This is a genomic window from Dyella monticola (assembly GCF_003363155.1).
Classification (GTDB): domain Bacteria; phylum Pseudomonadota; class Gammaproteobacteria; order Xanthomonadales; family Rhodanobacteraceae; genus Dyella_B; species Dyella_B monticola.
The window spans coordinates 1-56,315 of sequence record NZ_QRBE01000018.1; the positions used below are offsets into that span (position 1 = coordinate 1).

Consider the following 56,315-nt stretch of genomic DNA (forward strand, 5'->3'; position numbering starts at 1 on the left):
CTTCCATGCAAGAGTAGGTCACCGCCAGGGGCTTTATCCTAAAAAACCCTCACCGAGTCCGGTGGGGGTTTTTGCTTTGGTGCGCCGGGTACATCCTCAACGACTCACCCCAGGGCCTTATCCTTAAAAACACCTTCCTTCGCCGGGAGTGCGCTTGATCACGGTTCTGGATGCGCAACGCACACATCCAGATGTGTGCCTGCACGAATGCATCATGGCGACAAGGATCGGGCACAGTATGGAGCGCGCAGAAAGTTCGCAGGACTGGTTTCACTCATCCGGTAGCGCGTGTCGTCGCACCCGATGAGCAAGAACGATCATCCGCCTCACGAAGCCACTGTAGTTATCGCCTATGATGTGGCGCGGACCGTTCCACCGCTGTGCCTTCGAGGAGAACACCGTGTTTGTGAATGTGGAAACCCGTCGCCAGCCGCGCTTGCATTGGGCAGCGGCGCTACTGATTTCCATCTGCGTCGTTACCTTTATCGCGCTCTCCCTGATGCCGCCGCCGCAGCGCGTTACATTTCTGCTCGAATGGGGCACCGTCCCCGCCAACGTTTTCGACACCCATCAACCGATCTTGCAGCAGTTGAAGGATCCGGCGCTTTTGCGTCTGGTCACCGCCATATTTATCCACGTTGCGTGGCTTCACTTGCTCAGCAACTTGCTGTTTCTGATGATTTTCGGTGTGCCGGCGGAGCGGGCGCTTGGCTCAATCCGCTTTCTTATCCTGTTCCTGCTGGGTGGAGTGGTGGCCAATTTTGCCGGAGCGGTTTCCCTGGCCGGAGAGGTCAGGCCCATCATCGGGTGCAGCGGTGCAGTGTCTGCGGTACTGGGCGCATACGTGTCATTGTTTCCCCGCGCCCGCCTCGGGCTGGTATTGCCGCTAGGTTTCTACCTGGAATTCGTGCGTGTTCCCGCTTTCCTACTGATCGGCATCTGGGCGCTGCTGCAGCTGCTTTTCAGCTATGTCGGCCCCAGTTACGGTGGTTACGCATGGTGGACCCATGTGGCAGGGTTTTTGTTCGGTGCGATCTTCGCGCTGTTGTCACGCAATGCGATCATGCGTCGCATGCGCCGGTAAAATGACCCCATGCGTAATCAGAAACTTTATAAAGTCACCTTTCTCCATCTGGGCAAATGTTATGAGCTCTATGCTCGGCACGTCGCCTCCAGCGGCCTGTGGGGCTTCACCGAAGTCGGTGAGCTGGTGTTTGAGCCGGTTGGAGAAGGGCTCGTCGTCGACCCGACCGAAGAGCGCCTGCGCGAGGAGTTCAAGGACACGCGCGTATTGCACCTGCCCATGCAAGCCGTGATACGGATCGAGGAAGTGGACCGCAAAGGTGCTCTGGCCATCCGCGAGGCGGCGGACGGCCAAAAGGTTACGCCGTTTCCGATGCCTCCGCGCGGACGCTAGCGCGAAGCATGGCTGAGCCCATGATGCCTTGAGAACATCTTCAGCAAGCGTCTTGCGATCGGCGTCGCCGCCACTTGCCGGTAGGTGTGATGGGGATCGAACCCCTCGCGACGCATGTCCTGATGCTTGCGTTTGATGTATGCGCGCATGACATCGGCGTTGAATTCGGGGTGGAACTGTACGCTGATGGCATTCTTCCCGTAGCGGATCAAATGATGCGGATCGCGTTCTGAGCGGGCCAGCACTGTCGCGCCTTCAGGTATTTCCATGACGCTTTGTTCGTGCGTCGTGTGTGCTCGAAACTGCAGCGGAAGCGACGCAGCGAGAGAATCACCGGCTGCTTCCGGCAAGAGATCGATCGGCAGCGTGCCGATTTCACGGCCACCAGGCAGATAATCGACGCGTCCGCCGAGCGCGTGCGCCATCAACTGATGGCCGTAGCACACACCAAGCAAGGGAAGGTCGACATCCATGGCATTGCGAATCCACCCGGCCGTCTCCTCGCTCCACGGTGCGCGATCCGTCACCATGGCGGCCGAACCGGTGATCAATGCACCGCAGACCTCTTGCGGTGAAGGAAGGCGTTCTCCCGCCGCCACGTTCACCACGTGCAAGCGCCGCGGCGCAAGTTGCGCGCCAAGGCGAAACCAATGGGGGAAATCACCATGACGTGCCCGGATGCTATCAGGGGCCTGGCCGGTGCGAATGATCAGAACGGGCTTCATCGGATAATGCGGCTCGACAAACAAAAACGGGCGACTCAAGTGCTTTCAATCTGCTCGACCGGCGGCAACACGGTCAATACTTCCTGGACGGTGGTCAGTCCACGCGCCACTTGATCGGCCGCCGAAATCCGCAATGGCCGCAACCCTTCCTTTAGCGCTGCCTGACTAAAGCGGATGAGATCAAGCTGAGCGCCAATCAGGCCGCGCAAACGCGGGCTGAGCTGCATCATTTCGTAAACGCCGGTTCGACCAAAAAAACCCGTGTGGCGGCATTCCAGACATCCGACCGGCTTGAACACACGATCGGGTACAGGAATCGACCAGCCATGTGTGAGCGCAGTCCATTCGTGCGGATCCTGCTGAGTCTCGCTCTTGCAGTGCGGACACAGCGTGCGCACCAGTCGCTGGGCAACCACGCCGGTGAGCGTGGATTGAATCAAATAGTGCGGAACGCCCAGGTCCAGCAGACGCGTCACTGCACTCGGCGCGTCATTGGTGTGCAAAGTAGACAACACCAAGTGGCCGGTCAATGAAGCCTGCACCGCCATCTGCGCGGTTTCCAGATCGCGAATTTCGCCCACCATGATGATGTCGGGGTCCTGGCGCAACAGCGTGCGCACACCGGCAGCAAAATCCAGGTCGATCGATGGCTGCACCTGCATCTGATTGAATTCGGGCGAGACCATTTCGATCGGGTCCTCGACCGTGCACACGTTGATGTCGGGTGTGGCTAGATGCTTGAGCGTGGAATACAGCGTCGTGGTTTTGCCCGAGCCGGTGGGGCCTGTCACCAGCACGATTCCGTGCGGACGTTCCACCATGCCTCGCCACAGCACATCTTCGGCGGGCGAAAGCCCAAGTTGCGAAAAATCCTTGGCGACGATATCCGGGTCGAAAATACGCATGACCACTTTTTCGCCGAACGCCGTGGGCATACTGGAAATGCGTAACTCCACCTCACGCCCGGACGTGGCACGTGTCTTGATGCGTCCATCTTGCGGGCGGCGCTTTTCGGCGACATCCATGCGCGAAAGAATCTTGATGCGTGACGTCACCGCCGTCATCACCGGTGGCGGCAGTTCGAACACCTTGTGCATCACACCGTCGATGCGGAAGCGCAAGAAACCTGCTTCGCGACGCGGCTCCAAATGGATGTCCGAAGCGCGTTGTTCGAAGGCGTACTGCAACAGCCAGTCAACGATGTGCACTACGTGCCTGTCGTCGGCGCCGACTTCACCCGCCTTGCCCAGCTCGAGCAACTGTTCGAAATTCAGCAGCGCCGAAGAGTCATAGCCACTCTGGTTCTTGGCATCCTTGGCGAGCTGGATCGAGCGCTGGACGCCATAGAACTCTTGCAGATAGCGATTAATGTCGATCGGGCTGGATACCACGCGGTGCACATCACGCCGCAACATCTGGGACAGATCCTTTGCCCAGGAATGATCAAAGGGTTCGGCGGTGGCAAAGGTCGCTTCACCGGGCGCGGCTGCGACCGGAAGAATGCGATGGCGTTGCGCGTAGGCGTGGCTCACTACCTGCGTAACGGTGGCCACATTGATCTTCATCGGATCGATTTTCAGATATGGCAGCCCAGCCTGACCGGCCAGCCACTCGGTAAGGCCTTCCAGGCTGAGCGGACGCCCCGGGTCGCGCTGATTGGTGAGCTTGGCGTTGGCGATGATCACCAGCGGATTGAGCTCCACCGTACTACGGCCGGCGTGGTGACCTACGCGCAGTTGTTTGGCATCGTCAGCCAGCAGGAAACCGTCGACGACCAGCGCCGCCAGCACATCGTCCAGGGCGAGCCGGCCGCGTCGGCCCAGCATGGAGGCGATTTGTTGGGTTGCTGCCATGTCCGACCCCTATTGCGCCCTGAAAAAACGGCGAAAAGATGCGCTGCGGCTATACTAACGCGCTTTACACTCAGGTTAGGAAAGAGATGTCCGCGCCTACCTTCCAGGATGTGATCCAGACCCTCAACCGCTATTGGGGAGGCCAGGGTTGTGTGCTGCTGCAGCCGCTCGATACCGAGGTCGGCGCTGGCACGTTCCACCCGGCCACGTTCTTGCGCGCACTCGGTCCGGAACCGTGGGCGGCGGCCTATGTGCAGCCCTCACGACGCCCCACGGATGGTCGCTACGGCGAAAATCCCAACCGCTTGCAGCATTACTACCAATACCAGGTAGTGATGAAGCCGAACCCGGACAACATCCTGGAGCTGTACATCGGTTCGCTCAAGGAACTGGGCCTTGATCCGCAGGTGCACGATCTGCGTTTCGTGGAAGACAACTGGGAATCGCCCACTTTGGGCGCATGGGGCCTGGGCTGGGAGGTATGGCTCAACGGCATGGAAGTTACCCAGTTCACTTACTTCCAGCAGGCCGGTGGCCTGGAATGCAGGCCGGTCACTGGCGAGATCACCTACGGCCTGGAACGCCTGGCGATGTATCTGCAAAACGTGGACAACATTTACGACCTGATCTGGACCCAAGGCCCGCACGGAAAAGTCACCTACGGCGACGTGTTCCACCAAAACGAAGTAGAGCAAAGCACCTACAATTTCGAGCACGCCAATGTAGCCGAACTGCTGCGTTGGTTCGATGTGTGCGAAAGCGAAGCCAACAAACTGATTGCAGTCGGGCTGCCACTGCCAGCGTACGAGCAGGTCATGAAGGCCAGCCACACCTTCAACCTGCTCGATGCGCGCCGCGCCATCAGTGTCACCGAACGCCAGCGCTACATCCTGCGCGTGCGCACGCTTTCGCGCGGCGTGGCCGAGGCCTATGTCGCTCAACGCGAGAAACTCGGCTTTCCAGGTTTGAAGAAAAAGGAGCAGGCCGCATGAGCGCCGCCAAGTCATTGCTCATCGAACTGGGCACGGAAGAATTGCCGCCCAAGTCGCTGGACGAACTGGGTGCATCGTTTTTACGTGGCATCTGCGAAGGGTTGGGCAAGCGTGGCGTTGCCGCGCAGCTTGAACAGGCAACCTTGTATGTCACGCCGCGGCGTTTGGCCGTCCATATTCCCGAGGTTGCTGCTGCGCAGCCGGAGCAGTCGACCGAACGTCGCGGGCCCGCCGTCAACGCGGCAGTGGATGCAGAGGGCAACCCCAGCAAGGCGCTGGTCGGTTTCGCGCAATCCTGCGGCGTCAATGTCGAGCAACTGGAAAAACTGGAGACGGATAAAGGCGCGTGGTTTGTCTATCGCACCGTCAAACCCGGTCAACCGGTGGCCACGTTGTTGCCGGAAATTATCGAGGAAGCCTTGAAAGGCCTTCCCATTCCCAAACCGATGCGCTGGGGCGATCACGGCTACACGTTCGTGCGCCCCGTGCATTGGCTGGTGATACTGCACGGTTCGGAAATCGTCGATGGCGACGTGCTTGGCTTGCACAGCGGGCGCAAGTCGCGCGGTCATCGCTTCATGCATCCGCAGCCGGTACATCTGGCTGATGCGGACAGCTACGTTGATGCGTTGCGCATGGCCAAGGTGTTGGCCGATCCAATGGAGCGCCGGCAACGCATCCGCGACGACGTCGCGCGCGTGGCCAAGGAGACCGGTGGTGCGCCTCGGCTCGACGACGCACTGCTCGACGAAATCGCCAACCTTACCGAGTGGCCGGCAGCTATTGCCTGCACGTTCGACCGGGAATTTCTCAAAGTGCCGCCTGAAGCATTGGTCACTACGATGGAGGCCAATCAGAAATTCGTGCCGGTGTTCGATGCGCGCGGCAAGCTCACCGAACATTTCATCGGGATCGCCAACATCGACAGCAAACAGCCGGGCGAAATCCGCAAGGGTTACGAGCGCGTGATACGTCCGCGGTTTGCCGATGCGAAATTCTTCTGGGACGAAGATCTCAAGACACCGTTGGCGAGCTATCAGGATGCGCTGAAAAACGTCACCTACCAGCAGGCGCTCGGCAGCCTGTGGGACAAGAGCGTGCGCGTCGCCGAACTGGCACGCATCGTTGCCAATCGGGTTGACGTGGACGCAGGCTTGTCCACGCGCGCCGCGGCGCTGGCCAAATGCGATCTGCTCACGCGCATGGTCGGCGAATTCCCCGAATTGCAAGGCGTGATGGGCCGCTATTACGCGTTGCACGACAACGAGCCTGTCGACGTTGCCGACGCGTTGGACAGCGTGTATCAGCCACGTTTCGCCGGCGACACGATCGCTGCCGGCAAGATTGGGCAGGTGCTTGCCGTTGCCGAGCGGGTGGATAGCCTCGCCGGCATTTTTGCCGTGGGCCTGAAGCCTAGCGGCAACAAGGACCCGTTCGCCTTGCGCCGGGCTGCCCTCGGCCTGGCGCGTACTTTGATCGAAGGCGGGCTCGAACTGGACCATAAGGCGCTTTTCACCGAAGCGCTGGAATTGCTACCGGAAACCGCGCTCGCCGCCGGCCTCAAACCGGCGAAAGATGGCAAGATTCCCGCGTTGGATGCAGGCCAGCGCCGCTGCGCGCTGGTGGCTGAACTGAGCGAGTTCATGCTCGAGCGCCTGCGCGGTTATTACGCGGAAAAAGGCTTCACCACCGAACAATACGAGGCCGTGCTGGCCGTTGCGCCAATCAGCCTGGTCGATTTCGACCATCGCCTGCGCGCCGTGGTCGAATTCGGGCGACAACCCGAAGCGGCTAGCCTCGCCGCTGCAAACAAGCGCGTGGCCAACATCCTGCGCAAGCAACAGGAAGAGCAGGGTGCTCACAGCCTTGTCGCGCATGTCGATCCCGCGCACTTCGAGGAAAGCGCCGAACACGCACTCGCGCGAGCATTGGAGGCGGCGCAGACCGATACTGCCGCCGCACTGCAACGTCGCGATTACGCAGCCGTGCTCGTGCGTCTTGCTGCCTTACAGGCACCGGTCGATGCATTCTTCGATCACGTGCTGGTCAACGTTGAGAACCCCGTCGTGCGCGCGAACCGCCTCGCCTTGCTCGGGCAACTCAAAGCGCAGTTCACGGCCATCGCCGATATCGCGCGCCTGTAATACGAGACATCAAAATAGACACGGCAGCGATGGCTGCCGTGTTTTGTAAGGTATTTACGCTAAATCTTAAGAAGTAAGCCGATTAGCCGGACGGCCTTTCAACCGTTCCACCAAACGATGGTTGAATGCCACCATCGCCGCGGCATCCACGTCATTGCCGCCCGGACCGAGGATGTCGTAGAGCTCGGCCAGCATGTCGGAATTTTCGGCCAGGGTCAGATGGCTATCGGCCAGATCCAGCTCCGATTGCAGGATGCGCAAGGCGGTGTTCAACCGCTGCACGTCCATGCCACCGGCCTCCAGCGTATCGGCGGCGGTGCGCAGTTTAGACCGATGGCGCGCCGCAAGTGCTTCGGCGTTGGTACCGCTGACGTCGTCTGGAATGATGACGCTGGGATCAAGCATCGATCCTTCGCCGGCCACCAGCCAAACCAGGGAAATCCCCAAGGTGCGCGCCAGAGTGACGCAACGGGCGCGGGAGGGGTCGGTGTTACCGTCCCGCCAACTGCGCACGACGCCTTCCGAAAAACCGCACATGCGGGCGATTTCCGTAACGCTGCCGACGCGTTGGATCAGCACTTTTATGCGGTCGGCGAAGGTAGAGATGGGCTCGGGGGACGTATGGGTTTGCAGATTCATCGCAAAATTCCGCAGTGGGGTCTGGCATCTGCCGGCGAGTTTTCACCGGACCGGTTCTTCTTGTAGGTCAAGCGACCGTTACGCGATCCGTGGGGAGCGTAAAGTTTTGTGAGGCTTCGTATAAATCTGTGAAGCTAGGTCAGGCTACAAGTCAGTCTTTGCCGCACAAACGCGTCAGTTTGTCGAGGGTTGACACACTAGGCCTTTAGTAAGGCAAGAAACTACGGCTGCACGACACCTGCGCTGGGCTCAATGATGCGGAGTCCGGCATCAACGGTACCCGGCCCTGCCCATCGCAAGCCTTTCGCGTAGGCCTTCATGAACTTTCAGGTACAGGTTCGCCGTTGCCGAAGCCGGCTACCGGGTTGTATTAAAGCGGTGAAAACTTACGAAATGCGGCAATACATACGCCAGCGAATGGTGTCTTCACCTTGTTGACTTTTCCGTGATGGGACTTTGGGCTATTCTCTGAGGCTCCCCCGCGTTTGTTTGCGAAGCAGTGTGTTCGGCAGACATCGCGTCCGATACGTTCAATCCGAGGTTTCTCATGCGCAGCGTTGTTTGGTCGCTGATGACAGTGGCAGCGGTTGCATTAGCCGGCTGCAATAATTCTTCGAATCCGTCGTCGTCGACTGACAATGGATCGGAGGCACCGCAAGGTCCGGCGCATAGCGTTACCGGTACCATCTCACTTCGCGGCGGCATTGCGCCCTCGGCGCAGGACAAGCTCGATATCAGCATCGTCGACGTGACGGCCCAGGGCTCCACCCCGCTCGCGACCAAGACGATCGCGCCGGCCACGACGTTCCCGATGACGTTCGAGCTGGATTTCAATCCGGCCAACGTGGCAACCAACGACCTGTACATCGTGCAGGCCGAACTGACCGACGGCGATCGCCACTACACCATGCCGCTGCAGGCACCGGTGCTCACCAAGGGCAATCCGTCAACCAACGTGTCGATCGAGTTGTCCCCCGAGCAGACACCTGGCGAAAAAATGCTTGTCGCCTTCCAGGGTGTGCAAAAGCAGATCGGTGGCATGAAGCGCACCGCCGGCACCAAACTTGAGAAGGATTCATCGCTTGCATGGCAGGTGTTCCGCGAAGACGGCCAGGTGAAGTTCATCCGTGAGCTGGTCGATTACGGCGATAAGGGCTTCACCAGCACGGACTACGCCTACAAGGACGGCAAGCCGTGGGTGGTAGAGCAGCAGAAGAAGCCCAGCCAGGGCGCCAAGCCTACCTCGGTGGATACCGCCGGTTGGGGTGACGACGGCTCGCTGGTATTGAAGACGCACGACGCCGGTGGCACCACCAGCACGTTGAGCGACGATGATGCCGCGAACCTGCAACAGCAGGCCAAGGACACTCTGAATATGGCGACGGGCGGCAAGGGCAAGTAAGCCGCGCTTCGTTCAAACGATTCGTTCAAAAAAAGCCGCCCAACCGGGCGGCTTTTTTGTGCTGGGTAACGGCGGTGGAGAAGGGCGCAGCTCCGGCGTCTTCTGCAAAACGGACTGCGCCCCTGCCTGAGTGGGACGTGGCTTAGAAGCCGAACTTCAAACCCAGGTTGACGCCATTCATGCGTTGGCTGTTGTCGGCGAAATGGCCGTCGTAGGCAATCCAGCCGGTCAGGTTTTGAGTGATCTGCGCCGTCACGCCCACATCGGCCGAACCCCAATTCTTATCTGGCGTGAAACCGGCCATCTCGAAACTGCCGTTCATGCTGTTGAGGCCCGCGGTCACCATGTCGGTGCTGGCGCGGCTGTCATGATTCCAGCCCAATTCCACGTACGGCGCCAGATTCATGCCGCTGTACTGCCAGTTGCCTTGCAGGCGCCAGCCCAGGGTGCTGATCAATGCATTGCGTTCCTGGCGGCTAAACCACATCGCTGTCGCGTCATTGCCGCTTTCGCTGTAACCGTCGATGCGGATGTTCTGGTATTCGAAGTTCGCGAACGGGCCGGTCTTCAGACTGCCGACGTCGAACCAGTAGCCGCCGTGCAGGCCCAGGCCGACGTACGAGCCATCCGTCTTGCCGGCTTCGTGCTGGCGATAGTCGCCGATCATGAACACGCGGTTGACGTTGGTGAAGCTGGCTTGGCCGAAGTCGCCATACACGCCGGCGTAAGCACCGCCCGTATGCCAGGTGAGATAGCCCAGGCCGGTAATGGCCTGCAAGTCGTAGCCACCACCGCCGCTGACATCGGCGTAATGCTCACCGACGCCGAGCGCTGCGCCCGCGGAAAGGTAATCCGTAGCATGCACGTCGGCGCCCACGGTGAGGTCGACGTTGTTGCTGGTGGTCTTCGGTGCACCGGCCTTCTGATCGAACTGCTGGTTCGAATAGTTGATGTTGGCGAACGCGCGCGTGCCGCTGCCGAAGTCGTCCTGCAGCATCTGATTGCGCACGACGGACGTCTGCGTAGTCACAGCGGCGAGCGGTGCCTCTTGTAAGAGAGAGATCTGCTGAGGCGCGGCCAGTTCGGACAGCACGACTTCTGAAAGCATCTTGTCGGCGGCCGTGGTCGGATGCACGCCGTCTGCAAACAGGTAGGTTTGATTGGTGCCCGCCGCATACGTGTACGGCAAGCCCGAGCCTTGCGGCCCGCACTGCACGGAACTGGAGCCCGCACCGCACGCCGGCGTGGTGACGTTGGTAAAGCCATAAGCGCCGGGATTGGCGATGACCTGACTGAGCACGGCGAACGCGTTGACCGGAATGATGCCCTTGCCGAGCTGGCCGAGTCCCGAATTGAGCTGACCGTTGTAAACCACGCTCAGCAAGGTCAGCGATTGTGCTGCGGAAGCACCTTCGGCAGCGGCTTCCGGCGTCAGGCCGATATTGGGCAGGTTGAACACGACAATGTTCTTGGCGCCCGCAGCTTGCAGCGCGCCAAGCAACTTCACCTCCTGCTGGGCGGCGGCGACGATGGTGGCCTGCGCCTGGGTGGAAGACTGCAGGGTGGTGATCCCCGCCGCCGCGAGTACCTTGGCATCGACGGCCGCGGTGACCGTCGGCGTAATCTGCGCTTCGAACGCCGCGATGGCGACGGGGTTATTGGGAATCAAACCGGCGTTCAGGGCCTGCGAAACTTCACCAGCTACGGTCTGCGCGATGAGTCCCTGAGCGGTGGCCGCTGCACCCACGGACGTCGCAGCATTGAAGATATCGTTCGCGCCGCCCCACATGGTGTACAGCGCGTGGCTATTGACGGGGGTGGTCGCCAGATAGTCGGTCACCTGCGTGGTGATCGTCGGCACGGTGGACGGCGTACCCGGCGAGTTGTTGGTGATGCCCGCGCCACCCCAGGCGTAATCGGTGCCGCCCGCCAGCGAAGCAGTCAGCTTATAGCCAAGACCGGTGGCGACGTTCTGCACGACCACCGCCCCTGGATTGGTCGTGAACTCGAGTGGCGGCTGGATGCTCGGATGGGTGGCCAGGGAAATGTTCCCTGCGTCGCTCAAGCTGTCACCGAAAACGACCACGCTGTTGAAGGTGGAGTTCGGGTTGCCCGTGGCGTGTGCGGCGCCAACCATGCCGAGGGCCAGCGCCACGGCGCCGGCGATCTTGCGAGGGTGGAACATGTGGGTGCTCCTGCGTTTGTTATAGAGGCGTTACGGTAATGCATGCCATACGGCAGCGCATGCTGCGCTGCCGTATGGACGCCACCTATCGCTTCTGGGCGCGGGAGAAGGCATCCGCAAAGGCGCTATTGGCTGGTGCGGGAGCCGGCTTCGCCGGCGCACCACCCGGTCGCGGTCCACGGCTATCGCGGTTTCCGCGCGTTTCGCCGCCGGTAGGAGGGCGTCCGCCGCGTGCCTGGCCGGGCTCGTCGTCCAGGCGCATGGACAGTGCGATGCGCTGGCGCTGCAGGTCAACTTCCATCACCTTGACCTTCACGATGTCGCCCGCCTTCACGGCATCGCGCGGATCCTTTACGAAGCTGTGCGAAAGCGCCGAGACGTGCACCAGGCCATCCTGATGCACGCCGATATCGACGAACGCACCGAACGCGGCAACGTTGGTAACCCGGCCTTCGAGGATCATGCCCGGCTTGAGATCCTTCAGGTCCTCCACGCCTTCGGCAAAGCTCGGCGCCACGAATTCCGGACGCGGATCGCGGCCCGGCTTTTCCAATTCTTTGAGGATGTCACGGACGGTAGGCACACCGAAGCGTTCGTCGGTATAGGACTCGGCCTTCAGGCTGCGCAGGAAGCCACTATCGCCGACGATGCTTTTCACCTCGCGGCCGCATTGCGCAATGATGCGTTCCACCACCGGATACGCCTCAGGATGCACGGCGCTCGCATCCAGCGGATTGTCGCCGCTGGGAACGCGCAAAAAGCCGGCGCATTGCTCGAACGCCTTGTCACCCAGGCGCGGCACTTTCAACAAGGCCTTGCGATTGACGAACGGACCGTTGGCATCGCGATGCTTCACCACGTTTTCGGCGACGCTGGGCGAAAGGCCGGCTACCCGCGACAACAACGCAGCGGATGCCGTGTTTACGTCTACGCCAACGGCGTTCACGCAGTCTTCCACTTTCGCATCGAGCGCGCGCGCCAGTTTTACCTGATTCACATCGTGCTGGTATTGGCCCACGCCGATCGCCTTGGGTTCGATCTTCACCAGCTCCGCCAGCGGATCTTGCAGGCGGCGCGCGATGGAAACGGCGCCACGCAAGCTCACGTCAAGATCGGGAAATTCCTTGGCTGCCGTTTCAGACGCCGAATACACCGATGCACCCGCTTCGCTCACCACGATCTTGGCGAGCTTCAAATCCGCATGTTTCTTGATGAGTTCGCCGGCCAGCTTGTCCGTTTCGCGCGAGGCGGTGCCGTTGCCGATGGCAATCAAGTTCACCCCATGCTGCTTGCTCAACACGGCAAGACGTGCGATCGATTGATCCCACTGCTTGCGTGGCTCGTGCGGATAGACGGTATCGGTGGCAAGCAATTTGCCAGTGGCGTCGACCACCGCCACCTTCACGCCGGTGCGAATGCCTGGATCCAGCCCCATCACGGTACGGGCGCCAGCCGGTGCAGCGAGCAAAAGATCTTTGAGGTTGTCGCCAAATACGCGAATGGCTTCGTCTTCAGCGGTTTCGCGCACGCGGCCGAACAGATCCAGGGTGAGATGCAGGTGCAACTTCACGCGCCAGGTCATACGTACAGTTTCGCGCAGCCATGCATCCGCAGCACGGCCGCGATCGATAATGCCAGCCTGCGCGGCAACGCGGCCTTCCGCTTCGAGATGGCCTTGTTCGGTGTCGGCATTCGGTACCAGCTCCAGCTCGATCACGCCTTCGTTGCGCGCACGCATCAATGCAAGCAAGCGATGCGAGGGAATCTTGCCGATCGATTCCATGTGATCGAAATAATCGCGGAACTTCGCACCTTCGCTCTCTTTGCCCACCACCACCTTGGCGCGAATCTGGCCTTTTTCCCAGAGCCAGTCACGCAATTGGCCCAGCAGTTGCGCATCTTCGGCGATGGATTCCATCAAGATGGCACGTGCGCCGTCGAGTGCGGCACGCCCATCGGCGACGCCTTTTTCCGCATCGATGAATGTTTCAGCGAATGCTTCGGGCGATTGCGAGGGATCTTCGCGCAGACCCACGGCAAGCGGTTCCAGGCCTGCTTCGCGCGCGATCTGCGCCTTGGTGCGGCGCTTGGGCTTGTAGGGAAGGTAGAGATCTTCCAGGCGCGCCTTCGTGTCGGCATCGAGGATGTCCTGTTTCAACGTGTCAGTGAGCTTGCCCTGCTCCTCCACGCTTGCCAGGATCGCCGTACGGCGTTCTTCCAGCTCGCGCAGATAACGCAAGCGCTCTTCCAGCAGGCGCAGTTGCGTATCGTCCAGTCCGTCGGTGGCTTCCTTACGGTAGCGCGCGATGAAGGGCACGGTGGCGCCGCCGTCGAGCAATTCCACGGCCGCGCGCACCTGGTCGGGCTTGGCGGCAATGTCCTGGGCGATGCGTTGTTCGATGCTGAGCATGGACTACTAATTCCTCGCTATACGGGCGGCAAAAGCCGTTGATCTGAATCGAATTGGGAATCATAGCAAGGCGGGTAGCGGCCGGTGGGAAAAACGTCCCGCGCGCAGGCGTGGTATCGGCAGCACAAGGTCAATGTCGAATCCAATGATCGTGATGACATGAACAAGCGAGACTGCATGGATCCAGAGCGCAAAGCGGAGTTGACCTTGCAGGCTAGCGCTGGTGTGCAAGAAAAAAGCGCCGGCTGAGCGGCGCTTTTTTTCAGGCGTGGAAGCTGCCTTGGTCATCGCCTGGCGGTCGTCCCTGCGGCGGCTGTTGCTGCGCGGTGCCGTTGAGCACAAAGGTGCTTGCCCAGAGATCATGCAAACCCTGTTTGCGTTGCGTCCAGGCGATGGCGGCGTAGCAAACCAGTGGAATCAAGCCGAAGATCGCTCCCGAAAGCCGCACAATGTTGCGCGCCGCCGAACGCCCGATCGAGATGCGCGCGCCGTGGACATCAGTCACCCGCAAACGCAACGCGAGCTTGCCGGGCGTTGCCTGCCATTTGGATGCTTCGAAGAACGTGTAATACAGAAACGTAATGGCAAGTGAGATGAGCGATGCAGTTTCCGTGACCTGGGCGTAATCGCGCAGCGCCATGGCCATATCGGCGCCACCTTGAATCCGTTCGACCATGTGCTTGTAGGCTTCCATGCCACCGGAGGAGACCATCACGATCATCGAAGGGATCATCAAGATGATCAGGTCGATGATCCATGCACCGAAACGCTGCCAGAAACCGGCGTAATCAAAGTGATTGGTGCTTGCCGGTTGCTGCTGTAGTGGCGGAGGTGCATAGGGATTGGGTGCGGGCGCGGGCTTGTCCAACGGAAACAGCACCGACAGGGGTTGCCAGTCCGCGAGGCCGTCGTACCAGCACAGGTCATCGGGGCTCAACTGGCTGCTGCGCAACCATTCCCGGACCTGTTCTTCCTGATAGGGGCCGTGACGTTCGCCCTGTCGCCCAATCCAGACTTCCATCGCGTGTTCCTCGATAAACTCAGGGCGCATGATGCCATGTGCCCATGCGTGGTTGGGTTACGGGCGTAGCGATGAATGCCGTGATCAGGCGGCGTCGCGGCGCTTCAGATGCACCAGCAGCAACGAAATGGCCGCAGGCGTAACGCCGCTGATACGCGCGGCCTGACCGATGGTGGCGGGCAGGCTGCGCTTGAGTTTCAGCAACACTTCGGCAGAGAGCCCGCGCACTTTGTCGTAATCGAAGCTGGCGGGAATGGTGGTGCTTTCATGACGGCGCTGGCGTTCGATTTCTTCGCGCTGGCGCTGCAGATAACCGGCGTATTTGGCTTGCACTTCCACTTGCGCGGCGACATCTTCACGATCGACGGCGGGCCCAAGTTCCGGCACGCCAGCGAGTTTGGCGTAATCCAGTTCAGGGCGTCGCAGCAGATCAAGCGCGTTGGTTTCGCGGCTCACTGCGATGCCAAGCTGGCGTTCTATCGCCGCGCCGAGCGCGTTGGTGGGTGCGGCCCACAAGGCGGACAATCGCTGCGTTTCACGTTCTACTGCTTCGCGCTTGGCGCGTAGCGCGTCGAACCGTTCGGACGCTACCACGCCCAGTGCATGGCCCGTTTCGGTGAGGCGCAGATCGGCGTTGTCTTCGCGCAAATGCAGGCGGTATTCCGCGCGCGAGGTGAACATGCGATACGGTTCGATCGTGCCGTTGCTGGTGAGGTCGTCGATCAACACGCCGATGTACGCTTCATTGCGACGTGGATACCACGGCGCCTTGCCTTGCACCGCACGCGCGGCATTGAGTCCGGCGATCAGGCCTTGCGCGGCGGCTTCCTCGTAACCGGTGGTGCCGTTGATCTGCCCGGCGAAGTAAAGGCCGGGAATGGCCTTGGTTTCCAGCCATGGGTTGAGACCGCGCGGATCGAAGTAGTCATACTCGATCGCGTAACCCGGACGGGTGATGTGCGCATGCTCGAAACCCTTGATCGAATGCACCACATCCAGCTGCACGTCGAACGGCAGCGATGTCGAAATACCGTTGGGATAGATCTCGAAACTGTCCAGTCCTTCCGGCTCGATAAAAATCTGATGCGAGCCCTTGTCGGCAAAGCGCACCACTTTGTCTTCGATGGATGGGCAATAGCGCGGACCCACGCCTTCGATCTGGCCGGTATACAGTGGCGAGCGGTCCAGCGCGCCGCGAATGATTTCGTGCGTGCGCTCGCTGGTGTGTGTGATCCAACAACTTACCTGGCGCGGGTGATGATCTGGCGAGCCGAGGTAGGAGAACACCGGCGCCGGATCGTCGCCGGGCTGTTCGTCCAGTCCGCTGAAATCGATGCTGCGCAGGTCGATGCGCGGCGGGGTGCCGGTTTTGAGGCGATCGGCCGCCACCGGCAGTTCGCGCAGACGCTGGGCGAGCGTGGTGGCGGGCGGATCGCCCGCGCGCCCGCCCGCGTACTGGGCGGGGCCGATGTGGATCTTTCCGGCCAGGAAAGTGCCAGCCGTGAGCACCACCGAGCTGGCGCGAAAGGAAAGGCCCATCTGCGTGACCACGCCAGTCACGCGGCCGTGTTCGATCAGCAGATCATCGACGGCCTGCTGAAACAGGTCGAGGTTGGGCTGGGTTTCCACGAGTCGGCGGATGGCCGCTTTGTAGAGCACGCGATCAGCCTGGCAGCGGGTGGCGCGCACCGCTGGCCCCTTGGAGGCGTTCAGCGTGCGCCACTGGATGCCCGCGCGATCGGCTGCCTGGGCCATGGCACCGCCAAGAGCGTCGATTTCCTTGACCAGATGGCCCTTGCCGATGCCGCCAATGGCCGGATTGCAGCTCATCTGGCCGATGGTTTCGATGTTATGGCTGAGCAATAGCGTGCGGGCACCACATCGCGCCGAGGCAAGCGCGGCCTCGGTGCCGGCATGGCCGCCGCCGATCACGATGACGTCGTAGGAAGTGGGATAAAGCATCGGAACCCGCGCAAATCAAGGTCAAGCAAATACGTATGGTAGCGCTTTACGATTTTGCAGACGTTAGCGAAACCTGGCACGTTTTCTGCTTTCCATTACCCGCACTTTCACGGGCAGAAGCCGCGCGACACGCGCGCTGAGAAAGGACGACAGGGGTCCATTCGCGTACCGGGACAGGAAGCAAGACGGCGCCCCTCGGGGCGCCGTCATATTTTTGATCTCTGGAAGAGAGATCTGGCGCCCGGCGGTCTCAGGAACAGGGGGAATCCAGGATGACCGTAGTGCCGGGCGCCAGAAACTGGTGACCTGAACGGGCAACACGGCAAAGGCCGCTATCCCCCGTTGCGTGGGAGTGATCATTACTCCGCACGTGTGAATACGAAGTGACTGAATTGCAAATTTCTGTCGGGAAATGGCAAGAGCTGACAGAAAAGGTCACAGGGTGATGTAGGCCAAAACCTCAATGTGATCTACATCACACACTGGCACGTCTGTTGCTGGAGATTCCATGCAAGCCACCTGAGGGACGTGTCATGGATAACAGCAACGAATTCGCACCGGTCTATTTGCGTCACGATTTGATGGTGGAAATTGGCCGCCTGGAAATGGCGATGGATCATCTCGTCGAGCGCGAACCGACCCAGCAGCAGCAGCTTCGCCCGCGCCTGGAATCGCGCATGAGCCATCTGCTCAGTGAATTGGGTCATCTTCCCGCCTGAGCGCTGTTAAAGCACCGCCCCGCCACGGCGACCTCAAGGTCGCCGTTCGCGTTTTACGGGCGCATGCAGTTCAGTGCTGCAAGACGTTACCGATAATCTCGCTGAGATTGGGCGACAGACCTTGACGTTGCACCAATGTCTCCAGCGCACGCCGCGCAACAACCCGGCGCATCGGTTCCAGCCGCTGCCAGCCGTTGAACGCGGTGGCCAGGCGCGCCGCGATCTGCGGATTGAGCGCATCCAGTTGCACCAGTCGTTCGCCCAGGAGTTGGTAGCCGGCGCCATCCGTGCGATGAAAGCCGCTGGGATTGGTGCTGGCAAACGCACCCAGCAACGACCGCGCGCGGTTGGGATTTTTCAGCGTGAAGGCCGGATCGCGCTCGAGCGTCGCGACGATGGCAAGCGCCGGCTCGCCAGGTACCTGCGCCTGCACCGTAAACCACTTATCCAGCGCCAGCGGGTTGTCCGCATAGCGGTCTCGAAAATGAGCGAGTGCGGCAGCGGCCTGGGGTGCGCGATCACGCACCAGCACACCCAGCGCGGCGAGGCGATCGGTCATGCCGAGCGCTGTTTCATATTGCGTTGCGGCCAGCGCGTGCGCGCGTTCGGGATTTAGCAGTGCAAACAATTCAAGCACGCGGCGACGCAGTCTGCGCCGTGCCTGGCTGGCGGCATCCAATGGCTGACTGGCGTGCGCGGAAAGATCGCGATAACGCGCAAGCAGCGCATCGGCACCCATATGTGCGGCCAGACGTTGCTGCAACACCTGGCGTTGCGCATGGATGCGTGATGGATCCACTTCGCTCTGGCGATCCGCCAATTCGATTTCGCCAGGCGGCGTGAGCAGATCCGCCAGCAGGGCATCGTCCAGCTGGCGATCTTCGAACAGTGCGGCAAGCGCCTCGCACCATGCTTTGCACGCGGCGGAATCCACGCTGTCGTTCAAGGTGTCGAAGGCCAGCAGGGCCAGTTGCTGCCCCGCTTCCCAACGGTTGAAACCATCCGGATCGTGCGTCAGCAGCAACGCCAGTTCGGCCGGGGTGTAGTCGTACTCCAACACCACGGGTGCGGAGAAATCGCGCAGCAGCGAGGGTACGGGTGGTGCATCGACATCCTTGAACACGAAGCGTTGCGCCGCCTTGTGCAGCACAACCACACGCTCTGCACCGTCAGCTTTCTCTTCGCCATCCATGCGCAACGGCAAGATGCGGCCGTCGCGATCGAACAAGGAAAGCTTCACCGGAATGGGAACCGGCACTTTTTCCGGCTGACCCGGTGTGGGCCGCGTTTGCTGCGATAGCGTGAGGGTGTATTCGCGCGCCACCGCATCATATTCGCTCTTTGCATGCAGCCGAGGCGTGCCGGCTTGCGCGTACCACGCAAGGTATGGCTTCAGGTCGATGGCGTTGGCATCGCCCAGCGCACCAAGAAAATCTTCGATCGTGGCGGCTTGCCCATCATTGCGCTGGAAATACAGCTCCATGCCGCGCCGAAAACCTTCCTGCCCAAGTCGACCGGCGAGCATACGCACGAGTTCGGAACCTTTCTCGTACACCGTCGCCGTATAGAAGTTGTTGATTTCGCGATATTCGGCAGGTCGTACCGGATGCGCCAAGGGGCCGGCATCCTCAGGAAACTGCGTACGCCGCAGCAAGGCGACATCCTCGATGCGCTTGAGCGGGACCGAATTCATGTCCGCGGAAAACTGCTGTTCGCGAAATACCGTGAGCCCTTCCTTGAGCGAGAGTTGAAACCAATCACGGCAGGTCACGCGATTGCCGGTCCAATTGTGGAAGTATTCGTGCGCCACCACGGCCTCCACTGCTCGATATTCATCGTCGGTGCTGCTGTCCGGGTCTGCCAGCAAATACTTCGCGTTGAAGATATTCAGCCCCTTGTTCTCCATCGCGCCCATGTTGAAATCGTGCGTGGCCACGACATGGAATACATCCAGATCGTAATTGCGGCCATACGTGTGCTCGTCCCAGCGCATCGAGCGCTCCACTGCGTCAAGTGCGTAGTGGCAGCGGTCGATCACGTTCGCCTCGGACCAGATCACGATCTTCACGGCGCGCCCATCGGCCGTGACATAGTCCCGCGTAATGTTTTCTAATCGACCGGCTACCAGCGCAAACAGGTAGCAGGGCTTAGGGTGAGGGTCGACAAAACGTGCCCAATGACGGCCATCGGGTAACTCGCCGACGCCAGTCGGGTTGCCGCCCGCCAAGAGCACCGGAAAGCGCTGGCGATCAGCGCGCAGGGTGACGGTGAAGCGAGCCAGCACGTCGGGCCGATCGGGGAAAAACGTGATGCGACGAAAGCCTTCCGCTTCACATTGCGTCAACAGAAAGCCGTGTTCGCGCGAGCCTGACAAATAAAGCCCTTCCAGCGCTGTGTTCGCAGCAGGCTGCACACGCACGCGTGTTTCCAGCACGCTGCCGTCACGGACGCCATCCACTTCCAGCACGCCGCCTTCGTAACGAAAGGCGTGCGCATCCAGTGCCTGTCCGTCGAGCGCAAGGGCCAGCAGTTCCAGGCCCTCGCCATTCAGACGAAGCGGTGCCGACTGTCCCGTGTCGCTGCGAAGCACAAGGCGCGAGGACACCTCGGTCGCATCGATACCCAAGTCGACATCCAGCTCGATCGCATCCACCGACCAGGCAGGTCGCCGGTAATCGCCCAGACGGACAGGGGTGACGACAGGTTCAAGGGCGAGGGTCATAAGGCGCACACGGGAAGGTTGGAGACATCTCAGGCTAACATGCGGGCTTTGGGTCATAGGACAAGCGGATGGACGCCTTCCACATCGAAACCACGCACTGGGGGTCGCATGAAATCGTCGTTTTGCGCGATACCCGGCAAAACCGTTGCGTGTGCGTGGCACGGCGCGGTGCCACCGTGGTTTCTTTCGAACAGTCGATCGACGGCCTGATGCGTCAGCTCATCGACGGCTACCGCGATGGCGCCGAACTGGATACTCGTCCCAGTTCCCGCTTCGCCATCATGGTGCCGTTCGCCAACCGCATCGACGACGCGCGCTATGCGTTCGATGGCCGCAACTATGACACGCAGCCGAATGTGCAAGGCGCCGAGCGCGCCATGCGGCATGGGTTCGTGCGTGGTGTCGACTTTGACGTGGCGTCGGCACAGGCGGACGCTGATGGCGCGCATGTGGTATTCACCACCTCGGCGATACGTCCCGGCGCGTTTCCCGGCTATCCGTTCGCGATCGATCTCTCCATTGCCTACACGCTCGATGCGAACGGCCTGTCGCTGCAGGCGTGCATGCGCAATGCAGGCGACAGCGTCGCGCCCTGTTTCTTTGGCTGGCATCCGTACTTTCGTGCGGGCGATACCGATGTGGATACCTGGGAGCTTGAAGTACCCGCCACGCACCTGATTCGCACGACGTCCGATAACATTCCGTTACCGGGCGCGGACGCGTTTCAATCCTTGAACGATGCACCGCCGTCACTGGATTTTCGAAAGCCCAAACCGATTGGTCCGACCAAGATCGACAACGGTTACGCCCACTTGATCTTCGATGCGGATGCCCGCGCACGCACACGCTTGCGCGATCCCGCCAGCGGACTGCGCATCAGCATGTGGCAGGAACGTGGCGTCGTGCTCGTGTTCACGGCTGACACGATAACCCGCGACGTGCGCCGTTCCGTGGCGATGGAGCCGATGGAAAGCATGTCCAACGCCTTCAATCGCGCTGACTGCGCCGACACCGTACGGTTGCAACCGGGCGCCGAGCGCGTATTCCGGTGTGGGGTGGAGATCGATCGCACATGAGCATTGCCTTGCCAAACCTTGAGCAGATTCGCGATGCCGCCGCGCGTATCGCGCCGCATGCCATCTTGACACCCGTGCTGCGCAATGCGGCGCTGGATGCGCTGGCGGGTGCACACCTGTATTTCAAATGCGAAAACCTGCAGCGCGGCGGGGCCTTCAAGTTTCGCGGCGCATGCAATGCCGTGTGGTCGCTGAGTGATGATGAGGCACGATGCGGTGTGGTGACGCATTCGTCCGGCAATCATGGCAACGCGCTGGCCATGGCGGCTTCGACGCGCGGCATCGCGGCGCACGTGATCGTTCCCGAGGGCGCCGTGCGCGCCAAAGTAGAAGCCATTGAACAAGCCGGTGCGGTGCTGCATCGCTGTGCGCCAACCAATGCTGCGCGCGAGGCGATGGCGGCCGAGGTGCAGCAGGCAACCGGTGCGATCATGGTTCACCCCTACGCCGATACGCGCGTGATGGCGGGTCAGGGTACGGTCGTGCTGGAGCTGCTTCATCAAAGCGGAGGCTTGGATGCCATTGTCACCCCGGTCGGCGGTGGTGGTTTGATGGCGGGTTGCGCGGTCGCCGCGCACGGTCTGCTGCCGAACATCGCCATGTTTGGCGCTGAGCCGGCGGGTGCATCGGATGCGGCGCAGTCGCTCGCGCAGGGCGCGCGTATCGAGCATTTCGTACCGGCTACGATCTGCGACGGCTTGCGTGCGCTGGTTGGCGAACCTAACCTTGCCGCGCTGCGCGAGCATCATGTGGCGGTGATCACCGTCAGCGATGAGGAAACCATCGCCGCGATGAGGCTGCTGTGGCAGTCCCTGAAGCTGGTGGTGGAAGTATCCAGCGCCACCGTATTGGCAGCCGTGCTCAAACAGCCGGAGCGTTTCGCCGGGCGCCGGGTCGGGCTGGTGCTCACCGGCGGCAATGTGGACGTGGACGCGTTGCCGTGGTGAGTCACGTTTTTACAGCCCCGCACGGCGATTCTTGATGCCAATCACGGCTTGATGCCTGGAAATCCCCCATCCTGGCGCCTCAATTTGCACTGCCAGCATCGAGCAACAGGGGGGCCTATGATCGAGCTGGAAATACAGGTCCTCTCTGACCGCAGGGAGGGTCTGGTCGCCGAACTTGGGCAAGTAGTCGTCGCCAATCATTATTCGCTTCTGCGTCAGCGCCTGACGCTGGATGGCCGTGGCGCGCGACTTTGCATGCTCGTGCGCGGGCCTCCCGAGCAGCGTCTGGCATTGGAAGAAATGCTCGGGACGCATAGCCGCGTGGTGAGTTTTGAAGCGGCGCTCTGCGGTGAACCGACCGCCATTGCTTTCGCCTCTTCGCGTGGCGCGCTGCAGGATCGGGTGGCTCCCGTACAAACGGTCATGCCCGATGTTGCACACGTCGAGCAGGTTCTTCCCGAATTGATGCACGACTTCCCGCGCATCTACCCCTGGCTCACGAAGCTGCAAGAGAGCGTGTCCGGTAGCCTGCGCGAACCCTCATTGCTGCTTGCGGGGCGGCGCGTGGGCATCGCGATTTACAAGCGTGATTATGCGTCCGGCCCACCATTGAGCCTTGGCGAGGCGATCAAACGTATTGGTGTGCCGGCGCTATGTTCGCTGGCGCAGATCGAGCAACGCGGCGTGCACGTGCATATTTTCGCAAGTCTCCTGTGCGCCGAGCCCGGGCGCAGCGGCTGCGTATTCTATGGCGGGTATCTGGAAGGCGTGCTGGGCGCGGCGGTGACGGGCAAGCACGTGCACGTGCGACACTTGAGTTGCCGAAGCAGCGGCGCGGCGCACTGCAGCCTGGAGATTTCGCACTGAACCGGGCGTTCGCTGCGGCCTGGCGTTATGCTCGGCGCTGGCGTCCGATGCGAAAAAGGGAAATCTGTGGCGATTGCGCGCATACGCTGTCACTGGGCCTCCGATGGCGAGTTGATGCAGGCCTATCACGACACCGAATGGGGCGTGCCGCTGCACGATGACCGGATGCTGTTCGAGTTCCTTTGCCTGGAAGGCGCGCAGGCGGGTTTGTCCTGGCGCACGGTGTTGCACAAGCGCGACAACTATCGCCGCGCGTTTCACCACTTTGATATGCAGCGTGTCGCCGACATGAAGGATCGCGAGCTGGAAAAGCTCCTGCTCGATCCCGGCCTCATACGCAACCGCCTCAAAGTGACTGCCGCGCGCGACAACGCCAAGGCGGCGTTGGAGGTGGTCGAGGAGTACGGCAGCCTGGATGCGTACCTGTGGTCATTCGTCGACGGCCGGCCCATCGGCAATGCCTGGCGCAGCAGGGGCGAGGTGCCGGCCAGTACGCCGGTTTCCGATCGCATGAGCAAGGCGCTGAAAAAACGGGGCTTCCGCTTCGTCGGCAGCACCATCTGCTATGCCTTCATGCAGGCCACCGGCATGGTCAACGATCATGTGGTGGAATGCTTCCGGTACAAGGCCTGCGCCGGCAAGCGCTAAACGCACTAAAATGACGCGGACGATCGGAGAGGAGATGCCGTACATGAAGCCGTTTCAGGATGTTCCGGGCCGTTGCGGCAGCTTCATGCTCCGGCTGTGCGCCGCGCTGATCTTGATGGTGCCGTGGGTGACTTGCGCCAAGACCGGTGATCGCAACCAGCCGATGCACACCTCGCAGGATTCGGTAACCGGCTTCGACACACCCAATTCGATCACCACGATCACCGGCCACGTGGTAGTTACCCAGGGCTCTATGAAGGCCACCGGCGAATATGCGCAGATCTACATGGATGCCAATACCCAGGTCGCCCGTATCGTCATGCATGGTCATCCGGCGCATATCGAGCAGCTGGACGACAACAATCACCTGATGACCGGCGAAGCCCCCGCGCTCGATTACGACAACATCAACGGCATTGCCGTGCTGACACCCAATGCCGTGGTCACGCAGCAGGGCATGGGCGATGCGCATGCCGACAAGCTTACCTACAACACCAACACCGCCTATTTCACCGGCACCGGCAATGTAAGCGCGACGTATCTGCCCAAACAGAAGCAGGGTGCCAATGCCCGGCCGGCATCGGACGCTAGTGTCGCGGCACCGCAGAAATAGTAAAAAGCCACCCGCGCGCTTTTAGCTCAAGTGTGCACACTCGCTTCGAGACTACCTGAGTCCTCGAGGCCGTCATTCCCGCGCAAGCGAGAATCCATGTTGAGGTTGTGTCGGCACGTTGGACTCCCGCTTGCGCGGGAATGACGGCCATGATGAAGAGCTGCTACCGAGCAGGTAAATGTAAGTATTTGCACCGCAGTCGCCTTAGCGCCGACGCGTACCGCGCAGGCTGTCGACGGAAAAACTCGCGATTTCCCCGCCGCCTTTTGCGCGCCGCGATTGTCCTGGCGCCGGCCCCCACGCGTGCGCCGTCACCACTTCCCAGGTGGCGGGAATGCGGCCATCCACACGCATCGCTTCGTAAGCGGCGAGCATGCGCTGGAAATGTTGCTTGCCGGTCAGGCCACGTTCGCGGCCGCGATCGGCATGCGTTGCGCCGAGCCCCTTGAGTTCGCGCAGCAGCGCTTTGGGTTCGCTGTAGGTGAGCGTGAAGCGATCCACGTCCAGCACGGGATCGCGCAGGCCTGCGTTGATCATCGCGTCGCCCAGGTCGTGCATGTCTAAAAAACGGCCGACGTGGGAGTGCTGATCCACCGACGCCCACGCCGCGCGCAGTTCGCGCAAGGTATCGGGGCCAAAGGTGGAAAACACCAACATGCCGCCGGGCTTCAACACGCGTACGCATTCGCCAAACAGGCCGGCAAGATCATCGATCCATTGAAAGCACAGATTGGAATGCAGGATATCCACGCTGTGATCGGGCAACGGCAGCGCCGTCGCATCACCGCACAGGCGCATGAAAGGTTTGAGCCAACCGGCATGCGATTTGGCCACACGCAGCATCGACAGCGCTGCATCCACCGCAATCACCTGGGCCTTGGCGTAGCGCTTTTTAAGGAGCGCGCTGCCGCGTCCGGTGCCTGCGCCCACATCGATCACCCGCTCGGGTTGCTGCAGGTAGAAGTCCAGGCGCTCTAGCAGCAACTGCTGCACTTCGCGTTGCAGCGCGTCGTGCTGCTCGTAACCGGTCGCCGCATGGCCGAAGTTGGCGCGTACGCGTCGCGTGTCGACCTGGAAGTCGCTCATCAATGGTTCTCCAGCCACGGCAGCAACGTCTCAGCGACAGCGTGCGAATGACTCATAAAAGGTGCGTGTCCCGCGCGCGCCACCACGTGGAACTCGCCCTGGCTTGCGGCAGCGGCGGCTTGCATGGCCTGCGGATGGACCAGACGATCCAGTCGTCCGGCCCCCCACCAGCTTGTATTGGGTTTCAGTTGCACAAGGTCGGCACGGAAATCGGTTTGATCGAGGATGCCGATGCCTTCCTGCAGCACGCGCATTTCCGGTTCACCGCGCGAGAAAACATCGGCACGCAAGCGATTCAGATCGCCGCGCGGGTCGGGGCTGCCCATGACTTCCAAGGCCAAAAAACGGTCGATGGTGGCGTGGTAATCGGTCTCAAGATCCGTCGCCAGTTGTTGCACCAGCGCAGGCTCCCTGCCGTAGGGCCAATCGCTGGCGCTGACGAAGCGCGGTGTCGAGCAAAGCATGGCCAGTCCGCGCACGTGCGCTGGAAAATCCAATGCTGCGCGAAGTGCGACCAGGCCGCCCAGCGACCAGCCTAGCCATATGGCGGGTGGCGTGGCCTGGATGATCGCCTGCGCACACGCTTTCGGCTCCAGCGGCAATCCGCAATGGCGGGAATAGCCATGACCGGGCAGATCGACCACGTACATGGTGCAGTGGTCCGTCAGCACGTCCACCAGCGGCGCGAAGATGCCGCCATGCATCGCCCAGCCATGGATCATCACCAGCGGGGTGGGGCCGCTGCCGAGGGTTTGGATATACAGGCTCATGCGGCGGAGCCTGTAGGCGCCTCGAGCGGAGCGAATGAATCGTGCGAGGCGGGACTCAGCGCCTTGTCCACCGCGCCACGCTCATCGAAAACAAAGCAGCCGCCTCGCCAGTGCGCACCATCGACGTCCTCGAAGTACTTGAGGATGCCGCCCTCCAACTGATACACGCGCTGCATGCCGATATCCTGCATATGCAACACCGCTTTTTCGCAACGAATGCCGCCGGTGCAGTACGACACCACCGTCTTGTCGGCGTAACGCGCTTGATCGGTGGCAAGCGCCGCCGGTAATTCGGTGAAGCTGCCCATGCGGTAATCGACGGCCTGCGGAAACATGCCGACGTCGGTTTCGTAAGCATTGCGCGTGTCGAGCAGGACAATTTCGCGGCCTTCGTCATCGCGTCCTTGATCCAGCCAGCGCTTGAGCGTGGCGGCATCCACCGCCGGCGCGCGTCCGCCTTCAGGGCGAATCGTGGGTTGGCGCAAGGTGATGATTTCCTTTTTCAGGCGCACGCGCATGCGCTTGAACGGCACCCCGTCGGAAAACGACTCCTTACCTTGCAAACCCGCGAAGCGCGCATCCTGATGCAGCCATGCCATGAACGCATCCACCGCATCGCGCGGCCCGGCCAGAAACAGGTTGATCCCCTCCGGCGCCAGCAAAATGGTGCCTTTCAAAGCTAGGGCGAGGCATTGCGCAAGCACGCGTTCGCGCAGCACTGGCAGATCGTCCAGGCCGACGAAGCGATAAGCGGAAATATTGAGGATCGACATAGAGCTAATGGAACAGGCGCGACTACCCATTATACCGGTGCGCCTGCCGGGAACGTTTCCAGCCGCAGGGAGGCCAGGGCCTCCAGCAACTGGTCGATATGGGCTTCTTCATGCGCGGCCGATAGCGTGATGCGTAAGCGCGCCTGCCCCTGGGGCACGGTAGGTGGACGAATGGCGACCGCCAGCAGCCCCTGTGCTTCCAGGGTGCAGGAAGCATCCAGCGCGCGCTGCGCATCGCCGAGCATCAACGGCTGGATGGCGGTGCGTGAAGGCATCAACGGCAGCCCCAGTTGCGCGGCACCGTGGCGAAAACGCCGGATCGACGCGTTCAATTTTTCGCGACGCCAATGTTCGCTTCGTGCCAGGGTGACGGCACAGAGCGCTGCGGCGGCAAGCGCCGGAGGCATGGCGGTGGTGTAGATGTAGCTGCGTGCGAATTGGGTCAGCCCGTCGATCAAGGTGGTGGAGCCGGCAACAAACGCGCCGCTGCAGCCCAGCGCCTTGCCGAGCGTGGCCATCAGGACCGGTACGTCCTGCTCCGTCAAGCCGTCTTCCGCCACGCTGCCGGCGCCATCGTGACCAAGCACGCCAAGGCCGTGCGCGTCGTCCACCATCAGGCAGGCGTATTCGCTGGCGCATAGGGATGCCAGTTCACGCAGCGGCGCGATATCGCCGTCCATGCTGAACACGCCATCGGTGGCGAGCAGGGCACTATCGTCGGTTTCGCTGCACAGTTGGCGCGCGGCCGCCGCAACGTCGGCGTGCGGGTAACGCTTGAGCACAGCCCCGGCCAACTGCGCGCCATCGAGCAAGCACGCATGGTTGAGCTTGTCCTGCACACACAGCTCGCCCCGTTTAAGCAGCGCCTGCATCACGCCGAGATTGGCCATGTAGCCGGTGGAAAACAGCAGCGCCCGCTCGCGCCCGGTCCATTCGGCCAGCGCTTCTTCCAAGGCGGCGTGCTGGCGGCGATGGCCGCAGATGAGATGCGCGGAACCGCTGCCGACGCCTGTTTCATCGGCCGCCTGTTTCAAGGCGGCGATCAAGCGTGGATCCTGGGCAAGGCCAAGATAATCGTTGCTGCAAAAAGCCAGTAGTCGGCGTCCGTTGCTTTCCAGGTAAGGCCCGTCGTAAGCGTCGACGGTACGCAGGCGTCGCTGCAGTCGAGCTTGCGTGCGTTCGGCCGTTTGGACGGCCAAACGCTCGAGCAGGTCAGGCCGCTGCATGGCAGCCGCAGCCTTGACCGCAACTGCCTGCTTGTTCGGTTTCGAGAATATCGGCATGGACGGTGCCTGCGTCCTCGGCCACTTCCAGCGCATGCAAATCCAGGCGGCGGAACAGCGCGCGGTCGTGCTCCACGTCGGGGTTGCCGGTGGTCAGCAGTTTTTCGCCGTAAAAAATGGAGTTGGCGCCAGCGAAGAAGCACAGGGCTTGCACCGCGTCGTCCATCTGCTGGCGACCCGCGGACAGGCGCACCATCGAGGCGGGCATCAGAATGCGCGCGACGGCAATCGTGCGCACGAATTCGAACGGATCCAGCGCGTCGGTGCCATGCAGCGGCGTGCCTTCCACTTGCACCAGCTGGTTGATCGGCACCGATTGCGGATGTTCAGGTAGATTGGCCAGCGTTTGCAGCAGGCCGGCGCGCTGCGCGCGCGTTTCGCCCATGCCGACGATGCCGCCGCAGCAGGTTTTCAGGCCGACCTGGCGCACGTGTTCCAGCGTATCCAGGCGATCCTGGTACTGACGCGTGTGGATGATCTCGCCGTAGAACTCCGGCGCGGTGTCGAGGTTGTGGTTGTAGTAGTCCAGGCCCGACTGTTTGAGTGTCTGTGCCTGCGTTTCGGTGAGCATGCCCAGCGTGGCGCAGGTTTCCAGGCCCAAACCTTTCACGGCCGCCACGATTTCGGCGACTTGCGCGACATCGCGGTCTTTCGGGCTGCGCCAGGCGGCACCCATGCAGAAGCGGCTGGCGCCTGCGTCCTTGGCCGCTTTGGCGCGTGCGACTACGGCGTCTATCGACATCAGTTTTTCCGCCTTCACGCCGGTGTGGTAGCGCGCCGCTTGCGGGCAATAGCCGCAATCTTCCGGGCAGCCGCCGGTCTTGATCGACAGCAAGGTGGACACCTGCACCGCGTTCGGGTCGTGATGAGTGCGGTGCACGCTGTGCGCCCGATGCAGCAACTCGTTGAACGGAAGGGCAAACAGGGCGACGACTTCGTCGCGGGACCAGTCGTGGCGAAGGGCTGCGGTCATGGGGAACTCCGGGAAACCGACGCACAGTGTGGGAGCCGCCCTGGAGGGCTGTCAACTCAGTTCGGGTGCGGATAGTTGACGGCAGGGGAGGGGACGAAACCGCTACCATTCCCCTTCATCTATCGAAGGAGTCGATCCATGAGTTCAGGTCAGGGCAGCGCCGGGAATGTGATTGCAGCCGTCTGCAGCTTGTTCATTCCGGGCCTGGGGCAACTGGTGCAGGGACGCTTTCTGAAGGCCGTGGTGATGTTTGTGCTGGCGGCCATCCTCTGGTTCTTCTGGCTGGGATGGATCATCCACCTGTGGTCGATCCTCGACGCGGCCTTGTTCAAGCCCCATACCTGATCGACGTAGTTGCGCATGGACGCGCCGATCCGTTGGCTTTGCGCACTGCACGGCTGGTTGCTGCCCTGGCGATGCCTGCTTTGCGGCGACGCTGGCGCAGATGGCATGGATCTTTGCGCCGAATGCGCGGCGGAACTGCCACGTAATACCCATCGCTGCCGGCGTTGCGCCTTGCCGCTGCCGATCTCGGCGTCGCAGTGTGGCCGCTGTCAACGCAAGCCACCCCCGTGGGATACGGCATGGGCACCTTTCCGTTACGCCTGGCCGTTGGACCGGTTGGAAACGCGCTTCAAATTCCATCGCGACCTGGCCGCCGGACGCGCATTGGCGGCCATGTGGTTGCGCGAGCCACCGCCCCTGGACATGCCGGCACTCATCCTGCCCGTGCCCTTGCACCGACGTCGCTTGCGCCAGCGTGGCTATAACCAGACCGTAGAACTGGCGCGGCCGCTTGCGCGTGCATGGGATGTGCCCTGTCGACACGATCTGCTGCAGCGTACCCGGCACACCGATGCGCAAACGGGCTTAGACGCCGTCGCGCGGCGACGCAATTTGCGCCACGCCTTCGTGCTGAATCCAGCGATCGCGTTACCGCCGCACGTGGCCGTGCTCGACGATGTGTTTACCACCGGCGCGACGCTGGCTGAGTGCACGCGTGTCCTCAAGCGAGCCGGCGTTGCGCGTGTGGATGTGTGGGCGTTGGCGCGGGCGCCGATCCCTCATCAGTAGCCGTCAGCGGATCGCCAGGGCCAGCGCAATGCCTACCCACAACACCAGCCCGACCCAGTTGTTGTGGCGAAACGCGACCAGACATGCAGTGCGTTCGCGATGGCGGATCAACCACTGCTGCCAACCGAACAACCCGCACGTGGCCGCGATGGCGACCCAGTACGGCCAACCCAGATGGTCGCGTGTACCAACCATCACCATCGCCACCACAAAGGTCACCATGAGGATGCCGATGATCGGCACGTCCGCGTCGCCAAACAGGATGGCCGTGGAGCGCGCGCCGGCTTTGAGGTCGTCCTCGCGATCGACCATGGCGTACTCGGTGTCATAGACCACCGACCACAGAATGTTGGCGATGAACAACAGCCAGCCCACCGGTGGCACGGTGTTCTGGATCGCTGCGAACGCCATCGGAATGGACCAGCCGAACGCCGCGCCCAGCACCACCTGGGGGAGGTCCGTATAGCGCTTGGTAAAGGGATAGAGCGCCGCCAGCGCGGCGCCGATGAAGGAAAGCTTGATGGTCAGCGCGTTGGTCATCAGCACCAACAGGAAGGCGAAAACCAAGAGGCTTACGAACACGATCAGCGCTTCGCGCGCGGTGATGCGGCCGGAGGCGATGGGCCTTCCCGCGGTTCGCGCCACCTGTGGATCGAGCCTGCGGTCGGCGAAATCGTTGATGGCGCAACCGGCGGCACGCATCGCGAAGACGCCCAGGGTAAAGATGATCAAAGGCTTCCATGGGGGGAAATCCCCACCCGCCAGCCACAGCGCCCACCACGTCGGCCATAGCAGGAGCAATGCGCCGATGGGGCGGTCCATGCGGGTCAGCACAAGAATGTCGTGCGCTTTCTGGCGATGCTGATCGGGCAGCTTTTGCAGCAGAAAATCCAGCACTCGCGCAGCACGTGTGGAGCTGTCGGCCGGTCGTGTCGGCTGCTCCCGGTTGCTGGGTGGGACGGCGCGCGAGCGATGCGGCGCAGGTGCCGGGGACGTGCGCCGGGGGCGCTTGCGGGAAGTCGGAGCCATACCCCAAGTGTAGCGTGCCCCTTTTATCCAGAAAGCGCGCCGTACCCGAACCGGTAGTACAGTCTCGCGCCAAGGGGCCTGTCCGGGTCGTTATGCCGCATTAGGGTGGGGTGGGTCGTTCATGAGTGCAGCCATTGGTCATATCGCTCTGATCGTGCGCGATCCCTCGCGTACCGCAGACCTGTTTGCGGGCGTGTTAGGTGCAAGGGTGATCCCTGACTGCCCCGACGATGATGGACACCCGCAGGCCTTCGCGAAATTCGGCGGGGTGTGGTTCGTATTGCGACAGGGTGACGGCCCTTCCTGCCGCAATGGCGATCACATCGCCTTCGAAGTCGACCGCGATGAACTCATCGCCTGCGCGCACAAACTGGCCACCTACGACGTCGAGCATTTCATGGCGCGCGAAGACACCGCGCTGTATTTCATGGATTACGACAACCACGTTTTCGAACTGGATGCAGGCGGTTCGATGGATGAGGTACTCGCCGGACAGCTTTTAGCCTGAGGTTGCCTGCAGGGCGCAAGCGACACACCTGATCAAGTCGGCGGCATTCCCCGCGGCCATTGCGCGAACGCGCCTACCCGACATGCTGGAGGCCGGCGGCACATCCGCCGTTACGTGCGACGTAACATGGTGACGTTTTAGCATCGAGCGCCGCGCCATGACCCATACACCTGCCCAAGAAGCCCTGTGGGCGACGTTGCGGCTGAAAAGGCCCGTGATGTGGATAAACCCCTATCTGGGAGAACGCCCGTTGGGCTGGGCGCCCACGCAGGCTGAACGTTCGGCTGCGCAAGCAAGGTTCGCGCGCTGCGAACCATTGCTTGCGGCGCTGTTTCCCGAGCTCGCCGCGTGCGGCGGCAAGGTGGAATCCAGCCTTGCGCCCGCACCAGCGCTGCAACATGCCATGGATCGGCAAGGAGCCACGGGCCAAGCGTGGTTTATAAAGCGGGACGATAGCTTGCCGGTGGCCGGTTCCATCAAGGCGCGTGGCGGATTCCATGAAGTCCTGGCGCTCGCCGAAGCGCTCGCCGAAACACAGGGTCTGTGCGCGAAGGGCAATCCCTTGCTGCTTGCCTCGAGCGAGGCGCGCAGCCTTTTTTCGCACCATACCATCGCGGTGGGAAGCACGGGAAATCTCGGCTTGAGCATTGGCACGATGGCCGCCGCGCTCGGCTTTCAGGCCGTGGTGCACATGTCCGTCGATGCGAAGGAATGGAAGAAGCAACGGCTAAGAGCGCGTGGCGTACGTGTAGTGGAACATGCAGGCGACTATGCGCAAGCCGTTGCGGCGGGGCGTGCGCAGGCATTGATCGAACCTCGCTGCCATTTTGTCGACGACGAAAATTCGAAGATGCTGTTCCTGGGATACGCCGCCTGCGCGGACCATCTGGCGATGCAGCTGGCGCAGGCCGGGCGCCCGGTGGGCGCGTCGCGGCCGCTGTGCGTCTATATCCCCAGCGGCGTCGGCGGTGCGCCGGGTGGCATCATCCACGGACTGAAGGCGCTTTTTGGCGAGCACGTTCACTGCTTCATCGCCGAACCGGTGGCGTCACCGTGCATGCTCGTTCAGATTGCCAGCCATTCCAGCCGTCCTCTCTCTGTCTACGACATCGGCCTGGACAACCGCACCGAGGCGGACGGGCTGGCGGTAGCGTTGGCATCGCAACTGGCCAGTCCGCTCATGCAGGCGCAGCTCTCGGGCGTATTCACTGTCACCGATGACCAACTGTTCGATCAGTTGCTGGCGGTCAAGCAGGCCACCGGCATCGACCTGGAACCCTCTGCGGCTGCCGCCGTCGATGGCCCTGTGCGGCTGATCGAATCGTCCGAGGGGATGCAGTATCTGCATCGTCATCACCTCGAGCCGGGCAAAGCCACCCATGTCATCTGGGCGACGGGAGGTGCATTGGTACCTGTGCAAGAACACCAGCGATTTCAACAGCGCGCATTGACGCAAGCCGCGTCAAGGAACACTCACGCCTGAGCGCACAACAGTAAGCGATAGGCAGGGTTGTCGCTCTCATCGACATACGCATAACCGAGCGTCGTGAGAAAATCGTCAAGCAGTGCGAGCTCGCTCGATGGCACCTGGATGCCGACCAGGATGCGTCCGTAATCTGCACCATGGTTGCGATAGTGGAACAGGCTGATGTTCCAGTCCGGATGCATGCGTTCCAGAAAGCGCGCCAATGCACCCGGACGCTCGGGGAAATCGAAGCGATACAGGCGCTCGTCATGGGCAAGCGGAGAGCGTCCACCGATCATGTGGCGCAGATGCAGCTTTGCAAGCTCATCGTCGGTCAGATCGAGCACACCAAAATCGTTGGCGCGGAAGGCGTCGGTCAAGGCCTCGCGTTCGCCGCGGCGCGCGGTTTGCACACCCACGAATATATGCGCAGCGCGCGCATCGCCGATGCGATAATTGAATTCGGTGATGGAATGCTGGCCCAGCGCCATGCAAAAGCGCCGAAAGCTGCCGCGTTGCTCGGGAATGGTGACCGCGAACACGGCTTCGCGCTGCTCGCCGACTTCTGCCCGTTCGGCGACGAAGCGCAACCGATCGAAATTCATATTGGCGCCGGAGACAACCGCCACCAACGCGCCTTCGACGGAACCGTTCGCGGCAACGTATTGTTTCAGGCCCGCCAGCGCCAACGCGCCGGAAGGCTCGGGAATGCTGCGCGTATCCTGATAGATGTCGCGGATCGCCGCGCAGATGGCGTCGGTATCCACGCGCAGTACGTCATCCAGATACTGCTGGCATAGCGCAAAGGTCAGCGCACCGACCTGCTTCACCGCAGTGCCGTCGGCGAACAGGCCCACTTCGTCGAGCAGTACGCGTTCGCCGGCTTCGAGCGCGCGCGCCATGGCGTCGGCGTCGCTGGCCTGCACACCGATCACACGCACATCCGGCCTGCGCGCCTTGATCACCGCGGCCACGCCCGCCGCCAGCCCGCCGCCGCCGATCGGGACGAACACCGCATGCAACGGCGCATGATGTTGGGCCAGCAGCTCCAGGCCGATGGTGGCCTGGCCGGCGATCACCTCCAGATCGTCGAAGGGATGAACCAATGTGGCACCGCGTTCATCGCGCAAGCGCTGGGCTTCGGCCTGTGCGTCGCTGTAGGAGTCACCGTGCAGGATCACATCCGCATAGGCACCGCCGAAGCGGCGCACCGCATCGACTTTGACCTGCGGCGCCGTCTGCGGCATCACGATGGTGGCATGCATCTTCAAGCGTGACGCCGCAAGCGCCACGCCTTGCGCATGATTGCCGGCCGAGGCGGCAATCACACCGCGCTCGCGCTCGGAGGGGTCGAGCTGCGCCATGCGGTTGTACGCGCCACGCAGCTTGAATGAAAACACCGGTTGTTGATCTTCCCGCTTGAGCCATACATCCGCACCCAGTCGCGCGGAAAGCAGCGATGCGCGCTCCAGTGACGTGTGCTGCGCCACTTCATAGACGCGCGCCGTTTCGGCGCGTCGCAACACGGAGGCGGCGGTCGGCGCCGCTTCCCGTTCGGCAAGCTGTGCGTTCATGCGTGCGTGGCGTGTTGTACTTGCAGGACGTCCACCAGTTTGCGTGTCTGCTGCAGGATCTGTGCGAGCACGGCATTGTCGCCGCGCACGGTCAAAAGAAGATGCGATACCGCGGGATCGGCGGTGGGAGCCACGGTCAAGGTATCGATGTTGTGCCCACGTGCGGCAAACAGGCCCGCGACACGAACCAGCGCGCCGGCTTCATTCTGCAGAAGGATGGAAAGCGTGTGTTGCATGGCCTGATCCTGTCGTGTGTAGCGTTTAGGGGGTTAGAACGCGTCGGAGGCGACCGCCTCACCCGTCTTGGCGACGGCGCGCGAGGGAATGAACTCGCCAGTGATCATCTGCGAGTAACTCGCGCCGGGACCGACCATCGGATACACGCCGGCATCCGGATCGATCATCACTTCGAGGAACGAGGGGCCATCGAAGGCGAGAAATTCGGCGATGGTGCTGGCCAACTCCTCGCGGTTTTCCAATCGACGCGCCCACGCGAAACCGTCGGCTTCGGCGGCGCGCACAAAGTCCTTGCGATGCAGGCTCTTGTCGGAAGAGGCGAAGCGTCCCTTGAAAAACAGCTTCTGCCACTGCCGCACCATGCCGTCGCCGACGTTGTTCATCACCACGATCTTCACCGGCAAGCCGTACGTGGTGACTGTTTCCAGCTCGCCGAGATTCATGCGTATGCTGGCGTCGCCATCGATATCGATCACCAGCGCATCGCGCCGCGCGAATTGCGCGCCGACCGCGGCAGGCAGGCCGAAACCCATCGTGCCCATGGAGCCGGAGGTAAGCCAATGCCGGGGTTCGACGAAATCCAGGTATTGCGCGGCCCACATCTGATGCTGGCCCACACCCGTGCTGAAGATCGCGCGACCTTGCGTATGACGGTTGATTTCTTCCAGCACTGCATAGGGCTGGATCAGGGCACTGTCGCGGTCGTAGTTCATCGAATGATTGCGCTTCAATGCAGCGACATGCGCATGCCAGTCCGCCAAAACGGGCTGATGGCCGTGAGCCTTCCCATACTGGATAAGCCGCTGCAGCGCACGATCGAGCGGGCCGACGTGCTGCCAGTCGGCCTGCTTCACCTTGTTGATCTCGGCCGGATCGATGTCGATGTGCGCGATGTATTTTGCCCGCGGTGCAAACTGCGGCGGCGAGCAGGCGACGCGATCATCGAAGCGCGCCCCGAGCGCAAACAGAAAATCGCAATCCTCCACAGCATAATTCGCATAGGCCGTGCCGTGCATGCCGAGCATGTGTAGCGACAACGGATGCGTGGTATCGAAACCGCCGATGCCCATCAGCGTGGTGGTGACCGGCAGGCCGAACGCGGCAACGAATTCGCGCAACAGCGAGGCCGAACCACTGCCGACGACACCGCCGCCGGCGTAGATCAACGGTCGCTTCGCGTCGGCCAGGGCCTGGAAGAAAGCAGCGCACTCGGCGTCGCTCAACGTTGCCTGTTCGATCGAGCGCAGACGCGCGCGATAGCCGGGCAGCGGCAGCTCCTCCTGACCATCGAAAACCACGGTGGCGTTCTGCACGTCCTTGGGAATGTCGACCACGACCGGGCCAGGCCGCCCGCTGCGCGCGATGGTGAATGCCGTGCGCAGCGTGGCCTCCAGCTTGTCCGCCGCGGTGACCAGGAACACGTGCTTGGCGCAGGAACTCATGATGTTGCTGACCGGCGCTTCCTGAAACGCATCGCTGCCGATGGCCTGCGTGGAAACCTGGCCGCAGATCACCACCAGCGGAATCGAATCGGCGGCGGAATCGCGCACCGGCGTCACCATATTGGTGGCGCCCGGGCCGGACGTAACGATCGCCACGCCGACCTTGCCCGATGCGCGCGCATAACCGGACGCCATGAAGCCCGCACCTTGTTCGTTGGCAGGCACGACCAGCGGCATCGGCTCGCTGCCGTCCGCCTTGAGATGTTCCGCGTTATGCCGGAACACGGCGTCGTAAACCGGCAGGATCGCGCCGCCCGAATAACCGAACAGTACTTCCACTCCTTCGTCTGCCAGCACTTGTACGACGACATCCGCACCGCTCATGGCAGTGCCTGCCAGCGGATGGCGCGCGATGGCCTGTTCGGCATCGGCGGCGGGTGTGGGTTTCAGCAGTGGCATGTTCACGTCGGTCCCTTGGTGCTTGAAGCGTGCGTTGTGGTGGTCGATGTCTGCGGAGCGCGCCGGCGGCGCGTCAGGCGCGCACGGGTGTGCCGTACATCTCCACGATGCGCTCGTCCTGCGCGTGCGTGGAAAAGTGTTCCCACTCCAGGCCGTTCACATCGCGGGTGCTGGCAAAGCCTTCCGCAGCGTCGTCCTCGAAGCCGATGTGCCGCAATTGGCCGGCGCGCTCGGGATTCTGGTTGATCGAAAAATTCAAAAGATCAGTGCGCCACATCGCGTACTTGCCATCGACGACGGCGTTCGGCGGTTGACCCAGGCGCACGCTGTAGTCGGCAATGGATGCCTTCAGATCGCCAACTGCAAGAGCTATGTGAAAACGTTTCATGCGCACATTTCCAATGAAGGACCATGCGGCGCCCATCCGCCGGAGACAGGGGGATTGAATGAGCGCCGCATGGGTTTTAACCGACTTTCTTCAGCGCAGGCTGGTTGGCTTTCGCACCCGTTTGCAACCACGGCATGCGCGCACGCAGCTGAGCGCCGACCTGCTCGATCGGATGATCCAGGTCCGCCTGCTTGAACTTCTTGTAGTTCGGCAGGCCGGCCTTGTACTCGGCGATCCAGTTGCGCGCGAAGGTGCCGTCCTGGATGTCCTTCAGCACCCCCTTCATGCGCTCCTTGGTGCCGGCATCGACCACGCGCGGGCCGCTGACGTAATCGCCGTACTGCGCGGTTTCGGAGATGAACTCCAGCATGCGGGTGATGCCGCCTTCGTAGAACAGGTCCACGATCAGCTTCAGTTCGTGCAGCACTTCGTAATAGGCGATTTCCGGCTGATAGCCGGCTTCGACCAGGGTTTCGAAGCCCTTGATCACCAGCTCGCTGGCGCCGCCGCACAGCACGGCCTGTTCACCGAACAGATCGGTTTCGGTTTCTTCCTTGAAATCGGTCTTGATCAGCATGGCGCGCGCACCGCCCAGGCCAGCGGCGTAGGCCTTGGCTTTTTCTTCCGCGTGGCCGCTGACATCCTGATAGACCGCGTAGACGCACGGCACACCACGGCCGCGCTCATATTCGGTGCGCACCAGCGCGCCAGGGCCTTTCGGTGCAACCAGCACGACGTCGATGTCGGCGCGTGGTTCGATCTGCTTGAAGTGCACGTTGAAGCCGTGCGCGAACAGCAGGGCCGCACCTGCCTTGATGTTCGGCTCGATCGATTCCTTGTACAGCGTGGGCTGCACCATGTCCGGGGTCAGCACAGCGATGAGATCCGCACCGCGTACGGCTTCGGCCGCTTCGACCACGTGGAAGCCATCGGCCACGGCCTTGTGCCAGGTCGGGCCATTCGGGCGCAGTCCGACCACGACATCCAGACCGGAGTCTTTCAAGTTGAGCGCGTGGGCGCGGCCCTGGCTGCCGTAGCCAAGAACGGCGATGCGGGCCTTGGCGAGCGTTTCGGTGGTGGCGGTGGTGCTCATGCGGTGACTCCTGCGTCAGTGCCTGATGTGACAGGTGATGGGTTGGCGTTAGATGGTTTGCTTGTGCGTGGGTTGGCTTGCGTGGTCGCGCCTTCGGAGGCCGAGCCCACCAGTTGTGCGTATTTGGCGAGTGCGCCGCGCGTGACTTTCGGCGCCGGCGGTTGCCAGGTGGCGCGGCGTGCCGGCAGATCGGCGTCGGTGGAGATCGTGCGCGACTGCGCATCGATCACGATCCGATCGCCTTCGTGCAACAGCGCGATCGGACCGCCGCGTGCCGCTTCAGGCGCGATATGGCCAACCATGAAACCGTGCGTGGCGCCGGAGAAGCGGCCGTCAGTGATGAGCGCGACATCGTCGCCAAGGCCGCGGCCGATGAGTGCCGCGGTAACGCCCAGCATTTCGCGCATGCCCGGGCCGCCGGCGGGGCCTTCATTGCGGATGACCACGACATCGCCCTTGGCGATCTGGCCGGCCTGCACGGCCGCGAAGGCGTGTTCTTCGCTTTCGAACACGCGCGCATGGCCTTCGAAATGCGTGGCGCCTTTGCCGGCCAGTTTCAGGATGCAACCCTCGGGTGCGAGGTTGCCGTACAGGATCGAATAGCCGCCGCGTGGTTTCAGTGGTTGGCTTACGGGGTGCACCACGTCTTGCGCGTCGGCACGCGGCGCGGCAGCGCATTCTTCGAACAAACTGCGGCCGGTAACGGTGGGCCTGTCTTCCAGCATGTTCGCTGCGATCAGCTCCTGCGCAACCCGGGCGCTACCGCCGGCACCGAACATTTCCACGGCGGTGTAGCGACCGCCCGGCAACAGATCGGCGATTACCGGGGTGTGCGCGGACGCAGGTTCGAAGTCTTCGATGGTCCACGGCACACCGGCTTCGCGCGCGATCGCCAGCAGATGCAGCACGGCATTGGTGGACCCGGCGGTCGCCGCGACCATGCGCGCGGCATTGCGGAATGCCGTCTGGTCGAGGATATCCAACGGCTTGCGTTGCGCGCGCAGGCAATCCATCACCAGCTCGCCGCAGCGAAACGCCGCGTGTGCCTTCGCTGGATGGGTGGCGGGAATATCGTTGAAGCCCATCGGCGACAAGCCCAACGTCTGCAGCACCATCGCCATGGTGTTGGCGGTGAACTGGCCGCCGCATGCGCCCGCACCGGGACAGGCATCTTTTTCGACGGCGGTCAGCTCGTCATCACCGATCTTGCCGGCGCCATGCGCGCCCACCGCCTCGAACACCTGCTGGATGGTGATCGGATGATCGTTGTGATGCCCATGCGCAATGGTGCCGCCATACAGTGCAACGGCGGGAATGTTCAGGCGCGCCATCGCCATCGCAGCGGCAGGAATGGTTTTGTCGCAGCCGCACAGCACCACCATCGCATCGAGGCAGTGGCCATCCACCGCCAGTTCGATGGAATCGGTGATGACCTCGCGGCTGATCAGCGACGCACGCATGCCGGGCGTACCCATCGCGATGCCGTCGGTGACGGCGATGGTGTTGAACTCGACCGGCGTGCCACCTGCCGCGCGAACGCCGGCGGAAACGTGCTCGGCCAGTTCGCGCAGGTTGAGATTGCAGGGGCTCACGTTGGACCACGTGTGCACCACGGCCACCAGCGGCTTGGCGATGTCGCCGTCATTCAGGCCGGTGGCGCGCAACATGGCGCGTGCCGGAGCACGGTCGGGGCCGGTTTTGATTTGATCGCTACGCATCGTACCCTCGCTCAACCGCACGCACGCAGGCCGCAGAGAAACGCGGGCGTGGCGACGTCATCGAGGGCCGCGATCACCGCATCGCGGATCTGACCGGTGCTGGCGTTGCCACCGATATCGCGGCTGTGCGGTCCGTTGGTCAGCACATGGCCGACCGCGGCTTCGACGGTGGTTGCCTCTACATCCAGGTCCAGCGAATGGCGCAGCAGCAATGCGGCGGACAGAATGGCGCCCAGCGGATTGGCAACGCCCTGGCCGGCGATGTCGGGTGCCGAACCATGGATCGGCTCATACAAACCGACTTTGCCTTCACCCAGCGACGCGGACGGTAGCAGACCCAGCGAACCGGCCAGCGCGGCGGCTTCGTCGGTGAGGATGTCGCCGAACAGGTTTTCGGTCACGATCACGTCGTAGCGCGAGGGTTGCGTCAGCAGCAGCATCGCCATCGAATCGACGAGCTGATGTTCCAGTTTCACGTCCGGATATTCCGCCGCAATGCGCGTGACCGTGCTGCGCCACAGGCGCGAGGTCTCCAGCACATTGGCTTTGTCGACCGAAGTGACATGCTGGCGACGTTCACGCGCCAATTCGAAAGCGCGGCGCGTCACGCGCTCGATTTCGGCCGCGGTGTATTTGCATTCATCGGTGGCGGTGTCGATGGTGCGCGTCTTGGCGCCGAAGTAAGCGCCGCCGGTCAGTTCGCGCACGAACAGTACATCGACGTTTTTCAGCTTCTCATTCTTCAATGGCGACAACGCAGCGAGCGCCGGATGCACCTGCAGCGGGCGCAGATTGGCGAACACGCCCAGTGACGCGCGAAGGGCAAGCAGCCCTTGTTCGGGGCGCACCTTCGCCTGCGGATCAGACCATTTCGGGCCGCCCACTGCACCCAGCAGCACCGCATCAGCTTGCTTGCAGGCGTCCCATGTCGAGGCCGGCAGCGGTTCGCCGGTGGCGTCGATGGCGCAGCCGCCAATCAGATGCGAGGCGAATTCGAAGGTGTGTCCGCTGCGCTCGGCAACGGCTTGCAGTACGGCGACGGCCGCATCGATAACTTCCGGACCTACGCCGTCGCCGGGCAGGGTAACGATACGCGCCTTCATGCCGCCTTCTCCTGATGGTGTTCGTAGTGAGTGATTGCGTCGTTGTGTTGCAGCAGGAAACCGAGCTGGTCCACGCCGTTGAGAAGGCAGTGGCGTGCGAACGGTTCGAGCGTGAAGTGGATGCGTCCACCGTCCGGGAGCTCGATCGCCTGCTCGCGCACATCGATGGAAAGCTCGACCCCTGGGTGCTGCAGCAGCCAGTGGTGCTCGGCGTCAGCCAGCACGATCGCGAGCAGGCCATTCTTCAGCGCATTGCCGCGGAAGATGTCTGCGATTTCGCTGCACAGCACCGCCTGAATGCCGTAGTCGAGCAATGCCCATGGCGCGTGCTCGCGTGATGAGCCGCAACCGAAATTGCGGCCGGCCACGAGAATCGAGCACCCGTGCGCTTCGGGCTGGTTGAGCGGAAACGCCGGGTTGTTGCCACCATCCTGGGTATAGCGCCAGTCGTTGAAGCAGAACTTGCCCAGGCCGGCGCGTTCGGTGGTGGTAAGAAAGCGCGCGGGGATGATGCGATCGGTGTCGATGTTTTCATCCCGCAGCACGGCGGTGCGCGAGTGGATGCGCGTTACGGACTTCATGCGGCCACCTCCGTCAGGTATTCGCGTGGATCGGCGATCGCGCCGGCGATGGCGGATGCGGCGGCGGTGGCAGGGCTTGCCAGCACCGTGCGCGCGCCCTTGCCCTGGCGGCCTTCGAAATTGCGATTGGAGGTGCTCACTACCAGCTGTCCAGGTTGGGCGAGATCGCCGTTCATGGCGATGCACATCGAGCAACCCGGAATGCGCCATTCCGCGCCGGCGGCAAGAAACACCTCGTGCAACCCTTCCTTCTCCGCATCGCGGCGCACCGCTTCGGAACCGGGGACGATCAGCACACGCACGCCATGGGCGATACGTCGACCGCGCATCACATTGGCGGCTTCACGCAAATCGGAAAGACGCGAATTCGTGCAGCTGCCGATGAACACCACATCCACCGCCATGCCCTGCATCGCCTGGTTCGGCTTGGCCTGCATGTAGTCGAGCGCACGTTGTTCGACCGGGTTGCGCGCGGCGGGAACGGGCTTGTCCAGCGCGATGGCCATGCCCGGGTGCGTGCCGTAGGTGACGGTGGGGCGGATCTGGCTGGCGTCGATGTGCACTTCACGGTCGTATTGGGCGTCTTCATCGCTGCGCAGTTGGCGCCAGCGTTCGACGGTGGCATCCCATGCAGCGCCCTGCGGTGCACGCGGACGGCCCTTCAGCCACGCGAAGGTGGTTTCGTCGGGGGCGATCAAGCCTGCACGCGCGCCGGCTTCGATCGACATGTTGCAGACCGTCATGCGCTCTTCCATCGACAGCGCCTCGATGGCCTGGCCGCGGTACTCGAGCACGTAGCCGGTGCCGCCGTCCACGCCGATCTCGCCGATGATGTGCAGGATCAGATCCTTCGCGCCGACACCGCGCGGCAGCGTGCCGTCGACATGGATGGCGAAGGTTTTCGGCTTGCGCTGCAGCAGGCACTGCGTGGCCATGACATGGCCCACTTCGGTGGTACCGATACCGAACGCGAGCGCGCCGAATGCGCCATGCGTGGAGGTGTGGCTGTCGCCGCACACAATCGTCATGCCCGGTTGCGTGGCGCCGAGCTCGGGGCCGATCACGTGCACGATGCCGCGATCGTCGCTGTCCCAGCCGTACAGCTGCACGCCGAACTCGCGGCAGTTGGCTTCCAGCTGCGCGACCTGTGCCTTGGCTTCGGCGTTCGTGTACGGGCGCTCGCCGTTTGCAGCCGGCGGCAGCGTCGGCGTGGAATGATCGAGCGTGGCCAGCGTGCGATCCGGGCGACGCAGCTTCAGTCCGCGTGAGCGCAGTTCGCTGAATGCCTGCGGTGAGGTGACTTCGTGCACCAGGTGCAGGTCGATGTACAGCACGGCCGGTGTATCGGCTGTTTCGGGCGCTACGACGTGAGCGTCCCAGATCTTTTCAAATAACGTACGCGAACTCATGCGGCAACCTCGGACGAAGCGTGCTGTTCTTGAGGAGTGCGGCCATGGGTGGCCGCTTTTTGATTTTCGCGGTCAAGGGCGACCGCATTGACCGACGTCAGCCATCCGTAGCGGTCTTGCGTGCGGCCATCGAACAGGCCGAAAAATGCGTCGCGCAGTGCGCGCGTGATGGGGCCTGGCGTGCCGTTGCCGACCTTCTTGCGATCGACCGAACGCACCGGCGTGATTTCCGCCGCAGTGCCGGTCATGAACACTTCGTCTGCGCTGTACAGCGCTTCGCGCGGCAAGTCGCGCTCTTGGACCACATAGCCCAGATCGTTGGCGAGCGTGATCACCGAGTCACGGGTGATACCGGCCAGAATGCCGGCGCTCGACGGTGGCGTAAGCAGCTTGCCGCGCTTGACCAGGAACAGGTTCTCACCCGCACCTTCGCTCAACAGGCCGTTGTAGCCCAGTGCGATGCCCTCATCGAAACCACCGCGGCGCGCTTCCAGGCCGATCAACTGGCTACTGAGGTAATTACCGCCGGCTTTCGCCCAGCTCGGAAAGGTGTTGGGCGCGGCGCGGTTCCACGAGGACACGCACACGTCCGCGCCACGTTCGGCCGCTTCGCCGAGGTAAGCGCCCCATTCCATAGCCATGATCGCGACGTCGACGGGCGCACCGTCCCTGGGGAGAACGCCGAGCCCGCCGGCGCCGCGAAAAACAATCGGTCGTACATAGGCTGATGCCATCCGATTGGCGCGAATCACGTCCAGGCAAGCGTCGTTGATTTCATCTTCGGTGTAGCCGATGTCGATCTCATACACGCGCGCCGATTCGAACAGGCGGCGCGTGTGATCGGCCAGGCGAAAATAAGCTGGTCCTTCCGGCGTGGCGTACACGCGCTCGCCTTCGAACACGGACGAGCCGTAGTGCAAGGCATGCGTGCTGACGTGAACGGTGGCTTCGGCCCAGGGCTTGATGCGGCCGTTATGCCAAAGGAAGGGCGTGCTCATGCGGTGGCTCCTAGTGCGGGTGCATCGCTGCGTTCGTGGGCGTGCCGCTCGATGCGATTGACGATGGCGAGCGCTGCATGCGCGGTCGCCTCGATGATGTCGGTGCTGACGCTGCTGCCGTGCCAGTCGCGCTTGGCGTGGCGCGCGCTCAGTTGAGCGTGGCCTTGCGCATCGCCACCTTCGCTGATGGCGCGCACCTGGAAGCCCGTCAGTACCATGTCCGTGTCAGTGGCGCGTTCGATCGCGCGCAGCACGGCGTCGACCGGGCCGTCGCCAATGGCGGCTTCGCCGATTTCGCGGCCGTCGTCATGGCGCAGTTTCACCGTGGCCGATGCGCTGCCGCCCAAATGCGAAGTGGTGTGGAGTTGGGTGAAGTGCCACGGACCAGTGGCATCCGGATCCTGTCCCAGCGCCAGCGCTTCCAGATCTTCGTCGCGAACCTCGCGTTTGCGGTCAGCCAGCGCTTTGAAGCGCTTGAAGATGCTTTCCATCGCTTCGTCGTCCACGGTATGCCCGAGCGCTTCCAGGCGCTGGCGCAGGGCATGACGGCCGGAATGCTTGCCCAGGACCAGGGTGGTTTCGGAAATGCCGACATCCTGTGGATGCATGATTTCGTAGGTGTCGCGATGCTTGAGCATGCCGTGCTGATGGATGCCCGACTCGTGCGCGAAAGCGTTGTCCCCCACGATGGCCTTGTTGCGCTGGACCACCTGGCCGGTGAGCTGGGTAAGGAGACGCGAGGTCGGATGCAGCTTACGGGTGTCGATGCCGGTACGCAGCCCGAAGTGCGGTGCGCGCACTTTCAGGGCCATCACGATTTCTTCCAGCGCGGCGTTGCCGGCGCGCTCGCCGATGCCATTGATGGTGCATTCCACCTGACGTGCGCCGGCGCTCACAGCGGCCAGGCTGTTGGCGACGGCCATGCCCAAGTCATCGTGGCAATGCGTGGAGAATACGGCTTTGTGCGCATCGCGTACGTGCTGGCGAAGATAGGTGATGCGCTCAAGCATTTCCGACGGGGTGATGTAGCCCACGGTATCGGGAACGTTGACCGTGGTGGCGCCGGCGGCAATGGCGGCGCTGAAGACTTCAATCAGGAATTCCGGCTCGGTGCGCATCGCATCTTCGGCGGAGAATTCGATGTCTGCGCAGTACTTGCGCGCGTGCTCGATGGAGGCGATGGCGGTTTCCACGACCTGCTGCTTGCTCATGCCGAGCTTGTGCTCGCGATGCAGTGGACTGGTGGAAAGAAACAGGTGTATGCGGGAGCTTTTTGCGTGTTCCAGCGCGCGCGCGGCGGTATCGATGTCGCCGGTTTGACATCGCGCCAGTGCGCACACGGTGGCGGTGCGCAATGTTCGCGCGATCTCTTCGACCGCCGCAAAATCATCCGGTGAGGCCTGCGGAAATCCAGCCTCCAGGATGTCCACGCCGAGCGTTTCGAGAGCTTGTGCCATGCACAATTTCGCGCGCCGATCCATGGAAAACCCCGGTGCCTGCTCACCATCGCGCAAGGTGGTGTCGAAGATGCGTACGCGATCTTCGGCGCTATCACCATTTGCGGTGGTGTCGTTCCGTTGAGCTGTTTGCTGGTTCATGCGTGGCTCCGTTTGGGGCGGGCTATAGGGGCGATAAAAAACCCCGCATCCTGGTGGGTGCGGGGTTCTTCGGGGTATCTAGGTTAGTTTTGCTTTACCTTGACACGCGCCCTCAGCCCGCACCTCCGTTGGTAATGAGGAGTACGAGTACAAGGGAAATAAGAAGGAGGCCGGCGAACGGCAGCGCGTCCGTTATCGTCGGAGGACGAATGGCGCGGGTGGTATAGCGGTGGCTGTTGCGCTGCGGCATGTCGTCGACCGTACGGCACACTGTGCGAGCGTGTCAACTCTTTTTTTATGAGAAATTTTCCGAATTGTCAGACGAGACCTATTTGGATGGCTAAACATCTAGATGTATCAAGCACTCGCGGACATTTTGGTTTCATGCGCAACCATGAGTTGTTGCAATGGAAACAAAAATAAACAACGTGTTTATGCACACTAGCTGTGCTCGAAGCGAGGTCAGCGTCATTTCGGCAAGGGTTATCGCCTCGCCGTGACGACGAACGATTCAAGCAGGTTCCGCGCTTTCTTCGACTATCGGCGTCGAACTGCAATTAGTGCGATTTTCGCTTACATAACCATGGGTCGTTTGCCTCTATGCTTCCCTCTTTAACTGAATCGAAGAGGCGAATCATGAGGGCCCATCTCGACGGCAAAGTGGCCTTCGTGACGGGTGGTGCTCGCGGTATCGGCGGCGCCATCGTGCGCGGCCTCGCGCGCGATGGCGCAGCGGCCGCATTCACCTATCGGGGTTCGACCGCCAAGACGGTAGCACTGGCGGCCAGCATCAAGGAGGCCGGAGGCCAGATCCTCGCGATCCAGTCCGATGCGGGCGACGCTACCGCCCTGACGCAGGCGATTAATCAGGCGGCAAGCCACTTCGACAAGATCGACATCCTGGTCAACAACGCCGGAGTGTTGAAGTTTGGCCCCATCGATACGTTGACGCTGGAAGACTTTGATCAGACGGTCGACGTGAATGTGAGGGCAGTGTTCGTCGCGAGCCAGGCGGTACTGCCGCACATGGGCGCAGGCGGCAGGATCATCAACATCGGCAGCACCAAAGCGGACCGTATGCCGGTTACCGGTGGCGCCATCTATGCGATGAGTAAATCCGCCCTCAAGGGTCTCGTGCAAGGTATGGCGCGTGACCTTGGGCCGCGCGGCACCACGGTCAACAACGTGCAGCCCGGCCCGGTCAACACCGACATGAACCCCGCGGAAAGCGAGTATGCGAAGGAGCTCCATCGCATGATGGCGCTGTCGCGTCACGCAGAAGCGGATGAGATCGCCGGCATGGTGGCGTACGTTGCGAGTCCGGAGGCGGGGTTCGTCACCGGGGCCAATCTGATGATCGATGGTGGATTCAGTGCTTAGCGTTATGCGCTCAATCGCGCCAAACGCATATCCAGCCAGCGCTGCACGTCCGGCCACTCGCTGGCAAGGATGGAATAGCACACCGTGTCACGCAGCGTGCCATCGGGCCGACGCTTGTGATTGCGCAGTACGCCATCCTTATGTCCACCCAGGCGCTCGATGGCGCGTTGCGAATCGAGGTTGCGGTGATCGGTGTGGAACTCCACCGCCACGCAATTCAACCCTTCGAAGCCGTGCTTGAGCAGCAGGCGCTTGCAGGCGGTGTTGAGATGGCTTTTCTGCCAGCGCTTGGCATACCAGGTATAGCCGATGGCGATGCGTGGCAGCTCCGGGTCGAAATCGTAGAAGCGGGTGGTGCCGACGATCTGCCCGCTGCTTTTTTCCCGCACAGCGAAGGGCAGCATACGGTTCGCGGCCAAGCCGGCTAGCGCCTTCTCCACGTAAGCGTGCGCTTGGCCCGGGGCCGGTGCGCTGGTGAACCACAGGTTCCACAGTTCGCCATCGGCCGCGGCGGCTTCCAGATCGGGCACGTGCTGCACGCCCAGCGGCTCGAGACGAACGTAGTCGTCCTGAAGGATGGTCGGGGCGAGCATTCTTAAGCGTCCAGGTCCGGGATCAGCTTGCTTTCCAGGCGCGCGATGGCGTCCTTGAGCAGCAGCTTGCGCTTCTTCATGCGGGTGATCTGCAGCTCGTCGCAACCCAGGGAGGCGGACAGCTGCTGGATGGTCGCGTCCAGGTCGCGATGTTCCTGGCGCAATTCGGCCAGAAGATGGGCGATCTGGGCGGGATCCTGGGCCTGCATGGGCGGTGTCGCGAGGGAGGTGGTCATCGAAGCTGTAATTGTAACGCGCCCGGACATCATCGGCGGGCCGGGTACAATACGCGCTTGCCCGCCGTACCCGTGCCTGCCATGTCCGCCCAACCCGAGGCTCCTGTACCCGATATCGCCCGCAAGCGCGCCTATGAAGCCGCCAAGCTGGCCAAGCGCCTGCGCCATCAAGTGGGACAGGCCATCGCCGACTTCAACATGATCGAAGACGGCGACAAGGTGATGGTGTGCCTGTCCGGCGGCAAAGATTCCTACACCCTGCTCGATGTGCTGCTGTCGCTCAAGGCCAAGGCGCCGGTGCGCTTCGAGCTGATCGCGGTGAATCTCGACCAGAAACAGCCGGGCTTTCCTGAACGCGTGCTGCCGCAGTACCTCACCGAGCGGGGCGTGCCGTTCCACATCATCGAGCAGGACACCTACAGCACGGTCACCCGGGTGATTCCCGAAGGCAAGACCATGTGCAGCCTGTGTTCGCGCCTGCGCCGCGGTGCGTTGTACAACTGGGCGGCCGAGAACGGCATCACCAAGATCGCCTTGGGCCATCACCGCGACGATATCCTGGCCACGTTCTTCCTCAACCTGTTCCATCAGGCCAGCCTGAAGGCGATGCCGCCTAAGCTGCGTTCGGACGACGGCTGCCATGTAGTGATCCGCCCGCTTGCGTATTGCAGGGAAAACGACATTGCCGAGTATGCCGAGCATAGGCAGTTCCCCATCATTCCCTGTAACCTCTGCGGTTCGCAGGAAAATTTGCAGCGTAAGGCGGTGGGTCGGATGCTGCAGGAGTGGGATCGTCAATATCCCGGACGCAGCGAAACCATGTTTCGCGCGCTCGGCAACGTGGCATCCTCGCACTTGGCCGACCGCAAGCTGTTCGACTTCACGTCGCTGGGTTCGCGTGACGGTGCCTTGCGTGCGGATGTCCATGGCTGGCTTGCCGGCGGCGAGGACGAAAACCATTAGAATTCAGGCGGACGTTTAGACGTCCATATTCCTTTTCCTTTTGCATCGAGTAGAACCGTGTCCCATTTCGCATCCGTTGAAATGACCCCAGGCGATCCGATCCTGGGTCTTACTGAAGCCTTCGTAGCCGATCCGCGCCCCGGCAAGGTCAATCTGGGCGTGGGCATCTATTACGACGAAAGCGGCCGCATTCCGGTGCTGCGTGCCGTGCGCCAGGTGGAAGAGGCCTTGGCGAAAGAATCGCTGCCGCGCGGCTATCTGCCCATCGATGGCTTGCCTGCCTACACGCAGGCCACGCAGAAGCTAGTGTTCGGCCCGGAATCGCCACTGCTGGCGGCCGGCCGCGTGGCGACCTCGCAGACCATTGGCGGCAGCGGTGCGCTGCGCGTCGGGGCGGAGCTACTGAAGAAGGCACTGCCCAACGCCAAAGTGGCGATCAGCAGCCCAAGCTGGGAAAACCACCGCGTGGTGTTCAACGCCGCCGGTTTCGAGGTGGTGGATTACGCCTACTACGATGCCGCCACGCACGGCGTGAATTTTCCCGGCATGCTGGCCGATCTGAACAAGCTGGAGCCCGGCACGGTGGTGCTGCTGCATGCGTGCTGCCATAACCCCACCGGCGTGGATCTCTCGGCCGAACAGTGGAAACAAGTCGTTGCGGTGGTGAAGGATCGCAAGCTGCTGCCCTTCATCGACATGGCCTACCAAGGCTTCGACAAGGGCATCGACGAGGATGCCACCGCGGTGCGTCTGTTTGCCGCGTCGGGCATCGAATCATTCGTAGTGGCCAATTCGTACTCGAAGTCGTTCTCGCTGTACGGCGAGCGTGTGGGTGCGCTGTCGATCGTCGGCGCCACGCGCGATGAAGCGCTGCGGGTGCAATCGCTGGTCAAGCGCATCATCCGTTCTATTTATTCCAGCCCCGCCACCCATGGTGGCGCGCTGGTGGCGGGTGTGCTGAACAGCGCGGAGCTACGCGCACTATGGGAGCAGGAACTCACCGAAATGCGCGAACGCATCCATGCGATGCGTGCCGGCATGGTGGAAAAACTGGCCACCCATGGCGCGTCGCAGTTCAGCTTCATCCAGAAGCAGGCGGGCATGTTCTCGTACTCGGGTTTGAACAAGGCGCAAGTGGATCGTTTGCGTGAAGAGCATGCGATCTATGCCATCGGTACGGGACGCATCTGCGTGGCGGCATTGAACCGCAACAATCTCGACAATGTCGTTGCGGCCGTCGCCGCCGTCATTCGCTAATACCACCCTCACCGTCGCCCCGGCCTACGCCGGGGCCCAGTGGCGTTTCGCATAAAGACGCTGGGTCCTGGCGTGCGCCGGGAGGACGGAAACTCGCGACCGGATTCCGCATGTTTTTCCGCAACCTCACGCTGTTCCGCTTTTCTCCATCCGTTGCCGAAGACCTCAAGCGCCTCGACGAAGCGCTCGGTGAACATCGCCTTCGCCCGTGTGGCCCGATGGAAATGGCTACACGTGGTTTCGTGCCGCCGGTCGGCCGCGGCGACGACGCACCCATGACGCATGTAGTGAACGCATGCACGCTTGTTACGGTGGGTAGTGAAGAAAAACTGCTGCCCGCCGCGGTGGTGAACGACGAACTGCAGCGCAAGGTGCAGAAAATCGCCGAGGAAGAAGGCCGCAAAGTCGGCGGCCGCGAACGCAAACGCATCAAGGAAGACCTGCTCACCGAACTCCTGCCGCGCGCCTTCGTGCGCAGCGCGCGCATGTCCGCCTATGTCGATCGCAAGAACGGCTGGCTGGTGCTCGATACATCCAGTCGCAAGAGCGCCGAAAATGCACTGACGCAGGTGCGTGAAGCACTCGGCAGTTTTCCGGCCGTGCCGCTCGCGCCGGAAGAGGGCCCGCGTGCGCTGATGACCGACTGGCTGGCCAGCGGCAACCTGCCCGGCGGCCTTGTGCTCGGCGACGAATGCGAACTGCGCGATCCGGCAACGGCCACCGGCGCGATCGCGCGTTGTCGTCGTCAGGATCTCGACGCCGAAGAAGTGAAGGAACATCTGCGCAACGGCAAGCAGGTATTCCAGCTCGGCGTGATATTCGACGATCGCATCAGCTTCGTGCTGGGCGAAGATCTGGTGCTGCGCAAGTTGAAATTCCTCGATGCCGTACTCGACGAACTGGGCGACGGCCAGCAGGATGCCGCGGCGGAAATGGATGCGCGCTTCGCGTTGCTGACGCTGGAACTGGAGCGGTTGCTGGGCAAACTCGAAGAGTGGTTCGGGTTGCCGCGGCCGGAGTAAAAGCGCGAGCGCCGTCATCGCCAAACCTCGACACGCGTAGCTTGTCGCCCCGGCGAAAGCCGGGGCCCATGCCTTTAGGGGGTCACCAAGGCCGCCTTTCCTCGCTCTCCAAAGCAGGGCCATCAGTAGTCCGTCTTCACATGAACATCGGGCCCCAGGGGTGCCCACATCCCCTGGAGGAGGGGGAGAAAGCCGTCCCATGCCGCCTGAGACGCGCGCCAGATCGGGCTTCCTGTAGAAGGCTCAAAAAAGCCCTTGCGCGCAGCCCCGGCACCCCACATTCTGGCTGTGCCCAGGCCCCTCCCCGCGGTCCTGGGCGCAGTGAAAGGCAGGACCATGGCGTATCTCGACGGCGACTGGCTGGAGTTGGCAACCCCCAGCGGCAATACCATTCGTGTGCTCAAAGCTTCGCATCCGCGGGCGCGCCGATTGCGCCTGACGGTATCGACCAAAGGTGCACGCATCACCTACCCGCAAGGCACCCATCCTTCGCAGGTGAATGCGTTCTTGCGCCACAACGCGGACTGGCTGGAGAAGAAGCTCGGCGAACTCAATCTCGTCGTCGAGCCGCTGCCGCCGCTGCGCGTGGGTGTATCGCTCGAATTTCCACTGCGCGGCGAAACCACCACGCTCGATTGGGCTGAAGGTGCGTACCCGCGCGTAGTCGCTTATGAGGGTGGCATGACGCTGGAAATTCCGCGCCCGCACAGCCGCGCTCTACCGGTAGCCCGCGGTTTGCTCGCGTCCTATTTCGAAGCCCAGATCCGGCGGGACGTTTCGCGCTGGCTGGCCGGTTATGTGCCGCAGCTCGGGCTCGCGCCGACCGCCTTGCGCATTCGCCCGATGAAAAGCCTGTGGGGCAGCCTGGATACGCGCGATCGCATCAATCTCGATCTCGCCCTTGCACTCGCGCCGCCCGCTGCGTTGCGTTACGTGCTTGCGCACGAGCTGTGCCATTTGAAAGTGCGCAATCACTCGCCGCGCTTCTGGGCGCACGTGGAAGCTATTTTCCCGGATTGGCGCGAACAGCGCGATTGGCTGCGTCAGAACGGCGCCATGCTCAAAGCGGAATTGGACCGGCTCATCGCCGACGTCGCCGATTAACGCGTTCGCCATGCGATCGTGATCGGGGGCGAGCGCGATGCGTTATCACGGTGCAAACGACCTGCGCCGCACGCCACGCGTGCAATCGATAGGAGCGCGCGTTCGAACCAGGTTTAGCCTGTGACGAACGCGGTGGCAGCGTATGGCATGCCGGTCACGCCATTGCACGCAGAGATTGCGTCCGATGTGCCGATCGATGAAGATCCGGTGCTGAACGTCGAGCGCGGTTTTCGTTGCGACGTTCGTCCCATGCAGGCAGCACTGCCGCAGGATAAGTGGGCGCGGCAGCTAATCGTTAGGAGGTAACGATGTATGTCGTCCTTGCTTGATCTCGATCGATTGTTCCTGGGCATCTGGTCACTCTGGCTGCTTTACTGGCTCATCAGCTCATTTCGCGTAAAGCGCGCAGTGCGCGAGGAATCGCATGGCTCGCGCCTTGGCCGGCACACGATCCCCATCCTTATCGCGGTGGTGTTGCTGATGTATCGATTCGACGCGTTGAACGGTACTTTTTTCAATCGGCGATTCGTGCCCGATCAGCCATGGATAGCGTGGTTGGGATTCGCGCTCGCCGTTCTCGGCCTGGCGTTCACGTGCTGGGCGCGCGTTATTTTGGGGCGTAACTGGAGCGGCATCGTGCAACTCAAACAGGATCACGAGTTGATCGTGCGCGGCCCCTACCATTGGGTGCGCCACCCGATCTACACCGGCTTGCTGGTAGCCGTATCGGGCACGGCACTGGCCAACGGTGAGTGGCGTGCGCTGGTCAGTCTGGCGCTCATCGGGCTGGCGTTCTGGCTCAAACTTCGGCTGGAAGAGCGCTGGTTGTGCGAGCAGTTCGGCGACCAATATCGTCAATACATGCATCGCGTGAAGGCGCTCGTGCCAGGCGTGCTCTGACTTCACCGATACTGCACGGTCGCCACCGTAGCGTTTATCGTCATTGACATTGGGTGCCCTGTGTTTGCGCTAGGTACCCATCGACGTGATGCCGGTGATGAACGAGCAAACCTTCGTCAGTCCACGCACGCCACCGACAGGCGTGGTCCCCGCCGATACGCTGACGCCTGCTGATCGCTATCAGGAGTTATTTATCGACGTGCAGCGAGGGCGTGTATTTCCCGACAGCAAAACCTTCGTCGATTGCGCACCGCACGGCGAGCCGGAATGCATTCTCCAGCTGTATCGTACCGAGCGCGCGGAACCTGGCTTCGATCTCGCCACCTTCGTGCATGCGAATTTCGAAGTGCCGCGGATTCATCGCAGTCACTACGTATCCGTGCCGGGGCAACCGCTGCGCGAGCACATCGACAGCCTGTGGGACGTGCTTACACGGCGGCCCGATCGGCACCCGCCGCGATCGTCCTTGCTGCCATTGCCCCATCGTTACGTCGTGCCGGGCGGACGCTTCTGCGAGCTTTACTATTGGGATTCGTATTTTACGATGCTGGGGCTCGCGGAAAGTGGGCGCCACGATCTGTTGCACTGCATGGCCAGCAACTTCGGCCACTTGATCGATACGTTTGGCCATATTCCCAATGGCAACCGCACCTATTACCTGAGTCGGTCCCAGCCGCCCGTCTTCGCGTTGATGGTGGAGTTGTTCGAGAAGCATGGCGTGCGCGACGCCATCGAATGGCTGCCGCAACTGCGCAAGGAATACGACTTCTGGATGGAAGGTGCGGATGCCCTGCAGCCAGGAGACGCGCATCGTCGCTGCGTGCGATTGGACGACGGCAGCCTGCTCAATCGCTATTGGGATGATCGCGATACGCCGCGCGAGGAATCGCACCTCGAAGACGTCACCACCGCAAGCCGTACGACGCGACCGAAGACACAGGTGTATCGGGACCTGCGTGCTGGCGCCGAATCTGGCTGGGATTTCAGCTCGCGCTGGTGTGATGGCAAGTTGGAAACCATCCGCACCACGGCTATTATTCCGGTCGATCTCAACGCTTTCCTCTACAAGCTGGAACAGCAAATTGCCGAACTCAGCCGCGCCGACAGGCAGGACAAGCAGGCCGATGATTTTACGGCGCGTGCCTATACGCGCCGCACCGCGATCAATCGGCAGCTGTGGAACGATAAGGAAGGCTGTTTTCTCGACTACGACTGGCAGCGCCATGCGCCACGCCCAGCACTGAACGCCGCCACCAGCGCGCCGCTTTATGTCGGCCTGGCGAGCGCCAAACAAGCCATGCGCGTAGCCGACGCCATGTGCACGCGACTGATGGAAGAGGGCGGAATGGGTGCCACGGATGTAGAGAGTGGCCAACAGTGGGACAAACCGAACGGTTGGGCGCCGCTGCAATGGCTGGCGATTCAAGGCTTGCGTCGGTATGGCCTGCATGCGTATGCCGAAGACATTGCCCATCGCTGGTTGCTTACGGTGAGCAGTCTGTACGAGCGGGAAAGCAAGCTCGTGGAAAAATACGTGCTGAACGTACCGCCGGGTGGCGCCGTCGGCGGTAGCGGCGGCGAATATCCGCTGCAGGATGGTTTCGGCTGGACCAACGGTGTGACGCGCCGCCTTTTGCACGAAAAGCCCGACCACAAAGCGCACCACGCCTGTGCGGGCGCAAAAGCGTAGCGTTCCATACACAGCATCGTCGCGCTGCTCACATCCGTCACACGGCGTTGCCGACACGCTTGCCGTCAGCAACGACGAGGATCGGCACGATGAATACTCCCGCAGCGGTTGCGCATTCCACCGCGCCTTCCCTGGCGATTCCCAAAACCTTGAAGGGACAAAAAGCGCTCGTCACCGGCGCCAATTCCGGTATCGGCATGGCCGTGGCCGCGGCACTGGGCGAGGCTGGTGCGGATGTCGCCGCCAATTACGTCGATGGCGACGAAGCGGCGGCAAAGGTCGTGGAGGCGATTCGCGCTCACGGTGTGCAAGCGATTGCGTATAAAGCCGACGTATCCTCTGAGGAACAGGTCGCCACGATGTTCCGCGATGTGATCGAGCGCTTCGGTACGCTCGACATTCTCATCAACAACGCCGGCCTGCAACGCGATTCGGCGTTCCATGCGATGACGTTGGCGCAATGGAACACGGTGCTCAATGTGAACCTCACCGGGCAGTTCCTGTGCGCGCGGGCCGCCGTTGCCGAATTTCTACGGCGCGGCGTGGTGCCGGAGGTTTCGTGTGCGGCGGGAAAGATCATCTGCATGAGCTCCGTGCACCAGGAAATCCCCTGGGCGGGCCATGCGAACTACGCAACCTCCAAGGGCGGCATCAAACTGCTGATGGAAAGTCTCGCCCAGGAGATGGCACCGCATCGCATCCGCGTCAACGCGATTGCACCCGGCGCGATCCGCACGCCGATCAACACCGCAGCCTGGAATACACCTGAGGCGTACAAGCGCCTGATGACCTTGGTGCCCTACGGCCGCATCGGGGAGCCGGAAGACGTCGCGCGCGCTGCGGTGTGGCTGGCTTCCGATCTTTCCGATTACGTGGTCGGCACGACCGTGTTTGTCGACGGTGGCATGACCTTATATCCGGGCTTTGCCACGGGCGGCTGACATCGGCGTTCGCTATCTACCGCGCGGCGTGCCGCCACACGCGGAGAGGGCGCACGAATGCGCCCGGTTTTGAGAAACGAGGAAAGCCCAGTCTCAGCATCTTTGGCCGCGCTGCAAACGTCAATGCGCCAAAATGAAATTGGTCAGCACCTGCGCGAACGCCTGCGACTTCTCCAGCTGCGGCATGTGATTGCAGCCGTTGAGGATGCTCGTACTGATCGACGGCGCATGGGTCAGCCCGTCACGTAGGCTTTCCAGTGCGGAAATATCAATGATCTTATCGTCATGGCACCACATGCCGAGTACCGGCATGGTCAGCTTGTCGA

Annotated in this window: 51 protein-coding genes (1 of these 51 running past the window's edge); 23 read left to right on the forward strand and 28 right to left on the reverse strand. The window is 62.2% G+C overall.

Annotated elements, in window-relative coordinates; all coding sequences use genetic code 11:
* The first annotated feature begins 400 nt into the window (after positions 1-400).
* The gene (locus tag DWU98_RS19790; RefSeq protein ID WP_230474960.1) at positions 401-1,084 is read left to right on the forward strand and encodes a rhomboid family intramembrane serine protease; all 684 of its coding nucleotides are present in this window, start codon (positions 401-403) and stop codon (positions 1,082-1,084) included.
* Positions 1,085-1,093: 9 nt separating this feature from the next.
* Positions 1,094-1,417, forward strand: a complete 324-nt coding sequence (locus tag DWU98_RS19795) for a DUF1820 family protein (RefSeq protein WP_115497316.1) — start codon at positions 1,094-1,096, stop codon at positions 1,415-1,417.
* On the opposite strand, the gene DWU98_RS19800 is transcribed toward DWU98_RS19795, so the two are convergent.
* Together DWU98_RS19800 and tfpB are read right to left on the reverse strand one after the other, a co-directional pair.
* Positions 1,414-2,142 carry a glutamine amidotransferase gene (locus tag DWU98_RS19800; RefSeq protein ID WP_115497317.1) on the reverse strand — a complete coding sequence of 243 codons (729 nt, stop codon included), beginning with the start codon at positions 2,140-2,142 and terminating at the stop codon, positions 1,414-1,416. The two genes, DWU98_RS19795 and DWU98_RS19800, sit on opposite strands and share 4 nt — an antisense overlap.
* 35 nt (positions 2,143-2,177) lie before the next feature.
* A complete protein-coding gene (tfpB, locus tag DWU98_RS19805; protein ID WP_115497318.1) occupies positions 2,178-3,995 on the reverse strand; it encodes a type IV pilus assembly ATPase TfpB in 1,818 nt (605 codons plus the stop codon).
* Between the two features lie 86 nt (positions 3,996-4,081).
* Between tfpB and glyQ the strand changes: the two genes are divergently transcribed.
* Together glyQ and glyS are read left to right on the forward strand one after the other, a co-directional pair.
* Positions 4,082-4,987, forward strand: a complete 906-nt coding sequence (gene glyQ / locus DWU98_RS19810) for a glycine--tRNA ligase subunit alpha (RefSeq protein ID WP_115497319.1) — start codon at positions 4,082-4,084, stop codon at positions 4,985-4,987.
* A complete protein-coding gene (glyS, locus tag DWU98_RS19815; protein ID WP_115497320.1) occupies positions 4,984-7,131 on the forward strand; it encodes a glycine--tRNA ligase subunit beta in 2,148 nt (715 codons plus the stop codon). Before glyQ ends, glyS begins: the two co-directional genes overlap by 4 nt.
* Positions 7,132-7,197: 66 nt before the next feature.
* Here glyS and DWU98_RS19820 read toward each other — a convergent pair whose 3' ends face one another.
* A complete protein-coding gene (locus DWU98_RS19820) occupies positions 7,198-7,770 on the reverse strand; it encodes a helix-turn-helix domain-containing protein (RefSeq protein WP_115497321.1) in 573 nt (190 codons plus the stop codon).
* Positions 7,771-8,317: 547 nt separating this feature from the next.
* Here DWU98_RS19820 and DWU98_RS19825 point away from each other — a divergent pair.
* Positions 8,318-9,172, forward strand: a complete 855-nt coding sequence (locus tag DWU98_RS19825) for a YbaY family lipoprotein (RefSeq protein WP_115497322.1) — start codon at positions 8,318-8,320, stop codon at positions 9,170-9,172.
* A gap of 142 nt (positions 9,173-9,314) precedes the next feature.
* Here DWU98_RS19825 and DWU98_RS19830 read toward each other — a convergent pair whose 3' ends face one another.
* The 4 genes from DWU98_RS19830 to mnmG all read right to left on the reverse strand — a co-directional run bounded on the left by DWU98_RS19830 (position 9,315) and on the right by mnmG (position 16,750).
* On the reverse strand, positions 9,315-11,357 hold the full coding sequence (locus DWU98_RS19830) for an autotransporter outer membrane beta-barrel domain-containing protein (RefSeq protein ID WP_115497323.1): 2,043 nt from the start codon (positions 11,355-11,357) through the stop codon (positions 9,315-9,317).
* An 85-nt stretch (positions 11,358-11,442) separates the two neighbouring features.
* Positions 11,443-13,767 carry a Tex family protein gene (locus DWU98_RS19835; protein ID WP_115497324.1) on the reverse strand — a complete coding sequence of 775 codons (2,325 nt, stop codon included), beginning with the start codon at positions 13,765-13,767 and terminating at the stop codon, positions 11,443-11,445.
* 262 nt (positions 13,768-14,029) lie between these two features.
* Positions 14,030-14,788: an RDD family protein gene (locus DWU98_RS19840; RefSeq protein WP_115497378.1), complete on the reverse strand. Its 759-nt coding sequence runs from the start codon at positions 14,786-14,788 to the stop codon at positions 14,030-14,032.
* A gap of 84 nt (positions 14,789-14,872) precedes the next feature.
* Positions 14,873-16,750, reverse strand: a complete 1,878-nt coding sequence (gene mnmG, locus DWU98_RS19845; RefSeq protein ID WP_115497325.1) for a tRNA uridine-5-carboxymethylaminomethyl(34) synthesis enzyme MnmG — start codon at positions 16,748-16,750, stop codon at positions 14,873-14,875.
* 533 nt (positions 16,751-17,283) lie between these two features.
* On the opposite strand from mnmG, the gene DWU98_RS19850 reads away from it, so the two are divergent.
* On the forward strand, positions 17,284-17,469 hold the full coding sequence (locus DWU98_RS19850) for a hypothetical protein (RefSeq protein ID WP_115497326.1): 186 nt from the start codon (positions 17,284-17,286) through the stop codon (positions 17,467-17,469).
* A gap of 70 nt (positions 17,470-17,539) precedes the next feature.
* Here the strand turns inward: DWU98_RS19850 and pepN are convergent, their stop codons facing one another.
* On the reverse strand, positions 17,540-20,191 hold the full coding sequence (pepN, locus tag DWU98_RS19855) for an aminopeptidase N (protein WP_115497327.1): 2,652 nt from the start codon (positions 20,189-20,191) through the stop codon (positions 17,540-17,542).
* A 68-nt stretch (positions 20,192-20,259) separates the two neighbouring features.
* On the opposite strand from pepN, the gene DWU98_RS19860 reads away from it, so the two are divergent.
* The 5 genes from DWU98_RS19860 (at position 20,260) to lptA (ending at position 24,342) form a co-directional block, all read left to right on the forward strand.
* The gene (locus DWU98_RS19860; RefSeq protein WP_115497328.1) at positions 20,260-21,267 is read left to right on the forward strand and encodes an aldose 1-epimerase; all 1,008 of its coding nucleotides are present in this window, start codon (positions 20,260-20,262) and stop codon (positions 21,265-21,267) included.
* Positions 21,264-22,214, forward strand: a complete 951-nt coding sequence (locus DWU98_RS19865; protein WP_115497329.1) for a pyridoxal-phosphate dependent enzyme — start codon at positions 21,264-21,266, stop codon at positions 22,212-22,214. The genes DWU98_RS19860 and DWU98_RS19865 overlap by 4 nt, the downstream gene beginning before the upstream one ends.
* Positions 22,215-22,331: 117 nt before the next feature.
* Entirely contained in the window at positions 22,332-23,081 is a 750-nt protein-coding gene (locus tag DWU98_RS19870) for a V4R domain-containing protein (RefSeq protein ID WP_158545128.1), read from the forward strand.
* A 27-nt stretch (positions 23,082-23,108) separates the two neighbouring features.
* A complete protein-coding gene (locus DWU98_RS19875) occupies positions 23,109-23,729 on the forward strand; it encodes a DNA-3-methyladenine glycosylase I (RefSeq protein ID WP_115497331.1) in 621 nt (206 codons plus the stop codon).
* Between the two features lie 43 nt (positions 23,730-23,772).
* Complete coding sequence (lptA, locus tag DWU98_RS19880) at positions 23,773-24,342, forward strand: lipopolysaccharide transport periplasmic protein LptA (protein ID WP_230474961.1); 570 nt, start codon at positions 23,773-23,775, stop codon at positions 24,340-24,342.
* 204 nt (positions 24,343-24,546) lie between these two features.
* Here the strand turns inward: lptA and bioC are convergent, their stop codons facing one another.
* From bioC to bioB, 5 genes are read right to left on the reverse strand one after another with little or no spacing between them, the layout of a single operon-like run.
* Positions 24,547-25,428, reverse strand: coding sequence for a malonyl-ACP O-methyltransferase BioC (bioC, locus tag DWU98_RS19885; protein ID WP_115497332.1), 882 nt, complete (start codon positions 25,426-25,428; stop codon positions 24,547-24,549).
* The gene (bioH, locus tag DWU98_RS19890; protein WP_115497333.1) at positions 25,428-26,198 is read right to left on the reverse strand and encodes a pimeloyl-ACP methyl ester esterase BioH; all 771 of its coding nucleotides are present in this window, start codon (positions 26,196-26,198) and stop codon (positions 25,428-25,430) included. The genes bioC and bioH overlap by 1 nt, the downstream gene beginning before the upstream one ends.
* On the reverse strand, positions 26,195-26,971 hold the full coding sequence (locus DWU98_RS19895) for a sulfurtransferase (protein WP_115497334.1): 777 nt from the start codon (positions 26,969-26,971) through the stop codon (positions 26,195-26,197). The genes bioH and DWU98_RS19895 overlap by 4 nt, the downstream gene beginning before the upstream one ends.
* A gap of 29 nt (positions 26,972-27,000) precedes the next feature.
* Positions 27,001-28,197, reverse strand: a complete 1,197-nt coding sequence (gene bioF, locus DWU98_RS19900) for an 8-amino-7-oxononanoate synthase (protein ID WP_115497335.1) — start codon at positions 28,195-28,197, stop codon at positions 27,001-27,003.
* Positions 28,184-29,227 (reverse strand): biotin synthase BioB, encoded by a 1,044-nt coding sequence (gene bioB / locus DWU98_RS19905; RefSeq protein WP_115497336.1) that lies wholly within the window; start codon positions 29,225-29,227, stop codon positions 28,184-28,186. The genes bioF and bioB overlap by 14 nt, the downstream gene beginning before the upstream one ends.
* Before the next feature lie 138 nt (positions 29,228-29,365).
* On the opposite strand from bioB, the gene DWU98_RS19910 reads away from it, so the two are divergent.
* Together DWU98_RS19910 and DWU98_RS19915 are read left to right on the forward strand one after the other, a co-directional pair.
* Entirely contained in the window at positions 29,366-29,572 is a 207-nt protein-coding gene (locus DWU98_RS19910; protein ID WP_115497337.1) for a hypothetical protein, read from the forward strand.
* A gap of 15 nt (positions 29,573-29,587) precedes the next feature.
* Positions 29,588-30,301, forward strand: a complete 714-nt coding sequence (locus DWU98_RS19915; RefSeq protein ID WP_115497338.1) for a ComF family protein — start codon at positions 29,588-29,590, stop codon at positions 30,299-30,301.
* A gap of 3 nt (positions 30,302-30,304) precedes the next feature.
* On the opposite strand, the gene ubiA is transcribed toward DWU98_RS19915, so the two are convergent.
* Complete coding sequence (ubiA, locus tag DWU98_RS19920; protein ID WP_230474965.1) at positions 30,305-31,198, reverse strand: 4-hydroxybenzoate octaprenyltransferase; 894 nt, start codon at positions 31,196-31,198, stop codon at positions 30,305-30,307.
* Positions 31,199-31,451: 253 nt separating this feature from the next.
* Here ubiA and DWU98_RS19925 point away from each other — a divergent pair, with 253 nt between their 5' ends.
* Both DWU98_RS19925 and dsdA read left to right on the forward strand, forming a co-directional pair.
* A complete protein-coding gene (locus DWU98_RS19925; RefSeq protein WP_115497340.1) occupies positions 31,452-31,838 on the forward strand; it encodes a VOC family protein in 387 nt (128 codons plus the stop codon).
* A gap of 157 nt (positions 31,839-31,995) precedes the next feature.
* Positions 31,996-33,321 carry a D-serine ammonia-lyase gene (dsdA, locus tag DWU98_RS19930; protein ID WP_115497341.1) on the forward strand — a complete coding sequence of 442 codons (1,326 nt, stop codon included), beginning with the start codon at positions 31,996-31,998 and terminating at the stop codon, positions 33,319-33,321.
* Here the strand turns inward: dsdA and ilvA are convergent.
* The 11 genes from ilvA to DWU98_RS19985 form a co-directional block, all read right to left on the reverse strand.
* Positions 33,312-34,877, reverse strand: a complete 1,566-nt coding sequence (gene ilvA / locus DWU98_RS19935; RefSeq protein WP_115497342.1) for a threonine ammonia-lyase, biosynthetic — start codon at positions 34,875-34,877, stop codon at positions 33,312-33,314. The genes dsdA and ilvA overlap by 10 nt on opposite strands.
* Positions 34,874-35,113 carry an acetolactate synthase small subunit gene (gene ilvN / locus DWU98_RS19940; RefSeq protein WP_115497343.1) on the reverse strand — a complete coding sequence of 80 codons (240 nt, stop codon included), beginning with the start codon at positions 35,111-35,113 and terminating at the stop codon, positions 34,874-34,876. The genes ilvA and ilvN overlap by 4 nt, the downstream gene beginning before the upstream one ends.
* A gap of 33 nt (positions 35,114-35,146) precedes the next feature.
* On the reverse strand, positions 35,147-37,015 hold the full coding sequence (gene ilvB / locus DWU98_RS19945; RefSeq protein WP_115497344.1) for a biosynthetic-type acetolactate synthase large subunit: 1,869 nt from the start codon (positions 37,013-37,015) through the stop codon (positions 35,147-35,149).
* A 73-nt stretch (positions 37,016-37,088) separates the two neighbouring features.
* Positions 37,089-37,403 carry a VOC family protein gene (locus DWU98_RS19950; protein ID WP_115497380.1) on the reverse strand — a complete coding sequence of 105 codons (315 nt, stop codon included), beginning with the start codon at positions 37,401-37,403 and terminating at the stop codon, positions 37,089-37,091.
* Between the two features lie 76 nt (positions 37,404-37,479).
* On the reverse strand, positions 37,480-38,496 hold the full coding sequence (gene ilvC, locus DWU98_RS19955) for a ketol-acid reductoisomerase (protein WP_115497345.1): 1,017 nt from the start codon (positions 38,494-38,496) through the stop codon (positions 37,480-37,482).
* Positions 38,493-40,214, reverse strand: coding sequence for a dihydroxy-acid dehydratase (gene ilvD / locus DWU98_RS19960; RefSeq protein WP_115497346.1), 1,722 nt, complete (start codon positions 40,212-40,214; stop codon positions 38,493-38,495). The genes ilvC and ilvD overlap by 4 nt, the downstream gene beginning before the upstream one ends.
* A gap of 11 nt (positions 40,215-40,225) precedes the next feature.
* Positions 40,226-41,317, reverse strand: a complete 1,092-nt coding sequence (leuB, locus tag DWU98_RS19965) for a 3-isopropylmalate dehydrogenase (protein ID WP_115497347.1) — start codon at positions 41,315-41,317, stop codon at positions 40,226-40,228.
* Positions 41,314-41,898, reverse strand: a complete 585-nt coding sequence (leuD, locus tag DWU98_RS19970) for a 3-isopropylmalate dehydratase small subunit (protein ID WP_115497348.1) — start codon at positions 41,896-41,898, stop codon at positions 41,314-41,316. The genes leuB and leuD overlap by 4 nt, the downstream gene beginning before the upstream one ends.
* Positions 41,895-43,307 carry a 3-isopropylmalate dehydratase large subunit gene (gene leuC, locus DWU98_RS19975; RefSeq protein WP_115497349.1) on the reverse strand — a complete coding sequence of 471 codons (1,413 nt, stop codon included), beginning with the start codon at positions 43,305-43,307 and terminating at the stop codon, positions 41,895-41,897. The genes leuD and leuC overlap by 4 nt, the downstream gene beginning before the upstream one ends.
* Positions 43,304-44,305 (reverse strand): branched-chain amino acid transaminase, encoded by a 1,002-nt coding sequence (locus DWU98_RS19980; protein ID WP_115497350.1) that lies wholly within the window; start codon positions 44,303-44,305, stop codon positions 43,304-43,306. The genes leuC and DWU98_RS19980 overlap by 4 nt, the downstream gene beginning before the upstream one ends.
* Positions 44,302-45,903: a 2-isopropylmalate synthase gene (locus DWU98_RS19985; protein ID WP_115497351.1), complete on the reverse strand. Its 1,602-nt coding sequence runs from the start codon at positions 45,901-45,903 to the stop codon at positions 44,302-44,304. The genes DWU98_RS19980 and DWU98_RS19985 overlap by 4 nt, the downstream gene beginning before the upstream one ends.
* A 636-nt stretch (positions 45,904-46,539) precedes the next feature.
* Here DWU98_RS19985 and DWU98_RS19990 point away from each other — a divergent pair.
* Positions 46,540-47,283, forward strand: a complete 744-nt coding sequence (locus DWU98_RS19990; protein WP_115497352.1) for an SDR family oxidoreductase — start codon at positions 46,540-46,542, stop codon at positions 47,281-47,283.
* Between the two features lie 2 nt (positions 47,284-47,285).
* Here DWU98_RS19990 and DWU98_RS19995 read toward each other — a convergent pair whose 3' ends face one another.
* Positions 47,286-47,876 (reverse strand): GNAT family N-acetyltransferase, encoded by a 591-nt coding sequence (locus DWU98_RS19995; RefSeq protein WP_115497353.1) that lies wholly within the window; start codon positions 47,874-47,876, stop codon positions 47,286-47,288.
* Positions 47,877-47,878: 2 nt separating this feature from the next.
* A complete protein-coding gene (locus DWU98_RS20000; RefSeq protein WP_115497381.1) occupies positions 47,879-48,085 on the reverse strand; it encodes a YdcH family protein in 207 nt (68 codons plus the stop codon).
* Between the two features lie 108 nt (positions 48,086-48,193).
* Between DWU98_RS20000 and ttcA the strand changes: the two genes are divergently transcribed.
* The 7 genes from ttcA to DWU98_RS20045 all read left to right on the forward strand — a co-directional run bounded on the left by ttcA (position 48,194) and on the right by DWU98_RS20045 (position 55,989).
* Positions 48,194-49,075: a tRNA 2-thiocytidine(32) synthetase TtcA gene (ttcA, locus tag DWU98_RS20005; RefSeq protein WP_115497354.1), complete on the forward strand. Its 882-nt coding sequence runs from the start codon at positions 48,194-48,196 to the stop codon at positions 49,073-49,075.
* A gap of 57 nt (positions 49,076-49,132) precedes the next feature.
* Positions 49,133-50,332 (forward strand): amino acid aminotransferase, encoded by a 1,200-nt coding sequence (locus tag DWU98_RS20010; protein ID WP_115497355.1) that lies wholly within the window; start codon positions 49,133-49,135, stop codon positions 50,330-50,332.
* Positions 50,333-50,442: 110 nt separating this feature from the next.
* Complete coding sequence (locus tag DWU98_RS20015) at positions 50,443-51,354, forward strand: recombination-associated protein RdgC (RefSeq protein WP_115497356.1); 912 nt, start codon at positions 50,443-50,445, stop codon at positions 51,352-51,354.
* 336 nt (positions 51,355-51,690) lie between these two features.
* Complete coding sequence (locus DWU98_RS20025; protein WP_115497358.1) at positions 51,691-52,458, forward strand: M48 family metallopeptidase; 768 nt, start codon at positions 51,691-51,693, stop codon at positions 52,456-52,458.
* A 312-nt stretch (positions 52,459-52,770) separates the two neighbouring features.
* Positions 52,771-53,358, forward strand: a complete 588-nt coding sequence (locus tag DWU98_RS20035; RefSeq protein ID WP_115497360.1) for a methyltransferase family protein — start codon at positions 52,771-52,773, stop codon at positions 53,356-53,358.
* Between the two features lie 97 nt (positions 53,359-53,455).
* Positions 53,456-55,048, forward strand: a complete 1,593-nt coding sequence (treF, locus tag DWU98_RS20040; protein WP_115497382.1) for an alpha,alpha-trehalase TreF — start codon at positions 53,456-53,458, stop codon at positions 55,046-55,048.
* Between the two features lie 89 nt (positions 55,049-55,137).
* On the forward strand, positions 55,138-55,989 hold the full coding sequence (locus tag DWU98_RS20045) for an SDR family oxidoreductase (protein WP_115497361.1): 852 nt from the start codon (positions 55,138-55,140) through the stop codon (positions 55,987-55,989).
* A gap of 120 nt (positions 55,990-56,109) precedes the next feature.
* Here the strand turns inward: DWU98_RS20045 and DWU98_RS20050 are convergent, their stop codons facing one another.
* A protein-coding gene (locus tag DWU98_RS20050) for an alpha/beta fold hydrolase (RefSeq protein ID WP_115497362.1) crosses the window boundary here: on the reverse strand, positions 56,110-56,315 show its 3' end. 781 nt of this gene lie beyond the right edge of the window; only the last 206 of its 987 coding nucleotides appear in the window; its start codon lies beyond the right edge, outside the window; its stop codon occupies positions 56,110-56,112.

What these genes read in the sequence shown, in the direction of transcription:
- DWU98_RS19795 (WP_115497316.1), top strand. Translation starts at nt 1,094, where the DNA reads ATGCGTAATCAGAAACTTTATAAAGTCACCTTTCTCCATCTGGGCAAA.
- DWU98_RS19800 (WP_115497317.1), bottom strand. Translation starts at nt 2,142, where the DNA reads ATGAAGCCCGTTCTGATCATTCGCACCGGCCAGGCCCCTGATAGCATC.
- tfpB (WP_115497318.1), bottom strand. Translation starts at nt 3,995, where the DNA reads ATGGCAGCAACCCAACAAATCGCCTCCATGCTGGGCCGACGCGGCCGG.
- glyQ (WP_115497319.1), top strand. Translation starts at nt 4,082, where the DNA reads ATGTCCGCGCCTACCTTCCAGGATGTGATCCAGACCCTCAACCGCTAT.
- glyS (WP_115497320.1), top strand. Translation starts at nt 4,984, where the DNA reads ATGAGCGCCGCCAAGTCATTGCTCATCGAACTGGGCACGGAAGAATTG.
- DWU98_RS19820 (WP_115497321.1), bottom strand. Translation starts at nt 7,770, where the DNA reads ATGAATCTGCAAACCCATACGTCCCCCGAGCCCATCTCTACCTTCGCC.
- DWU98_RS19825 (WP_115497322.1), top strand. Translation starts at nt 8,318, where the DNA reads ATGCGCAGCGTTGTTTGGTCGCTGATGACAGTGGCAGCGGTTGCATTA.
- DWU98_RS19830 (WP_115497323.1), bottom strand. Translation starts at nt 11,357, where the DNA reads ATGTTCCACCCTCGCAAGATCGCCGGCGCCGTGGCGCTGGCCCTCGGC.
- DWU98_RS19835 (WP_115497324.1), bottom strand. Translation starts at nt 13,767, where the DNA reads ATGCTCAGCATCGAACAACGCATCGCCCAGGACATTGCCGCCAAGCCC.
- DWU98_RS19840 (WP_115497378.1), bottom strand. Translation starts at nt 14,788, where the DNA reads ATGGAAGTCTGGATTGGGCGACAGGGCGAACGTCACGGCCCCTATCAG.
- mnmG (WP_115497325.1), bottom strand. Translation starts at nt 16,750, where the DNA reads ATGCTTTATCCCACTTCCTACGACGTCATCGTGATCGGCGGCGGCCAT.
- DWU98_RS19850 (WP_115497326.1), top strand. Translation starts at nt 17,284, where the DNA reads ATGGATAACAGCAACGAATTCGCACCGGTCTATTTGCGTCACGATTTG.
- pepN (WP_115497327.1), bottom strand. Translation starts at nt 20,191, where the DNA reads ATGACCCTCGCCCTTGAACCTGTCGTCACCCCTGTCCGTCTGGGCGAT.
- DWU98_RS19860 (WP_115497328.1), top strand. Translation starts at nt 20,260, where the DNA reads ATGGACGCCTTCCACATCGAAACCACGCACTGGGGGTCGCATGAAATC.
- DWU98_RS19865 (WP_115497329.1), top strand. Translation starts at nt 21,264, where the DNA reads ATGAGCATTGCCTTGCCAAACCTTGAGCAGATTCGCGATGCCGCCGCG.
- DWU98_RS19870 (WP_158545128.1), top strand. Translation starts at nt 22,332, where the DNA reads ATGATCGAGCTGGAAATACAGGTCCTCTCTGACCGCAGGGAGGGTCTG.
- DWU98_RS19875 (WP_115497331.1), top strand. Translation starts at nt 23,109, where the DNA reads ATGCTCGGCGCTGGCGTCCGATGCGAAAAAGGGAAATCTGTGGCGATT.
- lptA (WP_230474961.1), top strand. Translation starts at nt 23,773, where the DNA reads ATGAAGCCGTTTCAGGATGTTCCGGGCCGTTGCGGCAGCTTCATGCTC.
- bioC (WP_115497332.1), bottom strand. Translation starts at nt 25,428, where the DNA reads ATGAGCGACTTCCAGGTCGACACGCGACGCGTACGCGCCAACTTCGGC.
- bioH (WP_115497333.1), bottom strand. Translation starts at nt 26,198, where the DNA reads ATGAGCCTGTATATCCAAACCCTCGGCAGCGGCCCCACCCCGCTGGTG.
- DWU98_RS19895 (WP_115497334.1), bottom strand. Translation starts at nt 26,971, where the DNA reads ATGTCGATCCTCAATATTTCCGCTTATCGCTTCGTCGGCCTGGACGAT.
- bioF (WP_115497335.1), bottom strand. Translation starts at nt 28,197, where the DNA reads ATGCAGCGGCCTGACCTGCTCGAGCGTTTGGCCGTCCAAACGGCCGAA.
- bioB (WP_115497336.1), bottom strand. Translation starts at nt 29,227, where the DNA reads ATGACCGCAGCCCTTCGCCACGACTGGTCCCGCGACGAAGTCGTCGCC.
- DWU98_RS19910 (WP_115497337.1), top strand. Translation starts at nt 29,366, where the DNA reads ATGAGTTCAGGTCAGGGCAGCGCCGGGAATGTGATTGCAGCCGTCTGC.
- DWU98_RS19915 (WP_115497338.1), top strand. Translation starts at nt 29,588, where the DNA reads ATGGACGCGCCGATCCGTTGGCTTTGCGCACTGCACGGCTGGTTGCTG.
- DWU98_RS19925 (WP_115497340.1), top strand. Translation starts at nt 31,452, where the DNA reads ATGAGTGCAGCCATTGGTCATATCGCTCTGATCGTGCGCGATCCCTCG.
- dsdA (WP_115497341.1), top strand. Translation starts at nt 31,996, where the DNA reads ATGACCCATACACCTGCCCAAGAAGCCCTGTGGGCGACGTTGCGGCTG.
- ilvA (WP_115497342.1), bottom strand. Translation starts at nt 34,877, where the DNA reads ATGAACGCACAGCTTGCCGAACGGGAAGCGGCGCCGACCGCCGCCTCC.
- ilvN (WP_115497343.1), bottom strand. Translation starts at nt 35,113, where the DNA reads ATGCAACACACGCTTTCCATCCTTCTGCAGAATGAAGCCGGCGCGCTG.
- ilvB (WP_115497344.1), bottom strand. Translation starts at nt 37,015, where the DNA reads ATGCCACTGCTGAAACCCACACCCGCCGCCGATGCCGAACAGGCCATC.
- DWU98_RS19950 (WP_115497380.1), bottom strand. Translation starts at nt 37,403, where the DNA reads ATGAAACGTTTTCACATAGCTCTTGCAGTTGGCGATCTGAAGGCATCC.
- ilvC (WP_115497345.1), bottom strand. Translation starts at nt 38,496, where the DNA reads ATGAGCACCACCGCCACCACCGAAACGCTCGCCAAGGCCCGCATCGCC.
- ilvD (WP_115497346.1), bottom strand. Translation starts at nt 40,214, where the DNA reads ATGCGTAGCGATCAAATCAAAACCGGCCCCGACCGTGCTCCGGCACGC.
- leuB (WP_115497347.1), bottom strand. Translation starts at nt 41,317, where the DNA reads ATGAAGGCGCGTATCGTTACCCTGCCCGGCGACGGCGTAGGTCCGGAA.
- leuD (WP_115497348.1), bottom strand. Translation starts at nt 41,898, where the DNA reads ATGAAGTCCGTAACGCGCATCCACTCGCGCACCGCCGTGCTGCGGGAT.
- leuC (WP_115497349.1), bottom strand. Translation starts at nt 43,307, where the DNA reads ATGAGTTCGCGTACGTTATTTGAAAAGATCTGGGACGCTCACGTCGTA.
- DWU98_RS19980 (WP_115497350.1), bottom strand. Translation starts at nt 44,305, where the DNA reads ATGAGCACGCCCTTCCTTTGGCATAACGGCCGCATCAAGCCCTGGGCC.
- DWU98_RS19985 (WP_115497351.1), bottom strand. Translation starts at nt 45,903, where the DNA reads ATGAACCAGCAAACAGCTCAACGGAACGACACCACCGCAAATGGTGAT.
- DWU98_RS19990 (WP_115497352.1), top strand. Translation starts at nt 46,540, where the DNA reads ATGAGGGCCCATCTCGACGGCAAAGTGGCCTTCGTGACGGGTGGTGCT.
- DWU98_RS19995 (WP_115497353.1), bottom strand. Translation starts at nt 47,876, where the DNA reads ATGCTCGCCCCGACCATCCTTCAGGACGACTACGTTCGTCTCGAGCCG.
- DWU98_RS20000 (WP_115497381.1), bottom strand. Translation starts at nt 48,085, where the DNA reads ATGCAGGCCCAGGATCCCGCCCAGATCGCCCATCTTCTGGCCGAATTG.
- ttcA (WP_115497354.1), top strand. Translation starts at nt 48,194, where the DNA reads ATGTCCGCCCAACCCGAGGCTCCTGTACCCGATATCGCCCGCAAGCGC.
- DWU98_RS20015 (WP_115497356.1), top strand. Translation starts at nt 50,443, where the DNA reads ATGTTTTTCCGCAACCTCACGCTGTTCCGCTTTTCTCCATCCGTTGCC.
- DWU98_RS20025 (WP_115497358.1), top strand. Translation starts at nt 51,691, where the DNA reads ATGGCGTATCTCGACGGCGACTGGCTGGAGTTGGCAACCCCCAGCGGC.
- DWU98_RS20035 (WP_115497360.1), top strand. Translation starts at nt 52,771, where the DNA reads ATGTCGTCCTTGCTTGATCTCGATCGATTGTTCCTGGGCATCTGGTCA.
- treF (WP_115497382.1), top strand. Translation starts at nt 53,456, where the DNA reads ATGAACGAGCAAACCTTCGTCAGTCCACGCACGCCACCGACAGGCGTG.
- DWU98_RS20045 (WP_115497361.1), top strand. Translation starts at nt 55,138, where the DNA reads ATGAATACTCCCGCAGCGGTTGCGCATTCCACCGCGCCTTCCCTGGCG.